Raw genomic sequence first — 54,156 nt, forward strand, 5'->3', positions numbered from 1 at the left:
CACCCCGCATTGGCCCTTACTTCTCCTCTTGCGCTCCGACCCTAATAACGCAACAGGCCCCTTGTGGGAGAAGGTGGATCGGCGCGTTGGCGCCGAGACGGATGAGGGGTGTTCCAGCGGAATGAGACGTTGATGTTCCCTGGAACACCCCTCATCCGACCTCGCTTCGCGAGGCCACCTTCTCCCACAAGGGGAGAAGGCAAAAACCGTCCTACCTTCTCACCCGCGACTTCAGCCAGCGATCGAACGCCACCGCCAGGATCAGGATAAGGCCGATGACGATGCTTTGCGTGTAGGACGAGACGTTGTTGAACTGGAGCCCGTTCTGCAGCACGCCGATCAGCGCCGCGCCCACCACCGTGCCGCCGACCGAGCCGATGCCGCCGAACAGCGAGGTGCCGCCGATGACGACGGCGGAAATCACCGTCAGCTCGTAGCCGATGCCGGCCACCGCTTCGGACGAATTCAGCCTGGCCGACAGCACGAAGGCGGCGAGCCCGGCGAAGAAGCCAACGATGACATAGACCGAGACCAGGATGCGGTCGACACGCAGGCCCGACAGCCGTGCGGCCTCGGCATTGCCGCCGACGGCGTAGACGGCGCGTCCATAGCGCGTATAGCGCAGCACGATGTGGCACAGGATGGCGGCCACCGCGAAGATGAGCGCCGGCACCGGCACGGGGCCGATCAGCCCGGTGCCGAACCAGCGCATCGAGGCGTCGAAACCCGAGATCGGGCCGCCATTGGAGATGGTCAGCGTCAGGCCGCGAAACACGGTGAGCCCGCCCAGAGTGACGACGAAGGGCGGCACTTTCAGCCTGGTGATGGCAAAGCCCTGCACGCCGCCGGCCACCGCCCCCACCACCACGGCGGCGAGCAGCGCCGCGAACCAGCCATAGCCCTGCGTTCCCGACGTCGACAGCGACAGCGTGTTGGCAGTACCGCCCTTGGCGACCACGGCCGCCACCATGCCGCAGAAAGCGAGCAGCGACCCGACCGAGAGATCGATGCCGGCGGTGAGGATGACGAAGGTCATGCCGAGCGCGATCAGCCCGGTGATCGATATCTGGCGGGTGATGTTGAACAGATTGATCGGATCGATGAAGCTCGGCTTCAGCACGGTGAAGACGACCACGAGCGCCGCCAGGAACAGCAGCGGCCCGAAATTCATCAACAGCCGCGCAATGCTGATGCCGCCACGCCGGCTCTGCTCCTCGGCCACGCTCATCGTGCCTCCTCCTCAACCGCTCCCGGCTGGTCAAGCGCCATCAGTTCCATCAGTTTTTCCTCGCTTGCCTCGATGCCCGGCATCTGCCCGGTGATGCGTCCCTTGCGCATGGTCACGATCCGGTCCGACACAGCCAGCACTTCGGGCAGCTCGGACGAGATCATCATCACCGCTATGCCGCGCGCTGCCAATTGCACCAGGATCTGGTGCACCTCGGCCTTGGCGCCGACATCGACGCCGCGCGTCGGCTCGTCGACGATCAGCACCTTGGGATCCCGCGCCAGCCAGCGCGCCAGGATCACCTTCTGCTGGTTGCCGCCCGACAGGCCCTCGATCGCCTGCTCGGCCGACGCCATGCGGATCGACAGCATTTTCCGGAACCCCGCCAGCGCATCGCGCTCGCGCCGCTCGGCCATGAAGCCGAAGCCATTGCTGAACCGCCCGAGCGAGGCGACGGAGAAATTCGGCAGGATGCCGAGCGCGGCGAAGATCGCCTGATGCTTGCGGTCCTCAGGCACAAGGCCGATCCCGAGCGCTATGGCATCCGCCGGCGAGGCCGGCGCGATGGGTCTGCCGTCGAGCGTTATCGTGCCGCCCGCGATCCGGTCGGCGCCGAAGATGGCGCGCGCCAACTCCGTTCGGCCCGAGCCGACCAGGCCGGCGACACCGAGGATCTCGCCGGCCTTCAGGTCGATGTCCACGCCGTCGAGCACGATGGCGTGCGGCGCTTCGGGGTCGCGCACCGTGCGCAATCCGCGCACCGACAGCACGACGTCGCCGGCCACCGTGCGCTGCGCCGGCCGCGCATAGAGTTCGGACGCCGCGCGGCCGACCATTTTCTCGATGATGCGCGGCAATCGGATCGGCCCGCCTTCGCGGTCGAGATTGCCGGCCAACCTGCCGTCGCGCAGCACCGTCATGCGGTCGCAGATGGCGGCGGCCTCCTCCAGCCGATGGGTGACGAACATGATGGCGACATGGTCCTTGCGCAGCCTGTCCATGATCGACAGCAGCCGCTGCACCTCTGTCTCGGTCAGCGCCGAGGTCGGCTCGTCCATGATGATCAGCCGGCTCTTCAGCGACAGCGCTCGTGCAATCTCGACGAGTTGCTGCTCGGCCACCGAAAGCGCCGAGACCGGCGTCATCGGATCGATCGTGAGGCCGACGCGGGCGATGATCGTGCGGGAGTCCTGCTCCATCTTGCGCCAGGAGACAAGGCCGAGCGGACCGGTCGGGGCACGGCCTATGAAGATGTTCTCCGCCACCGTCAGCGTCGGGATCAGGCTGAGTTCCTGGTAGATGGTGACGATGCCGAGCCGCTTGGCATCCTGCGGGCTCGACGGCCGGTAGTCGGCGCCGTCGAAAATGATGTGGCCGCCGGAGGGCGGCATGACGCCCGACAGGATTTTCAGCAGCGTCGACTTGCCCGCGCCGTTTTCGCCCAGCAGGCCGAGGATTTCGCCGGGCCTGACATCGAGCGAGACCTCGCTGAGCGCGGTGACGCCTGCGAAATGCTTGGTGACGCCCTCGACGGCGAGCAGGACGGGTGCGGCTTCAGCTGGCAAGGGTGGCTTCCTTAGTGAAGTTCATCCGGGCTCCGTCAGCGCTTGAACGCCCCCCTCTGTCCTGCCGGACATCTCCCCCTCAAGGGGGAAGATCGGCGGTGTCACGGGCATCGCCTTTTCTTGCAGCATAGAAGAATTGGCGAAAACAGAGCAAACAGCCGATCTCCCCCCTTGAGGGGGAGATGGCCGGCAGGCCAGAGGGGGGCGCGCCCCGCCAGCCTTGCCAATCCAGTCCTCACTTCGTCTCGTTCAACCTCTCGGCCTTGTCGAGATTGTCCTTACCGATGACGATCGGCGTCAACAGCACCAGCTTCTCCTTCGGCTCTTTCTTGTCCCTGGCGTAAGCGACGGCGATCTGCACGGCGGTGCGCGACTGCTGGCCCGGGAACTGTTCGACCGTGCCGGCGAGCTTGCCGTCGCGGACCGCGACCAGCGCTTCCGGCAGCGCGTCGAAGCCGTAGATCTTGACGTCGGTGAAGTTGCGCGCGGCACAAGCCTCCATGGCGCCCAGCGCCATGTCGTCATTGGCGCAAATGATGGCGTCCGGCTTGCCGTTGGCGGCAAGTCCGGCTTCCGTCACCGACAGCGCCTCGGCACGGGCGAAATTGGCGGTCTGCTCGAAGACGATCTGGTATTTGTCCTTCAAGGGATCGAGCACATTGTGCACGCCCTTGTTGCGGTCGATCGCCGGCCCGGCGCCGGGCTGGCCCTGCAGATGGAACAATTTGGCGCCGTTGGGGAATGCCGCCACCACGGCCTGAGCTTCCGCCTCGCCACCCTTGACGTTGTCGGCGCCGACATGGGCGAGAATGCCCTCGACACCGTCGACGCGGCGATCGATCGTGACCACGGGAACGCCCGCCTTGACCGCTTCCTCGATGGCCGGCGCCAGCGCGTTGACGTCGAGCGGCGAGATCACGATGGCGTTGACCTTCTGCACCAGGGCCGCCTCGATGTCGGCGGTCTGCTTGGTGGCCGAGTTCTGGCCATCGCTCTCGGTCAGGTTGACGCCTTGCGTGGCGGCTTCCGCCTTGATCTCGTTCAGCATGTGCACGAAGAACGGAAAGCCGAGACTGGGCACCGAGCCGAGAATGGTGAGCTTGTCCTGCGCAAATGCCGAGGGCGCGGCAAGCACCATGGCGCCCGCGGCCACGGACGTCATCAGGAATTCACGTCTGTTCATGGGATCCTCCTCCACAAGAACGCACGGCCCCGGAAACCGGGACGGTTTCAGGAAGGATCATGCGTCGGTTCAAAGTGTTGGAGCATCCTCCTTGCGTTTGCTAACGCATGCCGCTCCAGCTGATCGCCGTTGCAAAAACTGCCTCCCGTCGGCACCAGCAAACGGATGCTAGCCCAGGCTCAACCATTTGTGCAACATCGATATAACAGGGCCAGACGGCAATGGTCGGAATTTGGATGAGCCGGGTGCCCAGCTTCCATTCTCCGGCGCTGGCCCTAGTTTGAACCGCGCCTGAGCCCATTCCCCGGAGACACCCGCATGAAACCGCACATCATCTGCCATATGATCGCATCGCTGGACGGCAGTCTTCACCCGAGCCGCTACACGGCCAGTCCCGATGGCACCCGGGCCGAATGGTCGAGCCTTTACGAGCACATCCATAATGATCTTGCGGGCGACGGCTGGATCGTCGGCCGCGTCACCATGGCCGAGATGAGCAAGGCCGGCGCGCACCCGCCCGCCGATGCGGGCAGGGTCGACCGACCCTATCATGTCGCGCAAACCGGTACGGGCAGCTATGCGGTGGCGCTCGATCCCTCGGGCAAGCTCCACTTTTCCAAACCCGACATCGGCGGCGACCATGTCGTGGTGCTGCTTGGGCACGATGTCGCCGACAGCCACCTGGCCGAACTCGCTGCCGACGGCGTGTCCTATATCGTGGCGGAAACGGCCGACATGGATCTCGGCCGGATGCTCGAAGTTCTCAACCGCGAATTCGCCATTCGCCGGCTGCTGCTCGAGGGCGGCGCCGGCATCAACGGTTCCTTCTTCGCGGCCGGCCTTGTCGATGAGCTCAGCCTTCTCGTGGCTCCCGCCCTTGACGGGCGGGCGGCGAACCAGGGTTTCGTCGAATTCGGCGAGACCGGCCTCGCGGGCAAGATGCAACTGTCGCTCAAAAGCTGCGAAGCCCTTGCCCACGGGCTCGTCCATTTGCGCTACACCGTTGGCTGACGACGCTTTATCGGCGCGTCAAGCGTCGTACCGCATGGCCTTGAGATCGGCGATCAGCGTCGGGCCGGTCGGCTGCCAGCCGAGCCGCGCCTGGGTCAGCGCGCTGGAGGCCGGCAGATCCATCGGGGCGAACATCGCCATCCAGCCGAAATGCTCCGCCGCCTGTTCCGGCGCGATCGAAACCACCGGCACGTTGAGGCCCCGCCCGATCACCTCGGCGATAGCGCGTACTTCGACGCCTTCCTCGCCGACCGCGTGATAGCGCGCGCCGGGCTGCCGCTTTTCCACCGCCAGCCGGTAGAGGCGCGCCGCGTCCAGGAGATGGCCCGCCGCATAGCGGTTGCGGCCCTCGCCGACATAGGCCGAAACGCCTTTCTGGCGCACGATTTCGATGAGCGGCGTGATGAGCCCTTGCTTGACCGGGTCGTGAACCTGCGGCAGCCGCACCACCGAGACGTTGACGCCGGCTTCCAGCAAGGCATTGCCGGCGAGCTCCGAGGCGATGCGCGGATTGGGATGGCTGGCGTTGAAGACGTCTTCGCTGGCAAGCTCGCCATGTCCGGGGCTGCCCACGCCGACGCCGGAAGTGATCACCAGCGGCCGGTCGGATCCGGCCAATGCCTGGCCGAGTGCCGCGATGGCACGGCTATCCTTCTCGCAATTCTCGACAAAGCGGGAGAAATCATGGTCGAAGGCCGTGTGGATCACCGCTTCCGCCTTCGCCGCGCCGTCGCGCAGGCCCTCGGGATCCTCGAGCGTTCCCCTATGCACTTCGGCGCCCGCCGCCGTCAGCGCTTCGGCCCCCACTTCGGAGCGAGTGACGCCGACCACCTGATGGCCCGCCTTGATGAGCTCGGCAACGAGCGCCGAGCCGATGAAACCGGTCGCGCCGGTCAAAAAGATACGCATGCGAATTCTCCTGCACGATTGCCTGCGCAGTATCGCCGGTCTATTATTCCATTAAAGTAGTGATCTTATCGTGGTATAATGGCTAACAGGATGCCCACCAATTCCGCCGGTTCGCTCGCGGCGTTTCTGAGAGACCGGCGCACCCGGCTCGATCCGGCCTCGTTCGGATTTTCAGGGCGCCGGCGCACGCCGGGGCTGCGCCGGGAAGAGGTGGCCCAGCGCGCCAACATCAGCCCTACCTGGTACACATGGCTGGAGCAGGGTCGTGGCGGCGCGCCTTCGGCCGATGTGCTGAACCGCATCGCCAAGGGGCTGATGCTGACCGAGGCCGAGCGCGAGCATCTTTTCATGCTCGGGCTCGGACGCCCGCCCGAAGTCCGCTATATCGGCGCGGAAGGCATCAGCCCCCGGCTGCAGCGCCTCCTCGACACGCTTGAAGCGAGCCCCGCCTTGGTCAGGACCGCCACCTGGGATGTCGTTGCCTGGAATCGCGCCGCCCAGGTCGTGCTGACCGATTACAGCGCCCTGCCCGCCGACCAGCGCAACATTTTGCGCTTCATGTTCCGCAGCCCGGCCATCCGCGAAAAGCAGCACGACTGGGAAAGCCTCGCCCGTTTCGTGGTGGGCGCCTTCCGCGCCGACGCGGCGCGTGCCGGCGCCGTGTCCGAGGTACGCGAACTCGTCGACGAACTGTGCAGCGCCAGCCCCGAATTCGCCGCCCTGTGGCGCGAGAACGACGTGCTCAGCCATGGCGACGGAACCAAGCGGCTGAAGCACCCGGTGCTCGGCGATATCGAGCTGGAATATTCGGGGTTCGCGGTCGACGGCCGCCCGGATCTGAGCCTGACCGTCTACAATCCGGTCGACAACGCGGTCGCGGAGCAGATTCGCGAGCTGGCGAAGCGCGCCAAGGTGTCATTGGACTTGCCGCGATGATCCCTGCTCTTCCTGGAACATTCCGGAAATGCGCGGCGGGTTGCGGCCGACGATGCGTCCCATGAAACCGTCATCGCGGCGCCTCACCACCGCATCCCGGCGACAAAGTCGATGAATGCCCGCAGCGGCGCCGGGATGAGACGGCGGCCGGGGTAGTAGAGAAACGGGCCGGAAAACTCCTGCCACCAGGGCTCCAGTACCGGCTCGAGCCGGCCATCGTCGAAACAGGGGCGCAGCCAGTCCTCGAACAGCGAGACGATGCCGCCGCCGGCGACCGCCACATCGAGCGCAAGCGCCATAGCCGTGCCGGTGCTGACCAGCAGCGGCCCGGCCGGCTCGACGCTCACTATCTCGCCGTCGCGCTCGAACTCCCAAGGCGGCGTCAGGCCGCTGGCGAAGCGGCCGCGCAGGCATGCGTGATCGAGGAGGTCGCGCGGATGGTCGGGCCGGCCACGCCGGTCGAGATAGGCCGTTGCGGCAGCGGTGGCGAAGCGCTGCCGGCGCGGGCCGATCGGTACGGCGATCATGTCCTGCTCCAGCCGCTCGTCATAGCGGATGCCGGCATCGCAGCCGCTCGCCAGTATGTCGACGAAACTGTCCTCGGCGGTCACCTCCAGTCTTATGTCGGGATAGGCGGCAAGGAAGGGCGGCAGAAGGCGCGGCAGCACCAGTTTCGCCGCCACGACAGGCACGTTGAGCCGCAGCGTGCCGGCTGGGCGGCCGCGAAAGCCGTTGACGACATCGAGCGCTGCCTCGACCTCGCCGATCGCGGGGCCCAGCCGCTCCAGCAGGCGCGCGCCGGCCTCGGTCGGGGCGACGCTGCGCGTGGTGCGGTTGAGGAGCCGCACGCCGAGCCCGGCCTCCAGCCGCCGCACCGTTTCGCTGAGGCTGGAGGCGCTGACGCCACTGACCCTGGCCGCCTCGCGAAAACCGCCGGCGCGCGCCACCGCCATGAATGCCTGCAGGTCGCTCAGATCCGCCATTGTTCGCCTTTCCGCACAGCCTGTGCCGATTGCACCATATTATCGCGCAAGCGTGCATTGTCTATATCTGGGCCGATCCACAGGAGATGAGACCATGACTGACATCAGCAAGGCCGGAACCTTCAAGCTCGGCGACCGCACCGTGAAGCGCCTCGGCTATGGCGCCATGCAACTGGCCGGACCCGGCGTGTTCGGCCCGCCGAAGGACCGCGATGCGGCACTCGCCATGCTGCGCGAGGCGGTGGCGAGCGGCGTCGACCACATCGACACCAGCGATTTCTACGGCCCGCACATCACCAACCAGATCATCCGCGAGGCGCTGCACCCCTACCCCGCCAATCTCACCATCGTCACCAAGATCAGTGCCCGGCGTGGCGCGGATGCATCATGGATCCCCGCAATGTCGCCGCAGGAACTGACGCAGGCCGTGCACGACAATCTCCGCAATCTCGGCCTGGACGTGATCGAGGTGGTGAACCTGCGCTCCATGCATGGCATCCACGGGCCCGCCGAAGGTTCGCTCGAGCCGCAGTTGAACACGCTCGCCGAATTGCAGCATCAGGGCCTGGTGCGCCATATCGGCATGAGCAACGTCACCCGCGCCCAGATCGCGCAGGGACGTGGCATCGCCGACATTGTCTGCGTGCAGAACCAGTACAACATCGCGCATCGCGAGGACGACGCGCTGATCGACGAGCTTGCCGCCGACGGCATTGCCTATGTGCCGTTTTTCCCGCTCGGCGGCTTCACGCCGCTGCAATCCAGCACGCTGGCCGATGTCGCGCAAAAACTCGGCGCCACGCCGATGCAGGTGGCGCTTGCCTGGCTGTTGCAGCGCTCGCCCAACATCCTGCTCATCCCCGGCACCTCGTCCGTCGCGCATCTCAGGCAAAACATGGCGGCGGCGGAGCTGGAGCTGCCGGCCGACGCGCTTGCCGTGCTGAACGGGATCGCGGACGAGACCCACCAAGCGGCCTGAGGCGACCATGCCGTGATCTGGCGACAGAGCGGGGAACGGTCAAAGCATGGCATTCTACGGCGCCCCCCTCTGTCCTGCCGGACATCTCCCCCACTTGGGGGGAGATCGGCAGCTTGATCGTCGGCTCTCTATTTCTGCAACGTCGAAGATTGGCGAAGGCCGTGATGACGGCCAATCTCCCCACTCGTGGGGGAGATGTCCGGCAGGACAGAGGGCGGCGCCGTAGAGCGCGACAGCGGGTGCTGAAACTCCCTCCGCCGGCTTGCGAAGCCAGCGTCGCCCATGCCATCAGTCGACCGAACCGGCGACTGCAAGATGACACCACGGCGGACAGAAAACACCGACAGACCGGCAAGCACCGGCGTCAGCCTCAACCGCGCGCTGTCGAAGCTCGGCCTGTGCTCGCGCACGCAGGCCGAGCGGCTGATTGCCGACGGCCGCGTGCGCGTCGGCGGCAAGATCGCACGCAACGCCTCCCTGCGTGTCGACATGAAGCGCGACCGCATCGTCGTCGACGGCGAAGAAATATTTGCCGAGCGCAAGGTCTATCTCATGCTCAACAAGCCGCGCGGGCTGGTCACGACCCGCGACGACCCGCTCGAACGCGACACCGTCTATGCCTGCCTCGAAGGGCTCGACCTGCCTTTCGTCTCCCCCGTCGGCCGGCTGGACAAGGCGAGCGAAGGCCTGCTGCTGATGACCAACGACACCCGCTTTGCCAACCGGCTGATGGACCCGGCCTCGCATCTACCCAAGACCTACCATGTCCAGATCGGCACGGTGCCCGACGCGGCGGTGCTGGAAGCGCTGCGCGCCGGCGTGCGTGTCGACGGCGAGACCTTGAGCGCCAATTCGATCGAGCTGCTGCGCAGCGGCGGCCGCACCGCCTGGCTGGAGATCGTGCTCGACGAGGGCCGCAACCGCCACATCCGGCGCCTGCTCGCCGCCCACGGCATCGAGGTCAAGCGCCTGATCCGCGTCGCCATTGGCCGCTTGCCGCTCGGCGATCTCGCCAAGGGTACGGCGAGGCATTTGACGCCCGACGAATTGGCGCTGCTGGCGGGGTGAATAGGCGCAGGGTCGGCACTTCGTTCGGCAGATCTGAAATCGCGCCGGCACTTCCGTCTCCTGACGGAAAGCTGTCAGGAGCCCCGGCCTATAGAAGGCCGGGAGCCCAGCCGCGGCTTCGACGATCAAGGAGCCAATGCGATGAATTTCGTCTCTGTCCGCATCATCACGTCCGATGTCCAGCGCCTCGTGCGCTTTTATGGCGAGATCACCGGCATGCCGGTGACGATGTACACGGAGGACTTCGCCGAACTGGCGACACCGGCCTGCACGCTGGCGATCGGCAGCACGCGCACCCTGATGCTGTTCGGCAGCGACATCGCCCGCCCAGCCGACAACCGCACGGCCATCATCGAATTCCGGGTCGGCGACGTCGATGCCGAATTCGCCAGGCTGGCGGAAACCATCAAGGGCGCAATTGTCCAGGAGCCCACCACCATGCCTTGGGGCAACCGCTCGCTGCTGTTCCGCGACCCCGACTGCAATCTGGTGAATTTCTTCACGCCGGTAACCGCCGAGGCGATCCGGAAATTCGACAGCTAGGCCGCCCTACTTCCCGTTCCACTTGCGCACCACCGGCTCGCCGAGGTCATGCTCGTAGCCGAGCACGCTGATGCTGGCCGTATCGAGCACGAACAGCGCGCCGTCCTCCGGCGGCAAGCCGAGCCAGCGGGCGGTGAGCACGCGCAGGAAGTGCGCGCTGGAAAAGATCAGCATGTCGGCATTTGCCTCGCGCAGGCGATCGATGATCCTGTCGGCGCGGGCGCCCACATCGGCCGCCGTTTCGCCTTGCGGGCAGCCGTCGCGAAAGACGTTCCAGCCCGGCCGTTCGGCCAGGATCTCCCTGGTGGTTCGCCCTTCATAGGCGCCGTAGTCCCATTCCTGCAGGTCGTCCATCTTGATGCTTTGCGCCCCGAAACCGGCAAGCAGGCTGGTGTTGTAGGCGCGCTGCGAGGGGCTCGACCATACGGCCGAAAACGGCAGGCCTTTCAGCCGATCCGCCACGCCCCGCGCGGCGGCCTCGCCGGCCGCCGTCAGCGGCATGTCGGTGCGGCCGGTGTGCTGGCCCGAAAGGCTCCACGCCGTCTCGCCATGCCGGACCAGATGGATTTGAGGAAACGCACTGCTCATGACGGCCCTTTCGAAGTTGCCGCACCTTAGAGGACGATGCGGCGAAGGGGAATCCAGCTGGCGCGAAAGTTCGGGGTGGAACGCCCGTTTGGGTGCGGTCCACACAATGCCCACCACATTCCCTGGCCCTGATCCCCGCCGCATTGGCACAATGACTGGACGCCGGGCATAACTATCTGTGGTCCATAGTTCACCAAGCACGATAGGTCACGATCATCATGTACAAACATCTGCTCATCGCCACCGACGGGTCGGAACTGGCCGACAAGGGCGTTGCCCACGGCCTCGGGCTGGCAAAGGGCCTCGGCGCCACCGTGACCTTTGTCACCGTCTCGGAACAATTCCCGATCTTCGCCTGGGGCGGCGCCATGGCCGGCTACGCCGCGGGCGATGAGCTGGCCGCCTATCAGGAAGAAGCCCGCAAATACGGCAAGGAAGTGCTCGACAAATGCAAGGCTTCCGCCGAGGGGCTGGGCGTGTCGGCCAAGGTCGTGCACATCGAGGACAGAAGGCCCGCCGAGGCGATCCTGGAACTGTCGCAGACCGAACGCTGCGACCTGATCGTCATGGCCTCGCACGGCCGCCGCGGACTGGGCAGGCTGCTCCTGGGAAGCCAGACGGCGGAAGTCGTGTCCTACAGCGAAATCCCGGTCCTGGTGGTACGGTAGGCCGGGTCGGCGCCCTGCAAGCGGCGCTCAGAACGCCGCCTCGGCCACCAGATAAAATCCAAGCGCCAAGAGCCCCGCGAAGAACACTTTGCGAAAAGTCTCGACGCTCATGCGCTGGCGCAGCGCCTGGCCGACAGCCATGCCGGCGAGCGCAGGCACCAGCGCCGCGCCCGAGCCCGCCAGCCCGGCCGTCGGCGACGCCAGGGCGCCTGCCCTGAACAGCCCGATGGCCAGCGCCGCCGTCGACACGGTGAAGGACAGGCCGAGCGCCTGGATCAGCTCTTCCCTGCCCAGCCGCAGCGATTGCAGGTAGGGCATCGCCGGAATGACGAAGACGCCGGTGGCGCCGGTGACCAGGCCGGTCGCCACCCCGACCAGCGGCGACAGCAAGGCCTCGTGACGTGGCGGCGTCGAAAAGCCAGCCTTGGCGAGGCCGAGAAAGGCGTAGAGCATCAGTGCCACGCCGAGCGCGCCGGACGCGGCCGCCGTATGCGCGCCGGTGAGCAGGCCGGCGCCGGCAGCGGTGCCGATCACCACGCCGGCCATCATCGTCCATAGCCGCCTGACGAGCCCGCCGAACGAAGGACCGGTGGACAATTGCCACAGATTGGTAACCAGCGACGGGATCAGCAGGAGCGTGGCCGCCTCGGCCGGCGCCATGGTCACCGCCAGCAGGCCCATCGCCACCGTCGGCAGGCCCATCCCGACCACGCCCTTGACGAAGCCGGCGGCAAGGAAGACGGCGCAGACCCAGGCGACGGCGGCGGCGCTCAGCGGCTCAATCATGGAGCAGCATGTCGGCAGCGTCGGTCCCGGCTGCCGCCAGTCCGGCGGCGGCGCTGCTGACAGGGGCGGATGTCATGGCGCATCCTGGCATGCCGGAATCCGTGCGCGCCATGGCCAGAACAGCAACGGCGACCGCCAGCAGCATCGCCGCGCCTTCAGCAATGCCGAGCCCTTGCCGGTTCGATGCTGGTTTTCTCATCATGGACCTCCACCGAAACTGTTTGACGAAATTCGCCGTCACCCACAATGTGGAATTTACGGCTCCAGCCTTCGGTTGAGGCGAAGGCTGGCGCTGAAAGCGATAGGCCGGATGCGCCGTCGATCGCGTGTGCCCGGGCTGTCTTGCGGGAGGAAAAAGATGCGCTTCGACCTCGTCGATCTCCGGCTGTTCCTGCTGGTTGCCGAGCGCGGCAGCATCACCCATGGCGCCGAGCTCGCGGGCCTCGCGCTGGCCTCGGCCAGCGCCCGCATCAAGGGCATGGAGGACAGGCTCGGCGCGCCGCTGCTGGAGCGCCGCCGGCGCGGCGTGGTGCCGACGGCCGCCGGCCAGGCACTGCTGCACCACGCGCGCGCGGTGCAGAACCAGATCGAGGCGATGGCCGGCGAGCTTGGCGCCTATGCCACCGGCCTGCGTGCGCGGGTCCGCCTGCTCGCCAACACGGCCGCCACCAGCGAGCTTCTGCGCGACAGGCTGCCGGCCTTTCTGGTCGCGCATCCCGGCATCGACGTAGAGCTCGATGAGCGCCCCAGCAACGAGATCGCCGAGGCGGTGGCCAGCGGCGCCGCCGATCTTGGCATTGCCGCGACCTGGGCCGGCCTTTCGCATCTCGACCAGAAACCGTTCTTCGTCGATAGGCTGGTGGTGATCGCCGCGCGCAACCGCCCCGGCCTCGAAGGCCGCGCGGCCGGCCTCGCCGACGTCCTGGGCGAATCTTTCGTTGGACTCGCGGCCGGCCATCCGCTGCAGGAACACATCAACCGGCAGGCGGCGCGCCTTGGCGGTCATCTGCATTTTCGCATTCGCGTGCCTGGCCTCGACAATGTCTGCCGGCTCGTAGCGCAAGGCGTCGGCATCGCCATCGTGCCGGAAAGCGCCGCCCGCCGCTCGGCGCGAAACCTGCGCAGCCTGCGGCTGACCGATGAATGGGCGACGCGTCAACTCAATCTCTGCGCCCGCCGCTTCGACAAGTTGACGCCGCAGGCCAAGCTGCTGGTGGCCGCACTGGTGTGAAGCCGCCGCCCACATGCTGAATTCGCGTGGAATCATGCCTTGCCTTTAAGGAATCCATGAAATAGCTTGTTTGCACATAGGCAAAAAAATCGCCTAGCTTTTTTCGTTTTATGAAAGACGGGGGACTTGCGGGAACATCTCGATCTGACCGATCGGCGGCTGGTCAAACAGTTGTCGCAGGACGCGCAGCCGGGCATCAACCGCCTCGCCGAGATTCTGGCGATCTCGGTGCCGACGGTGCGCACGCGGCTGCGCAACCTGCTCGACCGCAACCTGCTCAAGATCGTCGGGCTCTTGAACCTGACCGAGCGGCCCGAACTGATCTCGGCCATCGTCGGCATCAACGCGCAAGGGCGCGGCCGCGCCCGCGAGCTGGCGCAACGCATTTCCGAACTGCCCTTCGTCAACTCGGCCTCGGTCGTCACCGGGCGCTTCGACATCATCGTCGACGTGACGGTGGCCGGCGACGTAGCCGATCTCTACCGCGTCACCAGCGAGTTGATACCGGGCGCCGGCGAGCCGGGCGAGGTAGTGCGCAGCGAGACCTTCGTGGTCATGGCGTCCTGCAACAAATGGGTCAGCCTGCCGGAAGGCTGCTGGTCGGACGACAGCATTCGCAAGGAGCCGGCATGAGGATAGCGGCTTTCGGGGGCCTCGGCCTGTTCAACTCGCTGCTGCATGTGCCGGACGCGGCTTTCGTCGACGCGTTGGCCAGGCGCGGCGTCACGGTCGCCGAAACGGTGGCACGGCACTGAGGAGACGGATTTTCGAACGGTGGCCGCCGCCGGCAACGGCACCGCCGCTCAAAAAGCACCCTGTAGGGTAGACAACAAGACGACAAAAAGGAGGAATGCCCAATGAAACCAATGAACATTGCCAAGCTTTTCATCGCCGGCGTCGCACTGGCCGGCCTTACCGCCGCCGCCAGCGCCGGAGCGCTCGACGACATCACCAAGCGCGGCGAACTGCGTGTCGCGGTGCAGACGCAGGGACCGCCCTTCTCGCTGGTCGGCGCCAATGGCGAACGCACCGGCAGCTCGGTGGAACTGGCCGAACTGATGGCCAAGGAAATGGGCGTCAAGATCACCTTCCTCGACTTCGACTGGGACGGCCTGATCCCGGCGCTGCTTTCGGGCAAGGCCGACCTTCTGGTCGCCGACATGACGCCGACGCTGGCGCGCGGCATGAAGGTCGCCTTCACCACGCCTTACATGTACACGGGCAGCACCGTCTTCACCAAGGCCGACGGCAAGTTCAAGACCACAGAGGACTGCAAGGCCAAGGGCACCAAGATCGCCGTGCTGCTCGGCGCCACCGGCGAGAAGGAAGCCAAGGCCGCCTTCCCCGATGCCGACATCAAGAGCTACAAGGGCGGCGGTCCGCTGCTGCTCGACGCCGTCAACAACGGCCAGGCCGATTGCGGCGTCAACGACGTCTCGGCGGTCAAGGGCCAGTCGACGGCCTATCCGGCCGGCACCTTCACCATCATGCCGGACCTGCTGTCGAAGGAACCGCTTGCCTTCGCCACCCGCTATGACGAGCCGGACCTCCTGATCTGGATGAACCTGTTCCTCAACCAGGTCACCATCGACGGTCGCCTGCAGAAGAACCTCGACTACTGGGTCAATTCGGAAGACTGGAAGAAAGATCACTGATTAGGGATTAGAAATTAGGGAGTAGGGAGTAGGGATAGGCAGTAGGGAATTCCGGACACGCTTCCCTACTGCCTACTGCCTACTGCCTACTCGCTATTCCCTAATCACCATTCACCGCCCATGCTCGAAAATTTCAGCTTCCGCACCATCGTCGAATACCTGCCCCTGTTCGGGCAGGGCCTGGTCACGACCGTGTGGCTGTCGGCGCTGTCCTTTGTCGGCGCGCTCGCGGTCGGCATTCTGTTATGCGCGATGAACCTGCAGCGCGGCTGGCTGTTTCGGGTGCCGGCCAAGGCCTATATCGACGCCGTACGCGCCACGCCCTTGCTGGCGCAGCTCTATTTTCTTTATTTCGGCCTGCCGCGCCTCGGTTTCGTGCTGCCCGAACTCGTCGTCGGCATCCTCGCGCTGTCACTGAACAGCGGCGCCTATGTCGCTGAAATCATTCGCGCCGGCATCCTGTCGATCCCGCGCGGCCAGGTCGAGGCCAGCGCCGCTTCAGGCATGACCTATGTCCAGCGCATGCGCCTGATCGTGCTGCCGCAGGCGTTCAAGGTGACGATCCCGCCCCTGCTCGGCCAGGCGATCGTGCTGGTCAAGGATTCCGCCCTCCTGTCGCTGATCTCGGTTGCCGAATTGACGCGCGCCGGCCAGTTGCTGGCCTCCGACCGCTTCATGCCGGCGGAAGGATTTCTCACCATCGCCGCGTTCTACCTCCTGCTCTATTACGGCCTCAAAGGGCTGGCGGTTCTCTCCGGCCGCTGGCTCGGCTCGGCGGGAGCGCGCACATGATCTGGCAACAGTTGCAGAGCCTTGCCGGCAGCTATCCGCTGGCGCTGCGCGGCCTCGGCATGACCGTGGTGCTGTCGCTGATCAGCCTGGTGCTGGGCACCCTGCTGGGCTTCGGCCTCGGCATCCTGCGGACCGGCGGCAACCGGTTGATCGCCGGCGTCATCGGTGCCTGGGTAGACCTCATCCGGGGTACGCCGTTCCTGGTGCAGATATTCCTGATCTTCTTCATCTTGCCCGAGTTGGGCATCGAGCTCGACGCCTTCACCGCCGGCATCATCGCGCTGACCAATCTTGCCGCCTGCTTCATCTGCGAGATCGTCGCCGCCGGTATCCGCTCGGTGCCGACAGGCCAGGTCGAGGCGGCGCTGGCGTCCGGCCTGTCGCGCTGGCAGCGCATGCGCCAGGTGGTGCTGCCGCAGGCGATGCGCATCGTGCTGCCGCCGCTGGTCGGGCAATATGTGCTGCTGATCAAGGATTCTTCCGTCGTCTCGGCGATCGGCCTGACCGACCTCACCCGCGTCGGCTGGCTGGTGGTGCAGCGCGTGCCGAACGGCCTGCTGGTGTTCTTCCTCGTCGGCGTCGGCTATTTCATCGTCTGCTATCCGCTGATCATGCTCGCCCGCCGGCTCGAACGACGCATCGGTGCCGCCCATGGCGAGGTGCAGATATGACATCGAACCCAAAGGTGCCGACCACATGACCAAAACGGGCATGATCGATTTTCGCGGCGTCAACAAATGGTTCGGCACGCTCAACGTCCTGAGGGACATCACGCTCAGCGTCGAGCCGCGCGAAGTGGTCGTCGTCTGCGGCCCGAGCGGCTCGGGCAAAAGCACGCTGATCCGCTGCATCAACGGCCTGGAGACGATCAAGGACGGCGACCTCGTCGTCGACGGCCAGCGCCTCGGCGACCCCGCCACCAACATGACGAAGCTGCGCACCGAGATCGGCTTCGTCTTCCAGTCCTTCAACCTCTACCCGCACAAGACCGCGCTCGAAAACGTCACGCTGGCGCCGATCCATGTCCGCAAGATTCCGCGCGTCGAGGCCGAGCAGGCCGGCCGCGAACTGCTGGCCAAGGTCGGGCTTGCCGACAAGGTCAACGCCTATCCTGCGCAGCTTTCAGGCGGTCAGCAACAGCGCGTGGCGATCGCCCGTTGTCTCGGCATGCGCCCCAAGATCATGCTGTTCGACGAGCCGACCTCCGCCCTCGACCCCGAGATGATTTCGGAAGTGCTCGACGTCATGGTCGCGGTCGCCGAGGAAGGCATGACCATGATGGTGGTGACACATGAGATGGGCTTTGCCCGCAAGGTCGCCCAGCGCGTGGTGTTCATGGACGCCGGCGCCATCGTCGAAAGCGGCACGCCCGACGAGTTCTTCTCGCATCCCAGGACCGACCGCAGCCGCGCCTTCCTGAGCAAGATCCTGCGGCACTGACCGGCGCTGCCGCCTTCAAGTGACCGCCAGCACCTTTCCCGTATCGTGCTGGCGCACGAAATCCACGCGGCCGCCGTTCCAGTGATAGCTGTAGTGGCGGCCTTGCACCGGTACTGAAATCGCATCCGGCCAGAAAATGCCGATGCACTGCCCGCTTGGCATGCGCACGCTGTTCCACACCAGCCCGTCGCTGCCGGCCGCACGCAAGGCGCGGCCTTCGGCCTGCGAGGCGGTGTAGTCGTCCGGGTCGAGCGCGCCGGGCACCGCGTTGACGTCATCGAGGTCGCGGTCGACGCTGCCGATCAGCACGCGGAAATCCGCCGTCCAGCCCGGCTCCTCCTTGGTGGCGCGCATGAAATTCTGGTGGTGGTGGATGGTTTCGGCCAGCGCCACCTCCTCGCTGTCGCCGGCATAGTAGATGCCGTAGCTGCCATCCGAGAAACGGCCGGGCCGCAGCGTCGAGCAATGCACGAAGGGCGCCATCACGAAGCTTGCGCCGGGTCCGGATACCCGCCTTGCGGCCGGCACCTTGCCGAGATCGCCGAGTTCCAGCCGGATGCGCGGATTGGTCTTCTCCTCGACGGCGGCCAGGGCCTCCCAGTCGCGCGGGTCGGCAATGTCCTCGAAGAGGTCAATCGGCGGATGAATGGAGCGAATGATGCGGAAGGTCTTGGGCCAGTGGACGCGGCGCCGGACCGCGAGCCCACTCACCATGCACCACGCTCCGCGTCGAGCCATTCGCGCATCGCTGCAAGGTCGGAGATTTCGCCGCGCAGCATCAGGTCGAGCGCCGACTGGCCACCGAAGGTCGCGTTGGGCTTGCGGATCCAGGCATAGCCGCGCGCCGGCTCGGTGAAGAGGTAGCGCAGGCCCTTGTGGATGCCCATCAGATGCGCCATGCGGGTGCGCAGGTCACGGTCGATCCTGCCGATGCCGCCTTCCTTCCAGCGCGCCCAGGTGCGCGCCGACATGCCGCCGAGCAGGATGCAGGCCTCAAGGTCGGTGAGGCCCCACGCCTTGAACAGATTGACCGTGGTGCGCGCCAAGGCGCCGGCCTCTTCATCAGAGATGGCGCTGCCGACCGCGGCCGGCGTGGTGACGATGGACTGAAGCTGCATTTTCGGCTCCCGCTATTGGCATAGATATAGCATGCATTTGCCAATTGGCAAGGAGCGTCGCAACCAAATCACCGAACCGGCGATGACAGCGTCCCCTCTCCCGTCACTATACGGGGAGAGGATGCCGGCAGACAGGTCAGGGGCGCCGGCTTCGGGCGATTGGCCAGTGCCTTACTGCGCCGCCTCGTACCCGGCGATCCCCTTGATCTCGAGGAAATCCTCCAGCCCGTATTCGGCGTATTCGCGGCCATTGCCCGACTGCTTGTAGCCGCCAAAGGGCAGGCCGGCGTCCCATTGGGGATAGTTGATATAGACGCTGCCGGAGCGCATGCGCGCCGCGACGTCGCGCGCCTTCTGGATGTCCTTGGCCTGGATGTAGGAGGCAAGGCCGTAGACGGTGTCGTTGGCCTGCTCGACCGCCTGTTCGACCGTATCATAGGGCACGATCGCCAGCACCGGCCCGAAAATCTCCTCGCGCGCGATACGCATGTCGTGGGTGACATCGGCGAACACGGTCGGCGTGACATAGTAGCCGCGGTTGAGTTCGGCCGGCCGGCCGGGGCCGCCCGCGACCAGCGTGGCGCCCTCGTCTATGCCGCTCTGGATCATGTCCTGAACCTTGTCGAACTGGGCTTGGCTAATGACAGGGCCGAGCTTGGTGCCGGGAGCGTCCGCCGGACCGACCACGAACTTTTCCGCCGCCGCCTTGGCATGAGAAGCCGCCTCGTCATGACGGTCGCGCGGCACGAACATGCGCGTCGGCGCGTTGCAGGACTGGCCGCTGTTGCTGAAGCAGCCGGCGACGCCTTTGGCCACGGCGGTGGCGAGGTCGACGTCCGGGAACAGGATGTTGGCCGACTTGCCGCCAAGCTCCTGGTGCACGCGCTTGACCGTATCGGCGGCGGCCTTGGCCACCAATATGCCGGCCCGGGTGGAGCCGGTGAACGACATCATGTCGATATCGGGATGGCTGGACAGCGCCTGGCCGACGCCGGGGCCGTCGCCATTGACGAGGTTGAACACGCCCTTCGGCACGCCGGCCTCGTCAATGATCTCGGCGAAGATGATGGCATCGAGCGGCGCGATCTCGGACGGCTTCAGCACCATGGTGCAGCCGGCGGCAAGTGCCGGACCCACCTTGCAGGTGATCTGGTTCAGCGGCCAGTTCCATGGTGTGATCAAGCCGACGACGCCGATCGGCTCCTTGACGATCAGCGAGGAGCCCTTGACCTGCCGGAACTGGAAGCTCTTCAGCACTTCCGCCATCTTGACCAGATGCGCAAGCCCGATGCCGACCTGGCTGTCGAGCGCCATCCGGCGCGGCGCGCCCATCTCGCGCGACACGGCGAGCGCCAAGTCCTGGCTGCGCTCCTTGTAGACTTCGATGACGCGGTTGAGGATGTCGAGCCGTTCCTCGACCGAGGTAAAGCCGAATGTGCCGAAGGCCCGCTTCGCGGCGGCCACCGCCTTGTCGACATCAGCCTTGGAGCCCAGCGAAATCTGCGCGAAGGCATCTTCGCTCGAGGGATCGATGACGTCGAGCGTATTGGGCACGACAGGATCGACCCACGCGCCGTCGATGTAGAACTGCAAAGTGTGTGACATGATTTCTCCTTGAGGGCGCGCCGTGTGGCCGTTCCGGCCGTGATATCTGGTTAGAAATAACGATGTGCGAATGGCGACGTCAAACGCAACCCCCGACCGGTTGAGCCAGTTCGCCGGCGATTGAGCCAGGCGGGCGGCGATAGCTCGAGCAGAACGAATTACAGCAGAGTATGCCCGGCTTCGCCCAGAAGCCGTATCGCCGCCACGCGATCGGCGGCTTTCACCAGCAGGTGATCGCCGTCGAAAGTCGACACCACGAAAATGCCCAGCTCGTTTTCCGACAGTGGCCTGATGACCGACAACACGATGCCGGTTTCATCGAAAGCGAAAGGCCCTTGGAGCTTGAAGGCGACCCACTCGTCATCCCGCTTGACGGAATCTGGAACGCGATCCTGCAGACAGGTGATCGAAAGTTCATCCTCGGTTCTGGTGATGCTGACGAAGCCTGGCCCGTCCGCCCAACCGGGAATGCCTGCTCCAGGCTCGAGCCGCGAAATCGCGTAGAGTCCCGGCAGTTGCTTGAGCCTGATTCTGACAGCCATTGTCGAACTCCGATTGCGGTCTACCCGGCAAGCCTCTTGCTCATATAAACAGTCGTGCCGTTCATGAACGGCTCCTCCCGGTCGATCCTATAGCCGTGTCTCTTGTAAAGCGACACATTGGCCGCAAAGGCGCCATTGGTCAGCAGGCGAAGTTCGCTGCGTCCCGCCTCGGCCGCCTTGCGTTCGGCCCGCCCCAGCAACAGCCGGCCGATCCCCCTTCCCTGCGCATGCGGCGCCACGCAGACATTCTCGATCCAGACATGATCATCGGCCGGCATGGTTTCGATCGCGCCGACGATTTCGCCCTCCTCGATCGCAAGGTCGAACTCATGCTCGGCAACGGCTATGTCATAGTCGGCGCGCATGGGCAGCGGCTCGCGGCCGATCAGCGGCACCCATTTGGCATAGGCCGCGCGCACGATGTCGCGGATGGCGGCGGCGTCGGCGGGCTCGGCCTGCCGGAACTGGATGGAAGGATTGATGCTCATCGAGAGGCTCCAGACATGAAAAACCCGCCGGCGGTTTCGCGGGCGGGGCTAGGAAGAACGAACCGGAATTAATGGGCCAGCTCTCGTCGTCGCGCAATCAGCATGCCGCCTCGCGGTGTACAGGTTCGGCATCGCATGACATTGGCGCGGGGAAAAACGAACATGGCGCCAAGCTGACGCAGCATGAGTGGCCCGTCAAGCCAATGCCAAGCCGCCTTCTGGCGGCGCCCAGCCTCTTTGCCGCGCTGCTTCATCAGCCTTGGCATTTTGGTTACGCAAACTTGGAGACCGTCCTGGAAAATCGATCATTCTAACGAAAATAATTCATTGGAAAGATTAGTTGGGGAATGACATTCCCCAAGCGAAGTTGCCTGGAGCATGATGTTGTCTTCCTTATCCCACATTGCGAACGATATTCCAAAAGGCCTGATTTCCGCCGAACCTGCGCAGGGCCGCAAGGCGCTCGACTCGACCAGGGCCGGCCCCATGCCCGGTGTGATATTGGTCGCGATGATCACCGCGGTGGCCTTCTCGGCCCGCAACGTCTCCGGCTTCGCCCTGTTCAGCCCGATGATCCTGGCCGTCGTCGCCGGCATGATCTACTCCAACGTGCTCGGCACGCCGGCGCACGCCAAGGCCGGCATCGCATTCTCGCAAAAGCGCCTGCTGCGCTTCGCCATCGTGCTGCTCGGCTTCCAGCTGACGCTCGGCCAGGTCGTCTCGATCGGCGCGGGCGGCATCGGCATTGTCGCGGCCACGCTTGGCGCCACCTTCCTCTTCACCCTCGCGCTCGGCCGGCTGATCGGCGTCGACGCCAAGCTGGCGCAGCTGATCGCCGCCGGCACCTCGATCTGCGGCGCCTCGGCAATCGTGGCAACCAACATTGTCACCGACGCGCGCGACGAGGACGTCACCTACGCCGTCGCCTCGATCACCTTGTTCGGCACCGTCGCCATGCTCGGCTTCCCGCTGCTGGCGCCGCTGCTCGGCCTCGACCAGCATGCTTTCGGCCTGTGGGCGGGCGCCTCGATCCACGAGGTGGCGCAAGTCATCGGCGCCGGCTTCCAGAACGGCACCCAGTCGGGCGAGATCGCCACCGTCGCCAAGCTCACCCGCGTCGCCATGCTGGCGCCGATGGTCATCGCGCTGGGCCTGACGGCGCGCCGCAAGGGCAGCAGCGACCAGCAGGCGGCGCGCCCGCCCATGCCATTGTTCGTCGCCGCCTTCGTCGCTGTCGCGGCTCTGAACAGCCTTGTCACGATGCCCGCCGGCGTGAAGTCGGCGATGGCACTCGCCACCACCATCATGCTGACCATGGGGCTCGCCGCCATGGGCCTGCAGGCCGATATTTCGCAGCTGCGCTCACGCGGCCTGCGCCCGCTGGCACTCGCCTTCTCGGCCTTCCTGTTCATCGGCGGCTTCAGCCTGATGCTGGTGAAGTTCGCCTGAGCCTTGCTGCAATTCAGATCGCACCGGCACGAACAGCAAACCTCATCCGCGGGCCTACCGCGTTGACGTGGCAGTGTTCGGCTCCGCTTCAGGAGGGTTGTTGACTTCTGGGCCTATTGCCCAACTTTGCTGTGGTAGTACGGATGCCATTTGGAGGATTTCCGATGAACATCATTACACCCACGGCCGCCGAGAAGCTGGCGGAAAAAGCGCGGACACCCTTTCCCGGCGCGAGCGATGAGTACCGGAAAGCCCGCCAGGCACTGCTGAAGGACGAGATCGAATTTCGCAGACACATGACCGAGGTCACGGAACGGCGCCGACACCTTCCGGACGGACCCGTCATCGAGACAGATTATCGCTTCAGGGACGCCAATGGCGCGGATCTCGGGCTTTTCGAACTGTTCGGGGACAAGGATGCACTCGTGACCTATTTTTGGATGTTCGGACCCGAGCGCGCACGCCCATGTCCAATGTGCACCAACTGGTTGGGTGCGGTGAATGGAAACGCTGCTGACATCAAGCAGCGCATCGCCCTGAAGATCCTTGGACGCAGCCCGGTCGAGCGGCAGATCGCATTCGCGCAGGAACGGGGGTGGCGCGATCTGGATTTTGTCCAGACGGTGGGCGACACCTATGCCAACGACCTCGGACTGATCAACGCCGATGGCAGCGAGAACCCGGCTCTGGTGGTGTTCAAGCGCGACGGCGAGCGCGTGCGCCTTTTTTGGGCGAGCGAGATGTCGGCGGAAATGGCTGATCCCGGCCAGGATCCGCGAGACGCACCGGACATCGCCTCCCTCTGGTCAATCCTGGACCTTACGCCGGGTGGACGCGGAACGGACTGGTATCCGAAACTCAGCTACTAGAGCTCAGTGTCGCGAAACCACAGGCTTTTTGCCTAATCCGCGAACGAACTCGCCGCGACATAGATCGCCGCCAATGTCTCGATTCCCGCCTGGTCTGCCTTGTCGAAGCGACCGGGCAGCGGGCTGTCGAGATCAAGCACGCCGAAGACGCCGTCATCGTCTTCCAGGAGCACGACCAGTTCCGAACGCGAATCGACGTCGCAGGCGATGTGGCCGGGGAAATCGTGCACGTCCTTGATCAGCATCGAGGTGCCGAGTTCGACCGCCGTGCCGCACACGCCCTTGCCGACGGCGATACGCACGCAAGCCGGCTTGCCCTGGAACGGACCCAGCACCAATTCCTCGTCGGAGGCCAGGAAATAGAAGCCCGCCCAGTTGAGATCAGGCACCATCTGGAAGATCAGCGCCGCCGTGTTGGCGGCATTGGCGATCGAGTCGCCCTCGCCCTCGAGCAGCGCCTTCAGTTGCGCGGCGAGGTCGCGGTAGAACGCGGCCTTGTCCGAGATGTCGATAGCCTTGGCGGCAAACATGGCTTGTCTCCGAAGTGAGAATCGCGGTTCCGTTTTCCGCAAGCTCTCTGCACAAACGACCACAGGGCATACTAGCGTGAAATCCAACCGATCCGAAAGCCGCAAGATCAGGATCGCCGCCGGCGTCGTCGCGCATCGGTGGAGAATTTGATTTCCTTGGCAGACATGATTTTATCCAGTTCGCATTTGGGGTGAGCCGACACCGCGCAGAGGCGCGGTGCTTCAGTCAGGCGGCCTTCTTGGCTTCGGCGCTTTCTTCGATGACGCCCATAATGTCGGCTTCCTTCATGATCAGGAGGTCCTCGCCGTCGATCTTGACCTCCGTGCCCGACCATTTGCCGAACAGGATCAAGTCGCCGGCCTTGACGTCGAGCGGAACAAGCGCGCCGTTTTCGTCGCGGGCGCCGGGACCAACCGCGATCACTTCGCCTTCCTGCGGCTTTTCCTTGGCATTGTCGGGAATGATGATGCCGCCCTTGGATTTGATATCGCCGTCGGCGCGCCGGATGACGACGCGGTCGTGGAGTGGCCGAAATTTCATGAGACTTCTTTCTGGGGCCGGCATAGGCGGCCGCTGCATTCATACAGGCGGTTTGGCACTCGATAGATAGGAGTGCCAAAATTTATTCCGCGCTGATATTAAATAATCAAAAGTATTATTCGGCGCCCGGTTTCGTGGTAGCGGAAACCCACCAAATATTTCAAAAATTTGAATTTTCCCGGCCGAGTCCCTATTTATCCGACGAGTTCATTTTCACGATTTCAGACGCAAGGGAGATTTCCTCGATGGCCGACGGCAACCAGACGATCATGGAAAAAGCTGAAGCCCGCTTTGTCGACAAGCAGAAGAAGACGGCGGAGCGCAACAAGGCAACCGCCGAATATATGTCCGAAGCGAGGGCCAGGGAAATCAAGACGGCAAGGCTGAGGCAATTGCGGCTGGCCAAGGAAGAGGCCGACCGCCTGGCCGAGGCCCTGAACCCGACGCCGAAGAAGAAACGCGCGGTGAAGAAAACGACGGAGGCAAAATCATGAGCCTGACCTTCCCCAACCGCAGCCGCAGCTATGACGAAGCCGGCAAGCGCATCCGTTTCGTCGGCTATGACGGCATGTTCCAGATTTCCTTCTCGGTCGCCGCCGATGCGATGACCAGGATGCAGCCGGCGACGGCAGCCAATGAAGCCGGCTATCTCGCCACCTTCGACACCGAGAGCAGTGTCATCCGCGACGTAGCGTCAAAGGCCTATGACCGCACGCGCAAGAGCATGTATGTGCTGACGGCTGAAGACTTCCGCTGAGACGACACACGCGGTCGGCACCGGATCAGGATTTACGCTCCGCCTTCTCCCGGCGCTTGACGTCCCGGACATTCATCTGATCGACCATGGCGTTGGCGTCGCGCGGGCTCATGCCGACTATCGCCCTTTGCCTGACGACGACGGGCTGGCCGGTGAAGACGTCGATGATGGCCCAGCTTTGGGGCAGATCCATGCGCAGTGCGTAGCGGTTGGCCATGAGCCTCAGCCCTGCAGCATGAAGACCATGCCCAGGACCGATACCGTCCAGGCGACAGCCGAAAGCTTCAGCACCATGCCGCCATGCGCGGCCAGAGCCTCCCGCAGCCGCGGGGCGATACCTGCCGGCGGGACCGACTCTATCGCGACGGCAAGGGGTCCCTTGGCGCCAAGTTTTCCAAAGACGGGCAACAGCGACGGTTCACGCACGAAAAATGGCCTCGAATGTCGGGGAAAGTCGGAGCGGCAAGCGCGCGCTCCCATAGCACTCTTTTGGCGAGAGCCCTGCATGCCAAATGCAAATAGGCTGCTTTAACACCGGCCGCATGCCCTTCCTGACCTCGATCGTCAGATGCGCCAATGACTGAAAGCGCGCAAGTCGCCTGGGCAACGGGCGCGTCGCCGTCACAACCAAGACGAGGACAGGGAAATGTCCGGCCCAAGCAACAAATGCAAGCTGGCAAGGCCCATCGCCCTCGATGGTCCGACGCATGCTCTACGCTATATGATTTTGGAGGCCTCGCCTCGGGATCGAACCGAGGCTTCAGAGATTTGCCGTCTCCAGCGTAGCCGCTCCGCCACGAGGCCATGACTAGCGAACTAACCGATAATATTTGCGGAAGCGTTAAGTCCGAAGAGTCGTTTATAGACATGTCGCCGATCGCTTTGGCGGCCCGCGCCGTGCTAGCACTGACGGCTGCCAGGAATTCGCCTGATGAACTCGCCGGGCGCAAGGCCTGTGAGCCCGCCCTCCGGCGGCCGGCTCGCGCCACCGGAGGACCAGCCACTTTTTCCCTTGAACAGTCTCTCGATCTCGCTTAGTTTGGGTTGAGAAAAGGTTTTTCCAAACATTTCCGATCGGGCTCGGCCATTGGCCGGGCCTCATTCCGGCCTGCAAGAGAAAACCTTTTCCCAATCGGGATTCTCGCCGCGATGGCATTGGACGATCAGCCAGCCTTTCCCAAGCCCGTCACCTTGCGTGACGTGGCGGCCGAGGCTGGCGTCAGCGTCGCCACCGCCTCGAAGGCGCTCAACGACCAGGGCCGCATGACCGCCGAAACCCGCGAACGCATCCGCGAGACTGCGCAGCGCCTCGGCTTCCGGCCTAACAGCCTGGCGCAGAGCCTGCTGCGGCGGCGCTCCTTCACCGTCGGCCTGCTCACCAACGATACCTATGGCCGCTTCTCGCTGCCGCTGATGTCGGGCATATCAGACGCGCTGGTCGACGCCGGCGTCTCGGTGTTCCTGTGCAATGTCGAGGAGGATCCGCGTCTCGGCCAGCTCCATGTCGAGGCTATGCTCGATAAGCGTGTCGACGGCATCATCGCCACCGGCAAGCGCATCGACCGCCATCTGCCGGTCGACCTGTCCAATCTGCGCATCCCGGTGATCTATGCCTTCACCCAGCCCGATCCCGACGCCGTCGCCTTCGTCTCCGACGACGCCGGGGGCGCGCGGCTGGCGGTGGAGCATTTCTGTCGACTCGGCCGCAGGCGCATCGCCCATGTCTCGGGTCCGGCGACCTTTGCCGTGGTGCACGCCCGCGCCCAGGCCTATCGCGATGTTCTGACCGAGAACGGCCTGTCAGTTACCGAGCCGCTGCTCGGCTCGTGGTCGGAGGCCTGGGGACACGAAGCCGTGGCGAGGCTGTTCGACGGCGCGGCCGACGGCGCAAGCGAAAGGCCGGACGCCGTCTTCTGCGGCAACGACCAGATCGCGCGCGGCGTCATCGATGCGTTGCGCGAACGCGGTCTCGACGTGCCCGGCGATGTCGGCGTCATCGGTTTCGACAATTGGGAGATCGTGGCCGAGGCGACGCGCCCACCGTTGACCTCGATCGACATGAACCTGGCTGCGCTCGGCCGCGAAGCGGGGCTGACCTTGCTTTCCCTGGTCGGCGGCAAGCCCGCCGCGCCAGGCATCCGGAAACTGCCGTGCCGGCTGGTGGTGCGTCAGTCATGCGGCCGCCTGCCAGATGGTGAGAAAGACGGCTGAAGAACCAAAAGGCCGCAATCGGCGGCAAGCCGCGCGTCGCGGCAAAAACGTGGAGGAGGAGAACATGAGGACTTTGATTGCCAGACTGGCCTTGACGGCCGCCGTACTCGGCTGCGGGCTGCAATTTGCCGCCGCCGAGACCGCCAACATCTGGGTGCGCGCCGACGGCTCGAACTTCATGCCGCGCATCGTCGATGCCTACAACAAGGGCCACACCAACCAGATCAAGCTCGACATCATCCCCAATGCCGAGATCATTCCGAAATATGGTGCCGCCGCCGCCGGCGGCACTGCGCCCGACGCGCTGTCGCTAGACCTGATCTACACGCCCTCCTTCGCCGCCGCCGGCCAGTTGGAGGACATCACCGACTGGGCGAAATCCCTGCCTTATTTCGCCAGCCTGTCACCGGCTCATGTGAAGACCGGCACGTACAAGGACCGCATCTACGGCCTGCCCTTCTCCGCCGACGCCTCCGTGCTGATCTGGAACAAGAAGCTGTTCAAGCAGGCCGGCCTCGACCCCGAAAAGGGCCCGGCCAATTGGGCCGAGATCGAAGCCGACGCCGAAAAGGTCAATGCGCTCGGCGGCAACATCAAGGGCTTCTACTTCTCCGGCAATTGCGGTGGCTGCAATATCTTCACCTTTACGCCGCTGGTCTGGGCCTCCGGCGGCGACATCCTCTCGCAGGACGGCTCCAAGGCGACGCTGGACAGCCCGCAGCTACGCGGCGCCATCGACCTCTACCGCTCGATGGTCAAGAAGGGCCTGGTGCCGGAAGGCGCCCAGACCGATACCGGCGCCAATTTCTTCGCCGCCTTCGCCGGCGGCAACATCGGCATCTCGCCGTCGGGCGCCTTCGCCATCGGCGCGCTCAACACCCAGTACCCCGACATCGACTACGGCATCACCTTCCTGCCGGGCAAGGATGGCGGCTGGTCGTCCTTTGCCGGCGGCGATAATTTCGTCGTCACCAAGGGCACCAAGAAGATCGATGTGGTGAAGGAGTTCCTCGACTTCGCCTATTCGCTGGAAGGCCAGACGATCCTGGCCAAATATGGCAGCCTGCCGGTGCGCGGCGACATCGCCAAGGACGCGCTGAAGGACCTCGACCCGCGCTACCAGGTCGCGGCCGAGGCGATGGCCAAGGGCAAGACGCCCTATTCGGTAGTGTTCAACGACCTGATCAACTCCGCCAACGGTCCGTGGACGCAGATGATCAACGAGGTCTTCTTCGGCGACGACGTCGACGGCGCCATCGCCAACGCCCAGGAGACCATGCAGTCGATCATCGACCAGGCGCCGCAGAAATAGGCGCCTGCCGGCCGCCTGCCTGTCTCCCTGGGCGGGTGGCCGGAATTCGCATCGCCAACGGCAGGGCTAATCCACATGGAAGCTTCGAGACATCTGCCCGGCCTATCCAGCTTGGGTTCCCCGCCCTCGCGAAGTGGGGGAGAGGAACCCAAGCTGGAATTGTCACCCCAACCGGAGGAGAGCGAGCGGCCATGACCACCATCACAGCCGCCACCACCGCACCGTCCCGCGCCCGAAAACTGGTCGGCGCCGGGCGCCGGCAATGGATCGGTCTCATCTACGTCGCGCCGGCCGTGGCGCTGGTCATGGTGTTTTTCGTCATTCCGCTCGGCATGACGGCGTGGATGTCGCTGCACAATTGGCCTCTGATGGGCGAGCACTCCTTCATCGGCCTCGACAATTACGTGGCGATCCTGCGCGACACCAGGTTCTGGAATGCACTGAAATTCACCGGCTACTACACGGTGATCGTCACCATCGCGATCTTCGCCGTCGCCTTCCCGCTGGCCATCTTCATCGAACGGCCGCGCCGGCTGACCAATCTCTACCGCACCGCCTTCTTCATGCCGGCCGTGGTCGGTTTCGCCTCGGCGAGCCTGCTCTGGTCATGGCTGCTCAACGTCGATTCCGGCCTGTTCAGCCCGGCCGCCTACAACCTCGGCCTGATCGACAGGAAATTCAATCTTCTGGCCACCTTCCAGCCCGCCTTCTGGTCGATCATCGCCATGGTGGTGTGGAAGGTCGCCGGCTTCACCATGATCATCCTGATGACCGGCCTGCAATCGATCCCGCAGGATTTGCAGGAAGCGGCCGTCATCGACGGCGCCGGCCCGTTCGCAAGATTCCGGGCCATCACCTTGCCGCTGATGCGCCGCACCCTGGCGCTGGCCCTGATCCTGTCGGTGGCCGGTTCGGTCCTCGCCTTCGACCAGTTCTACATCATCCTGCGCGGCGGCCCGCGCAACCAGACGCTGACGGCGGTGTACTGGATTTTCAACCAGTCTTTCGTGTCGTTCAAGCTCGGCTATGGCGCGGCACTCTCCATGGTGCTGCTGGTAATCCTTGTTGCGCTCAGCCTCGTGCAGCTCTGGCTGCTGAGGAAGCCCGAGGGCCTCGACTGATGGCGCAGGCAATGTCCACTCAAGGCAAGCTCGCTGCCAGCGTCGCCAGGCACTCTACCGGCATCATCGCCTCGGTGCTGTTCGTGGCGCCGATCGTGTGGGCCGCGCTGTCGGCCTTCAAGCCGGCGCAGGAGGCGCGCCAGCCGCCGTTGCCGCCCTGGCCGACGACAGGCTTCTCGCTGGAGAACTACGCCACCCTCAACACGTTCGGCGACGGGCTCTGGGTCTCGGCGCAGAACAGCATCTACGTCTCTGTCATGACCGTGCTGGTCTCGGTCGTCGTCTCCGTGCTCGCCGGCTATGGTTTCTCGCGCTTCCGATTTCCGCTCAAGGACCTGTTCTTCGTCCTCATCCTGTCGACGATCATGATTCCGTTCCAGTCGATCCTGACGCCGATCTTCCTGGTGCTGACCAAGCTCGGCCTGCACAACACGCTGACCGGGCTGGTCGGCGTCTATGTCACGCTGCAACTGCCGTTCTCGATCTTCATGATGCGCAACGCCTTCGACGCGGTGCCGCGCGAGATCGAGGAGGCCGCGCGCATGGACGGCGCCGGAAACGCCACCATGCTGTTGAAGGTGATGCTGCCGCTGGTCTGGCCGGGCGTCGTCACCATCGCGCTGTTCGCCTTCCTCGGCGCCTGGAACGAGTTCCTCGCCGCTCTGGTGCTGATGACCGACCAGTCCAAATTCACGCTGCCGGTGATGATGACCGCACTCCAGTCCGGCCGCTTCGGCGCCATCGACTGGGGCGCGGTGCAGGCGGGCGTCACGGTGATGATGGTGCCGTGCCTGATCCTGTTCCTGGCTTTGCAGCGCTTCTACATCCGCGGCCTGATGGCCGGGGCCGTCAAGTAATCGATCGAATGGAGTAAGTTCATGACCGCATCGTCATCCGCCAAGCCTGCCAGCGCCTCCAGGCCCAAACTCGCCTTCCGGCCGCTGCCGGTGCCGCAGGTCGACGTGCACGGCTTCTGGGGCGACCGTGCCGACGCCGTCGCCGCGCGCACCGCCGATATCCTCTACGACCGCTGCGTCGAGGCGGGCATGCTGGAGCAGATCGATCCGGACCGGCCCTCGCCCGGCGTGGTCATCCCGTTCCATTCCCCTTCGCCCGACGAGGCGGCTTCCCCCGGCTTCACCGGCTCGACGGTGACGACGCAGATGTTCTGGGACTCCGACTGGGGCAAGACGATCGAGACGGCGGCCTATTCGCTCTACCGCGCCAAGAACCCGGAGCTGGAGAAGAAGATCGACGCCGTCATCGACCTCTACGAAAAGCTGCAGCAGCCGGACGGCTATCTCTCGAGCTGGTACCAGCGCATCCAGCCCGGCCTGCGCTGGACCAATCTGCGCGACTGCCACGAGCTCTATTGCGCCGGCCACCTGATCGAGGGCGCCGTCGCCTATTACCAGGCGACCGGAAAGCGCAAGCTGCTCGACGTCATGTGCCGCTATGCCGACCATATTGCCTCGGTGCTCGGGCCCGAGCCCGGCAAGAAGAAGGGCTATTGCGGCCATGAGGAGATCGAGCTTGCACTGGTGAAGCTCGCGCGCGTGACGGGCGAGAACAAATACATGGAGCTGGCGAAATATTTCATCGACCAGCGCGGGCAGCAACCGCATTATTTCGACGAGGAGGCGCGCGCCCGCGGCGCCGATCCCAAGGCCTATCATTTCAAGACCTATGAATACAGCCAGTCGCACATTCCGGTGCGCGAGCAGGACAAGGTCGTGGGCCATGCGGTAAGGGCGATGTATCTCTATTCCGGCATGGCCGACATCGCCACCGAATATGGCGACGACAGCTTGCGGATGGCACTCGACCGGCTGTGGGACGATCTTACCAGCAAGAATCTCTACATCACCGGCGGGCTCGGTCCGTCGGCGCACAATGAGGGTTTCACCAGCGACTTCGACCTGCCCAATGAAAGCGCCTACGCCGAGACCTGTGCCGCCGTCGGCCTGGTGTTCTGGGCCAGCCGCATGCTCGGCATGGGGCCGAACGCCCGCTACGCCGACATCATGGAACGGGCGCTCTACAACGGCTCGATCTCGGGCCTGTCGCTCGACGGCTCGCTGTTCTTCTACGAAAACCCGCTGGAAAGCCGGGGGCGGCACAACAGATGGAAATGGCACCGCTGCCCGTGCTGCCCGCCCAATATCGGGCGCATGGTGGCCTCGATCGGCGGCTATTTCTACAGCCTGGCGGACGATGCGCTTGCCGTCCATCTCTATGGCGATTCCACCGCTCGTTTCGACATAGCGGGCGTGCCGGTAGCACTGACGCAGGCGAGCCGCTACCCCTGGGACGGCGCGGTCGCCATCACCATCGAGCCGCAGGCGCCGGTCGCCTTCACCCTGCATCTGCGCGTGCCGGCCTGGAGCACCGGCGCGACGCTCAAGGTCAATGACGAGACGGTGAAGCTCGAGGACGTCACCAGCGAGGGTTACGCAGCGATCCGGCGCACATGGAAGAAAGGCGATAGCGTCCGCCTCGATCTCGAAATGCCGATCGAACGGCTCTACGCCAACCCGCAGGTGCGTCAGGACGCCGGCCGCGTGGCGCTGTCGCGCGGCCCGCTGATCTACTGCGTCGAGGCGACCGACAATGATGGCAGCCTGCATCGCATCGTATTGCCGCGCATCGCAAGCATCGAGGCGCATGACGAGCCGGATCTGCTGGGCGGCGTGGTGACGCTTTCGGCCGCGGCACTGGCCGATACCGATGAGGGCTGGCAAAACGGGCTCTACCGCACCGATCCGCCCGCTGCCACACAGACGCGGCTGACCGCGATCCCCTATTTCGCCTGGGACAACCGCGAGCCCGGCGAGATGCTGGTGTGGCTGAGGGACGGGGGAGGCCAGAACGGCGCGCGATGAAGGCGACAGCCTTCGTTCTGCCCGCCGCGTTCTTCGGTGCCAGTCACATGGAGCCTATCGCCGGGCCTTTGACTTGTTCAGAGCGACGGCGGCTCGGATAAGCGCCTTGAACGCGTCCTCGTCGACCTCCTCGCCCTCTTGGAAATCGATGGCGCGCCTGGTGTTCCCTTCCAGGCTGGAGTTGAACAGGTGCGATGGATCGGGCAGCGCCGCACCTTTGGCGAAGGTCAGCTTGACGACGTTCTTGTAGGTCTCGCCGGTGCAGATCATTCCGGCATGCTCCCACACCGGGACCCCTCGCCACTTCCACTCCTCGACGATCTCGGGGTCGGCCTGCCTGATCAGGCCGCGCAGCCGGCTCAGCATCTCGCCGCGCCAGTCGCCGAGCTCCTCGATCCTGCCGTCTATGAGCTGCGAAGGAGACCTTTCCTCTGGCGACCCGCTCTTCGTCATGTCCGTTCTCCTTCAAGCTTGAGGGCGATCACCGCCCCGTCCGCCCGATCATAGGCGCTCTGTTGCGCGCGGCAAATCCGGGCCCCGGCGCGCAAATCTCACATCCGTTCGCCGGGCAATCGGCTCGCCTGCTTCACCCAGTCGGTGAACTGGGCCTCGTCGAACTCGTCCTCATGAATATCAAGGTAACGCGTGTCCTTGCTCTTGGACTGGCCAGGCGGCACCGGGCGCAGCGACATGCCGCGGAAGAAGGCCACCTTTATGTATTTCGTGAAGCAATGAAAGCTGAGGAACCAGCCCTCGCCTTCCATGCCATAGAAGGGTGAGTTCCATTTGACCGCCTTATGCACGCCCGGGACAGCCTGCTCGATCAGCGTGTCGATGCGCTGGCCAACCTCGCGCTTCCAGTCCGGCATGGCCGCGATATAGGCCTGCACCGGCGCATCGCCATAGCCCTTGGCGATCTGCGGGTTGCCGCCGGACAGCAACTTTACGGAAGGAGCCTCAGTAGCGGGTTTGGTCGATTTCGCCATCCGTTCCTATCCATTGGCGCGCTGAACGTCGCGTGTCTTTGCGACATAGGGCAGTACGAACATGTAGAGGCCGCTGAACAGCAGGAGGAACAGTGGCAGGAGCGGTGAATAGACCACCCAGGCGGGCGGCTGCCCGAACGCCATGGTGATGAAGTTCGCGGCCACGGTTGCCGTGAAGATGATCGACAACCAGCGGTGAATTTGCCTGATCCACTTGCTCCAGTCCAATGCTGCCTCCTTTGCAATATGCGTTGAAATCGGGGCCCTACCAGCGCGCCAGCTGCGTGATCTGGATGAGGTTGCCGCAGCTGTCGTTGAGCTGCGCGATGGTCGAACCGGTCACCTCCGTCGGCGCCATGGCGAAGGCCGCGCCCCGCGCCTTGATGCGCTCGTGATCGCCCTTGATGTCGTCGGTGAAGAGCATCAGCGCCGGCTGGCCCTGCTTGAACAGGGCCTGCTGGTAGGCCTTGGCCGCCGGGTTATCGTTCAGCGCAAGCTGCAGCTCGGTTCCCTCAGGCTCCTCCGGCGAGGCGACGGTCAGCCAGCGAAACGGACCGTTGCTGAAATCGGCCTTCCTGGTGAAGCCCAGCACGTCGGTGTAGAAGGCAAGTGCCTTCTCCTGATCGTCCACATAGACGCGGGTCAATTTGATCTTCATCGCATGTCCTCCATAGGTTTCGTTTGCGGCGGGCCGCCCTCGAACGGCCTCGCCATGAACCCCGGCCGGCGGATTTCAGTCCGTCCGCGCCAGGAGCTCTTCCAGCTTCTCCAGGAATTTCGGCCATCCCATCTTGGCGCCGCCATAGGCCCGCCTTTGCTCGGGCCGGAAACCGGACTGCTCCATGCGCAGATGGGTTCCGGCAGGCGTCGGGGTGAGCGTGAAGGTCACCACGCTCCTGAGATCGAAGGCCGGGTCCTGGTGCGCGAGGTTCCAGGTATAGGACAGCGTCTTGTGCGGCTCGACGGCAAGCACCTCGCAATCCAGCACGCCGCCCCAGGCGGTGCTGATGTTGAAGCGATGGCCCACGACCGGATTCAAATCGTTCTTCATCAGCCACTCCTCGATCAGATGCGGTTGCGTCAGCGCGCGCCAGAGCTTTTCGGGCGGATGGGAAATCTGCCGCTCGACGACGACAGTGCGGGTCCCGGCGGCACTGTCGTTCACTGGTCCATCCTTTTGAGCAGATCCTCGAGATCGTCGAACCGGCTTTCCCAGAACCCGGCCATCTCCCGTGTCCAGTCCATCAGCGGCGCCAGTGCGCCGAGCTGTGCGCTGTAATGCGTCTGGCGGCCTTCATGGCGGTCGCGCACCAGCCCGGCCTGCTTCAGCACGCCAAGATGCTTCGACACTGCCGGCTGCGAGACCCCCGACTGGATCGTCAGCGCTCCCACCGTCTGCTCTCCCTGGCGGCACAGTCGTTCGAAGATGGCGCGCCGCGTCGGGTCGGCAAGCGTCCTGAAGAGCGCATCATGAGCATCCGGCATTTAATCGATAACCCGTTGGCTATTGATGGACGTATAACCACCGGGATATGTATTCGTCAAGCGAAGATTTGGAGGGGGAAAAGCGTCCGGAATCTTCCGGGTCGCGCTGCGCTGGGAACGCCGATCGCTAAACCGTGGCGTGGACGCGGTTGATCTCCTCGGCCACCAGCGCCTGCAACTGCCACAGGTTGCGATCGCGAATGCCGCAGGCATCGAGGTGGCGGATGGTCTCGAACAGATATTGCGCGCCCGAGCCCCAATGGCCAGCGGCCCGGGCCAGCGTCGACGCGACCGCCCGTTTGTCGAGCCTGCCGACATAGCGCGCATTGGCGGGATCGACGACGAAGCCGAGCGCGCGGCACATGCCGCCCTCCGTCCTGACCCGCAGCCAGCGCGGCACGTTGACGGCGGGCAGGATGGTCATCTCGCGGCGCAGCAGCGCCTCGAGATTGTCGGCGACCGGCTCCGCGATCTCGAACACCATGCCCTGGCATTGGCCACCACGGTCGAGCGCCATCATCAGGCCTGGCTGCTCGATCGTGCCGCGAAACCGCTGCACGGTGAAGCAGAAGGAGCGGTGCCAGCCGGTCGCCACCGCGCGCTCGCCTCCCCTCACCTCGCCCGCCGGCTTCCACAGCAGCGAGCCATAGGCGAACAGTTTCAGCGGCCCGGCCGGCGCATCGGCCAGGATTTCGTCGCTGAAACGCGCATAGTCGGCGTCGGTCATGTAGACCATGCCCGGCGTCGGCCCGGCATCCTCGACCGCGCGCAAGGTGCGGGCGACCAGCGCCTCCGTCAGCGCCATCGCCGCTTTGAGTGGCGGCGCGGTGGGGATCGGTTTGTTCATGTTCGCATCTCGGCCGTCACCGACATCTTGCCGAAGGCGCAGGGATTCTCAAGGGGCGGCGCCGACATCGCCGATGCCGAAATGCTTCCGACATGCCAAACCCACCAACTCAATATCTCAGCCGGCTCAACTAAACCCTTGAAGGAGGCCGCTGCCATGACACCGTATACATGCTCGCCAATGAGCAGATCCCTCACGATGTCGCTCGGCGTTCTATTTGAACGGCCTGTTAATCGCACAGTTGGGATCCGCCAGCCACCAAACGCAACTGGATGTTCAGGGATTGGTCGTCGCCGGCGACCGACGAGCCGTTGACAGCAAGGGGACATACAGAGAGGCCAGGCTCCTCGCCATGGTTGCGGTGATGTGATCGGCATCCTTGTAGATCGGCAGCCCGTTTTGAACCGAGTCGCAGTGGCCATTGCTGCAGAACGCCGGAAGCGGATCGACAATGGCAGCGCCGTATTTTGCGGCAAGACGCGTCAAGATCGCGCGCGAGAGCGCTTGCCGCTTCGCGACATAATCCCATGGCGGGGCCACATCCGTGGAACGTCCTGCTATCATCGCCCTGGCGACGGCTTCCGGCATATAATGTCCCATCTCCGGGACGTCCATGACCAAAACGACCTTGGTACCTTGTTGCGCCAACTCCCCCATCAGGCGGTCGAGCGTTTCGACGACCGAGGCGGATTTGTCTTCAAGCGGCGGCGGCACCGACGGATCGAAATAAACGCCCTGGTTCGGCAGTTCGGAATCGTGCACGTATTTGGGCCAGTAGGCCAGCAGGAAGACGAGCGGGATGTGCCTGGACGCGATCAGATCGCGCACTGCTCCATTGAAATCGCCACACTGTTCGGTATGGCCACGCCGCGTCAACTGAACGCCCGGCAAAGGCGGACATGAAGCATGTCCTGCAAAGAGACCAGCAACGCCGGTCCGGGTGGCGGCTGCATCGATGGCCGGAGCCATTGCGCCGGCGTGGGAGTCTCCCCACACGAGGAAGGCGGGATTGTTCGAATGCTCGATGCCGAGCGGGCAGAGCTTGCCTGCGCGTATGTCGGCCGGCGTCGGTCCCGTTGCATCGAAATCGGCGAAACAGGGCGGCACGCTGAACCGGCTTTCATCGTAGGTCGCGGCGTAGACCTTGCGAACATCGACAGGAACACGGGATGGAACGCCCTTGTCGCGGATCACATCGGTTCCAAAGCCGACGGCCACAGCAACCATCAGGGCCGCTCCGGCAAACAACGAACGCCGGCCGACCCAGGCATTGCTGCCGCGGAAGGGCCGTTCGATAAACCGCCACGAAAAAACGGCGATTGCGAGCGACGTCAGGACGATCAGGCTGCCGTGAAGCACGGAAAATTCACGGTCGGCCATCGCCCTGCTGAACACGATGACGGGCCAATGCCACAGATAGAGCGAGTAGGAGATCAAGCCTATGAACACAACCGGCTTCGATCGCAGGATGTGGCTGACCGGCCCTTGCTCGTCGCGTGCATGGATCACCAGCGCGGCGCCGAGGCAGGGCAGCAGTGCCGCCGGGCCGGGAAAGAGAGTGTGATCGTTGAATCCGAACACGGCTAAGGCGATCAGCAAAATGCCGCCGGCTGCCAAGCCTGCCCGCATGGGCGGCCGCGTCGGCGTCGGTATCGCGCCGAAGGCAAGCAGCGCGCCAACGAGCAGTTCCCAGGCGCGAAACTCCAGGAGATAGAACGCCGCGACCGGCGAACGGAAGACCGTCCATGCGCTCGCCACAAACGAGACGGTCAGTAACCCGACCAGGATGGACACCGTGTGTCGCCGCGCGAACCGGTTGATTGCGACCAGCAGCAGCGGAAACAGAATGTAGAACTGCTCCTCGACTGCAAGCGACCATGTGTGCATCAGCGGCTTCATCTGCGCACCGACATCGAAGTAGCCGCTTTCCTTCTCGAACTCGATATTCGATGTGAACAAGGCTGCGGCTTTCAGGCTGCGGGCGAAGTATTCCAGTTCGGTGGGCATCAGCAGGAACCATGCGGCTATCGACGAAGCCGCCAGAACTGCAAAGAGCGCCGGAAAGATCCGTCGGATGCGACGCTCGTAAAAACGCAGCAAGCTGAAATCACCGCAAGTGATCTCCCTCGAAATCAGCGACGCCATGAGAAAGCCGGAGATGACGAAGAACACGTCGACGCCGACGAAGCCGCCACCAAAACCCGGAATGCCGGTGTGGTACAGCACCACCGGAACGATCGCCAAGGCACGCAGCCCGTCAATATCCGCGCGATAGGCAAGTCCGGCTTGTCCATGCCCGCGAATTGAAGCCTGGGCGACTGGACGCCTGACAACGAGATTCAAACATATTCTCCGAAATAGTGCCGTTGGCCTGGCCTTTTATTGGCGCAGTATGTCTTCAGCGAGGCAATCCAGGCCGCTGCCGAACCCCAGGCCGCCGTCGGCGGAACGAGATCGCCTTCGACACGTTTCATTGGGTTGGGAGGGAACTATGAACGATGCGCCGGCAACGCCCGTCGGCAGGACGCTTTCGCCTGGCGAAATGGTCACCGTGATGTCGCATTTCCATCGCGCCGAGATTGCGCGCATGGCGGGATGGCGCGACCGCATCGACAGGACCAGCAACTGGGCGATCACCGTTGTCGCCGCGATGCTGTCGGTGTCGCTGTCGACGGCCAGCGCCCATCACGGCGTGCTCCTGTTCGCCATGCTGCTGGTGCTGCTGTTGCTGTGGATCGAGGCGCGGCGCTACCGCTTCTTCGACGTCTACCGCGCCCGCGTACGCCAGTTCGAGCGCCACTATTTCGCGCAGATCTTCTCGCCGCAGCCGGACTTCGCCTCGGACTGGCTGCTGATCGTCGGAGAAAGCCTGCGCACGCCGAAATTCCTGGTCTCGCAGCGGGTGGCGCTGGCACGCCGTCTGCGCCGCAACTACATCCACATGATGCTGATACTGCTGCTCGCCTGGATCCTCAAACTGTCGACGCCCAGCCTGCTCGACCAGGCCGCGCCGGTCGGTTTCGTCGGCACATTGCGCGAGGCCGTCAACGCCGCCGCCCTGGGTCCCGTGCCCGGCGTGGCCATCGTCACGCTGGTCGCGATCCTCTATGCCGGTCTGCTGGCGGCCGCCTTACTGACGCCCGACGACAATGGCGAACTCTCCTTCGGCGACGTGCATGTCTAGCGCCAGCCGACGTATGAAAACCCTTTTTGAACAATCGGGTAGTGCGCCATTCTGATTCAAGATGCGAACCGTGGTCTACGTGACTCTTGGAAAATGGCAGCATGGATGCCATCTAGATGCGCAGAGAGCCGGTTCTCGAGCGGCCGGCCACGGAGCATCGAAACAAGTGACGCAGCGAAGCGGCAGCGCCGACCTGCCGCTGCATGGCGGACGGGTCCCGAAATGGCTGGGCGACCGCATGACGCGGCTCGGCGCCGTACTGTGCGAGGCGATCATCCACCATTACGGCCGCGACGAGCTGCTGCGCCGGCTGGCGCATCCCTTCTGGTTCCAGTCCTTCGGTGCGGTGATGGGCATGGACTGGCATTCGTCCGGCATCACCACCAGCGTCATCGGGGCGCTGAAGCGCGGGCTGACGCCGCTGTCGGGCGAGCTCGGCATCCATGTCTGCGGCGGCCGCGGCGCCCATTCGCGCAAGACGCCGCATGAGCTGGAAATGATCGGCGAACGCGTCGGCTTCGACGGGGCGGCGCTTGCCACCGCCAGCCGCCTGGTCGCCAAGGTCGACAGCGCCGCCGTGCAGGACGGTTTCGACCTCTATCTGCATGGCTTCATCGTCACCGACGACAGCCGCTGGGTGGTCGTCCAGCAAGGCATGAACGGCGACAGGAGGCAGGCGCGCCGCTACCACTGGCTGTCGGAAGGCTTGAGGAGTTTCGTCGACCAGCCGCACGCGGCGATCGAGGGCGAGCGGCAGGGCGAGATCATCAACCTCACCGACCATCGCGCCGAGGCTTCGCGCAGCGGCCAGCTCGACGTTCTGCGCCAGCTCGGTCCCGACCGGATCGTGCGTGAATTCGCCGCCATCGAGCCCATGGCGGACGAGCCTTCGGCAAAGCGCGAGAGCGCACAGCCAATGCTGCCCAATCTGGTCATGCCGGCGCACCATGACGTGCGCGAAAGCGACATCGTCATGCGCCGGCTGCACGGCAACATCTCCGCCGCCATCGAGAGCGGCCCGGCGGATTTTCCCGAATTGCTGCTGGTGCCGGGCGTCGGCGCCCGCACCGTGCGGGCGCTGGCGATGGTGGCGGAGGTGGTGCATGGCGCGCCGTGCCGCTTTTCCGACCCGGCGCGCTTCTCGCTGGCGCATGGCGGCAAGGACCGGCATCCCTTCCCGGTGCCGCTGAAGGTCTATGACGAGACCATCGCCGTCATGAAGTCGGCGGTCAGCAAGGCGAAGCTCGGCCGCGAGGAGGAGCTTGCCGCCTTGCAGCGGCTCGACGGCCAGGCGCGGCGGCTGGAGCGCTACGTCACCGGCCCGAGCCTGAAGGAGATCGTCGCCGGCGAGTTCGATCAGTCGCACCTGCTCGGCGGCCGCAGCGTCTTCGGCCCGGAGCCGCCGCCCGCCCCGGCGTCGCTGGCGCAGCCCTTTCCAGCAGCCGGTCCGAAGCGGTCGGGCTAGGATGTGTCGCGCAACCTTGCGCAGCCTTGCACGTTTATAGCAGCGATGCGTGCGGACCTGATCCGATCCTGCCGGAACAGGCCAGCCCGCATCCTGCCGAACGGGAACAGTGTTCCGGAAATCATCTGTTGAGGGCTGGATGGACCGGCAGCGCCTGCAAACGACATCTCTCCTGGCCGTCTTGACCATTGCCGCGAGCGCCTTGGCGCACCCCGTCTGGGCCGCGCAGGCGAACGGCCATGCCGCGGGCATGGGCGGCTCGGCGGAGGGCCTGTTCGTCGCCGAGATCGTGCTTCTGCTTCTGGTCGGGCGTGGCCTGGGCGAAATCTTCCAGCGCTACGGCCAGCCGGCGATCATGGGCCAGTTGATCGGCGGCATCCTGCTTGGGCCTTCGCTGTTCGGCTGGCTCTGGCCCGGTGCGCAGCAGCTGATCTTCTCGACCGACCCGGCGCAGAAGAGCATGATCGAGGCGGTCTCCCAGCTCGGTGTCCTGCTGCTTCTGCTGCTCACCGGCATGGAGACGGACCTGCGCCTGGTGCGTCGGGTGGGCGCGGCGTGTTTTTCGATCTCGGTCACCGGCATCCTCGTGCCCTTTGCCTGCGGTTTCGCGCTGGCGCAAGTCCTGCCCGACACGCTGCTGCCAAACCCCGGCGAGCGCGTCGTCGCCGGGCTTTTCCTCGGCACGGCCCTGTCGATCTCCTCGGTCAAGATCGTCGCCATGGTGGTGCGCGAGATGAACTTCATGCGCCGCAACCTCGGCCAGGTCATCATCTCCTCGGCCATCATCGAGGACACGATCGGCTGGCTGATCATCGCCGTCACCTTCGGCATCGCCACCAATGGCAGCCTGCAAATCGTGCCCTTGGTGGTAACGGTGGCCGAAGTGGCGCTGTTCATGGTGTTCTCCTTCACCATCGGCCGCCGGCTGGTGTTCACGCTGATCCGCTGGAGCAACGATTCCTTCCGCAGCGAATACGCCGTCATATCGGTCATCCTGATCATCATGGGCGTTATGGCGCTGATCACCAACCTGATCGGCGTCCACACCGTGCTCGGCGCTTTCGTCGCCGGCATATTGGTCGGCGAATCGCCGATCCTCTCCAGCCACATCGAGAGTCAGCTGCGCGGCGTCATCACGGCGCTTTTCATGCCGATCTTCTTCGGCATGGCGGGCCTTTCGGCCGACCTCACCGTGCTCGTCGATCCAACCCTGGCGCTGCTGACGCTGCTGCTGGTCGTCATCGCCAGCATCGGCAAGTTCGGCGGCGCCTTCATCGGCGGCCGGTTCGCCGGCATGACGCTGAAAGAGGCGACCGCCGTCGGCAGCGCCATGAACGCGCGCGGCTCGACGGAGGTGATCGTCGCCTCGATCGGCCTGTCGATGAACATCCTCTCCCACAACCTGTTCACCATGATCGTCACCATGGCGGTCATCACCACGCTCGCCATGCCGCCGATGCTGCGCTGGGCGCTTGGACGCTTGCCGGTCGGCGATGCCGAAAAGCAGCGCGTCGACCGCGAGCTGCTCGACGAGCGCGGCTTCGTCTCCAAGCTGGAACGGCTGCTGCTGCTGGTCGACGACAGCCCGGTCGGCAAGCTGGCCGCGCATCTCGCCGGGCTTGTCGGCGGCGGCAGCGGCATGCCGACCACGCTTCTCCACCTGCCCGATGGCAAGATCGCCGGCCCGGCCGGCACCAAGGGGCCGGAACGCGCCTCGAAGGAGGTCAAGCGCGGCGCGCAAAAGAGCGCCAGGGCCGTCAGCAAGGCCGAGGACACGCCGGTCGACAAGGTGCACCTGATCGCCCGCACCGAGCCCCAGGCCACCGCCGAGACGATCGCCGAGGAAGCCCGCAAGGGCTACGGCCTGCTGCTGGTCGGGCTGGAGAATGCGCTGACCGCCAAGGGCTCGTTCACCGAAGCGCTCAACGACATGACCAGCGGCTTCGACGGCCCGCTATGCCTGGTGCTGAACGGCGCCAGATCCGCCGGAAAGATGCCGATGCTGAAAGCCGGCGCGACCATACTGGTCCCGGTCAACGGCACGGAAGTCTCGCGCCGCGCCGTCGATCTCGCGCTCGCCCTGGCGCGGCCGCACCGGGCGCGGGTCAAGGCCCTCTATGTCTCGCAGGCCAGGAAAGGCAGCCGGTCGAGCTCGGTCTCGCACCGCCGCGAGGAGGCGGTGCTCAAGGATGTCGTCGATCTCGCCGACCGCTATGGCGTCGCCGTCGACACCGCGATCCGCGCCCGCGCCACGCCCGACAAAGCGATCGCCAGGGAAGTGGCCAAGGGTGCCGCGATGGTCGTCATGGGCGTCGCGCAACGGCCGGGCGAAGAACTGTTCTTCGGCGACACAGCGACCGCGGTGCTGGCCGCCGTCGCCTGCCCGGTCGTGCTACTGGCCAGCGACCGCATCCGCGCCGAAGCGAGGGCCGAGATCGCCGCCGAAACCGGCGCCTGATGGCGGAGCCTAAAGGCCGAAGAACTGCCTGCCGATCAGGTAGCCGAGCGCCACCACGGCCAGCGGGAACAAGGCCGGCGCGACCTTGCCGAAGACAGAGCTTTGCTGTTCCTTTGGCGGCACGTAGCGTGCATTGCCGAGATTCTTGGTCATTGCGTACCCCCGCGCGAACCAGTTCATTAGCAGATGCTTATTAACAGCACGGCCGAATTAACGGTTCGCGAAGAAATTCGCTCGAAAGCCGGCCATTTGAGCGGAGGGCTGGCGAATGCGCCTTGGCTCAACCTCGATCTCGGAAGCGGGTTTGCCTGCGGCCTCGCGCAGCGCCACGCTTCGGCCGTCGCGGCGAAGCGCTAAATCCGGCAAACCGCCGTGACGAAGAACTCGCGGTAGCAGAAGTCCGGATCGTCGAGCAGGCGATCCGGGCGCTCCTTCAGGTCCCGCCAATAGGCCTGGTCGGCGTCAGGCAGGGCGTAACCCGGCGCGACGCTGGCAAAATAGGCCAGCAGGTCGCGAACATAGTCGCGCGTGAAGCGAGGCGCGGGCGCCCAGCGCTCGACCAGCCAGCCCTTGCGGCTGACGATCTCCAGGCCAGCCTGCCGCAGGCGCGCCGGAAGCGTCGAACCGCAATCGGTGCCGAGCACGCCCCGCTCGCGAAACCCCTGCAGCCTGGCCGCCATGAAGCGCGCCAGCAGCGCCCGGTCCATGGGCAGGATCTGCAGGATGGTCGAATCGAAATCCTTGACCGCGAAGATGCCGCCCGGCTTCAAGACGCGCCTGGCCTCGCCGACGGCAAGCTCGAACTCGGCCGGTGTCAGATACTGCATGACATTGCCGGACCAGACGCAATCGAACGATGCGTCGGCGAATGGCAGCGACAGGATGCTGCCGACATGCGTGGCAATCTCCGGCGGCTCGGACAGCGTGCCCGCGAGCGCCTTGACCCGGGCGATGTTTTCGGGCGCGAGGTCGAGCGCGGCGATGAAGCCGGAGGGGCCGACGGCGCTCGCGATGAGCGGCAGGAAGCCGCCGCTGCCGCAACCGGCATCGAGCACGCGCCAGCCCGGGCGGATGCCGGCATCGAGCAAGGCCGCCTCATATTCGGGCCGCGACGATTCGAAATGAAGATCGAGCCACCCGGCCTCGCTCGCTTCGTGGCCGGTCGACGTTTGGTTCCTGGCAGACAAATGATTACCCCCCAATGGCCTAGCACGGATAGAAGCGCACCGAGCGGCATCACGCAATGGCCTGCGAATTTGGGTGGACCCAATGCGGGTGATTGCTCCTCGTCAGTTGAAGGCTGGAGGGACAGGATGCGGCGCAAGTCGGCCACAACGACATTGATTGCCCAAAAGCAGGCATTCTAATGCGGCATCGCGTTGTACGCGTTGCGTTACAAGCGGTCCGCAGTCTGAACCGGCAACTCGCACGGCCCAAATCCTCATCCACCGCCATCAGGCGGACCCATAGCCAAGAAGGTCGAGCCGGGCCATATCATCGACTGCTGGAAACGCGCCGGCTGACCACGGCTACAGACAAGCCCTCCCAGATTCGGCTAGAGTTTCGCTGGACACCAGGCGGAGGGGAGCATCGGGATGGGCAAAGCCAGTTCAACACCGGCCGGGCAGCCCAGGCCGCTCGCCGAGATCGCCAGCTATGACGCGGGCACGCGGCCTGGAAGCGATCCCCAGCGACACGGCAAGGGCCGCTGTGGAGGGCGCCGACATTGTGGTGACGACGGTGGCCCTGGTTCCCGAACCCGAACGGTTCCTCGACGCGAACTGGCTGAAACCGGGAAGCTTCACCGCCATCACCGACCGCGCACTGCCCTGGCTGCCCGAAACCATGCGCCGCTTCGGCCGCATCGTTGTCGACGACCTCGAACAGGAGAAAAGATGCCCAAACCGATGGTCGACCCGCGCTGGTCGCCGGCGACCTAACAGGCCTGGTCTGCGGCGACTTTGTGGGGCGACAGAGCACGGGTGAGACCACCGCGTTCGTGTTCCGGGGATGGCCGTGGGGGAATTAGCGGTGGCGGGGTTGGCTTAAGTGCGCGCGGGACGCGGGGGTGGTTGGGGCGTAGGGCAAGGTCGGGGACGGCCGCGAGGTCGGCGCGCTGGAAGCGCCTGACCCGCCACCAGCGGGTGCCGAAAGGGGCCACATGGCCCAGCGCCTGAAGCACGCTCGCGAAGCTGGCGGAGAAGGACGCGGTGCTGGTCGGCCAGGCGGAGCTGCTGCGCTCGGTGCTGAAAGGTGTGGCGGGGGATACGATCTTGGCGGGGCAGGCGCGAGATTGAAGAGGGGATTGGCGCGATCACGGCGACGTTGAGGGCGAGGCAGATGTTCTTGCTGTGAGGTTGGAAGGCATGGGTGTTGGCCTGAGCCCTTCAACCGACCATCGATGGCAAAACGCCAATCGGCATTGACAGAATCAGTCAAGATCGATTCAAGATTATAAGTCGAATGATAGTGGAGACGTATCGGCTGGAGGGGGCATGTCGAGACGTTTGCGACTTACCAAATTTCAGGATCTGTCAATTGACGATCCGTTCTTCGATAGCCTGAAGGCGGGTTATGCTGAATTTGCCGATTGGTTTCTCAGCAAAGCTAGCGAAGAACTATACGTCGTTGATGACGGTGCAGAACTCAGTGGAATGATCTACCTAAAGCGGGAGGACGGCGCTGTAAGTGACGTCGAGCCTCCGCTGCCGGTGAAGGCCTGGCTCAAAGTTGGCACGCTCAAGATAGTCCCAAGAGGCACGAAGCTCGGCGAAAGGGTCATCAAGAAGATTTTCGACACAGCACTCGATAGAGGGGCTGAGGGGATTTACGTTACAATTTTTGAAGTGCATGACAGTCTAATCGAGCTCTTTGAACGCTATGGCTTTCAGCAGACCGCAACGAAGACAACTCGAAACGGAACCGAACTTGTTCTGACACGATCTCTAACAGATCTTTCGGGCCACCCCGTTAGGGACTACCCCTTTATTCATACCGCTGGCCAATCGTACTGGCTCTTAGCGATTTACCCTGAGTATCATACGCGCTTACTTCCAGATTCGATCTTGCGAAACGAATCGCGAGAAATTGTCCAAGACGTTTCACACACAAACACGATTCACAAAGTTTATATATCTGGCCTTTCTCTTCAAAGGATGTCACCAGGAGACGTGGTGGTATTTTATCGAACTACTGACAGACCAGGCCATGCCCATTATCGGTCTGTGGTAACATCGATTTGTATAGTAGAGGAGGTAAAAACAAAACGCGACTTCGCCGATATCGACGATTTTCTAAATTACACCAAACCGAGAAGTGTTTTTAGCGAGGAAGAACTGCGAGATCAATTCAGAACTCGGCACCGGCTGAGTGTGGCTAAAATGACCTATAATGCGGCCTTCAATCGGAGGACGACCCGAGGCCGCCTCATTGAGGAGGACATATTGTCCGTTCAACCCAGATGGGATTTGCGCGCCCTGACCTTAGGTCAGCTCACACACATTCTCGCTGCCGGAGAAGTAAATGCGCGTCTTATTGTCGATTAAACCTGTGCACGTCGCAAATATCTTAAACGGAATTAAGATTTTTGAGTTTCGCCGGAGAATTTTTTCACGAAGAGACATAAATACAGTTCTAATTTACTCAACAAAGCCTGTTGGGCGGTTTGTCGCTGAATTCGATATTGCCGATATAATCGAAGATGATCCGGAACACTTGTGGATGTCAACAAAGAATGGGTCCGGAATTACCAAGGGATACTTTGACGCTTATTTCGCCGGCCGAGAGAAAGCATATGCGCTTAGAATTGGAGAACTGCGCATCTTTAGCGAGCCCATTATCCCTGCTGATGTTATTGAAGAATTCACACCCCCGCAATCTTACATGTATATTGCCGGGAGAGGAGAGGACATTCGGCGTCAGCAACAGCTTCGGTTGCTCTAATGGAACGTGCCGCCTTGATCATGGTATTCGGTATTTCAGGGGTGGGCAAAACGACAGCCTGTTTAGGCTATGTGAGCACCCACCCCAACTATCTGTACGATCGCGCTAGCGCAATCCTTCAGAAAGCCCACGGAATTCCTGTTGAAGCGCTACGCACCGGAGCCGCATCTGCGGTAATTGAAAACCAAGCCGCCCTTCCACCGGTCGTAGAGGCACTTCGGAAAGCCGACCCAAGCCGAACGATACTTCTTGATTCCCATGCGGTGATAGACAACGACACCGTCTTCGTGGAAGTGCCGCTTGATATTATAATGGCCCTTGAGCCTGACGGCTTTATCTTGCTCGAGGCCGCTCCGGCGACGATCAAACGACGTAGGGAGGAGGCACCTCGCCCTCGCCCCCAGCGTTCAGTCGCACAGATTGGCGATGAGGCTCGGGCAGAACGAGCAGCAGTCGCTTCTTATGCTAAGGCACTTGGTAAGCCCTTAATAATGGACGCCGTTACTGGGCCTCAATATGATTTGCGACCCGCGATTGACCGTCTTAGTGAGCAGATCAATGCCCAACTGAGTCAGAAGTAGTAAATTCATTATAACCCAACTCCACCGATCTAGGCAAGTAAAGACCGTGATTTTTGGAAGTTAAATCAAAGCCATAATAGTCAAAAATCCGCTCGAAGAGCGGGAGCTTTTCGCTACTTACTGTTAAATGCGGCTTATCGTCGTCAAGCCACATCAGAAGCCTGTCGAAAATACGAACCCCGATGCCTTTTCCGGCGTGGGAAGGCGCTATTCGGACGGTACAAATCTTTCGCTCGTTATCTTCCTTTTTTGCAATACCGAGCCCCACTAGATCGCCGTCGCGTTCGATGCGAAGGAGAGTCCGAGACCCAACGCGCAAACCGGGTACGACCTTTGTTGCAAACCATCGATCGATGCCTGGATAATCGTTCGACAGCGGAAGAAGAAAGCGCAAGGCCTCGGCTTCTGATGGCAACAGGATGATGCCGGCCCTTTCGGCTTGGTAGGAATGCTCAAGAGGTATCGTCTGCGTCATCATCGTTCGCTTCCTACACGTTTTGCCGCGCCGACGGTAGAGCCACACGCCCCAATTCGAGCACTATGCCTAAACCCCAGCGATTGAGGCTGCTACGGTCGATTTTCGAGGGTTCACCACCGGCCATCGATGCAGCTTTGGATGAGATTGGCAGCTAGATTGCCCAGTACGCCGAATACAAATGCGACAAGGAGATAGGCCACCCAGATCTGGACACTTGACCGGCGCGTCCTGAGTTTCACAAACGCGGTAAAGTCGCCAATCTCGCCGGTGAACTCGCTCGCCAAGGTAGGATCACTGGGTACGCTTGTGGTGCGCTTCCAGTGGTACACCACCATGCCTTCTGGAATTCCTCCAGGCATATATGCGTTCCACAAATCGTGTTCAAGCAAACGCATCTTGTGGGAAGCAGTATTTGAAATTGAAATTTCAGATTGCACTGGAATCGCAGTCAAAAAAGCCACAAGGCGCATTTTAACACCTGCCCCTCTCTCCTTGCGCATGTCCAATTCGAGAGGGTCAGGAAGAGTGCGGGCCTCGTTTAGGCGAAAATCCAAGTATTCAATTTGATCATAACTGCTTTGAAGAAGCCTATCCGGCGTAGATATCACTCGGATAAGTGGGTTGCTCTCGACATCCCTGATCTCAATGCGCAGGCGAAAGTACGCCGGCGACGGTCCATGGCCGTACAAAGCAGAGGCGTCATTGAGAACGTGATCTGAGATTGTCAGTAGCGTTCCGTTGTCACGTTTCTCTAGGTCGAGCTCTTTTGTAACGATGCCAGAATTGGACTTAGTGAAGCTGTGGACCCGTGCGAAGACCGAATTATCTCCCCTCAACAGTTCAACACTTCTCGGCCCCGAGTTGGCTACTCCTACCCCGCGAAGCAATTCGTTGAAAATCCCCTGAGCAATGTCGGCCGTGGTGAAGTAAGTCGAGCAGTCGGTTACTGCCGTCCTCTCTACCTCGAAAGGGATAAAGACCCGAATGGAGTCGATCTGCGTGGGATCGTCCACCAAGATACCGACTTCAATGAAATCGGAAGTCGATTGCGTATCGCTCCTGCGAAAATTTGCATCACCGGCGATTCGCCAATAGTTGAAATGCGCCTCGATCGTTGTTGTGGCTGTTTGCTGCTTGGGCTTGCACCAAACGGCCAAGCTAACGTTGCTCGTCATTCCACAACCCCAATCACCCAGCAGCTGTACCCCAATGCGGGTTTATAACAGGAATGCTGCCAAGGGAAGTACCTTAGGGGCCCTTATTTACTAGGCGCTGCCTGATGGAGGCAATTAGTCGTGCAACAGAGATTTATAGGCAAGCCAATGCTGGAGGGCTACTGCGATGATGCTTTGTTGTTAAATTGCCGTACAGTCTCGTTGTATTCTCCGATGGCCTCGTTCTGCTCGCTTACGAGACATTCGCCATACCTGCGTAGCTCGGTTTGATATTCGGTCATCTCCGAACGGCATCGCTCGAACTCGAACTCATCGTTGAATTGCCCAAAGCCGGCGACACAGTCTGGTGGCTTAGGGCGCTCCAATTGCCGGTCTTGAAAAGTGGGGCGAAAGTCCATGCACGCAAAGTCGAGGGCGAGAGCCTTGTCGAACCAACAATTAGTTGCGATCAACACAAAGACTATGACGCATCGTCTATGCATGAACATACTTCCCCGAGGCGCCATTGAAAGCAAAATCATCAAATCATGGGGCGATGAATGATTTCAGCAATAGTAGCATTGTGGCGATCTGCCAATCACCCCCCAGCCAGCCGGGGCAGCAGAAAAATCTCCGCCCCCGGCGGCAGCTTCTTCCCCCACGTATCCCGATAGATCACCCCGTCGATCGCCACCGCGATCCCCCGATCGATCAGCGGCTCAAGGCCGGGATACTGTTCAGCCAGTTTCCTGAACAGCTCCCTTATGTCCTTGGCCTCGACCTCGACCTTGCTCTGGCCTCCGGCGGTCGCGGCAAGCGCCCCCCAGAGCGTCACTTGCACCATCAGCCCTCCCGTTCCGCCTCGATCGCCGCCAGGATGCGCGGCGGCGACATCGGGATGTGCGTCATGCGCACGCCGGCGGCGTTCGACACCGCGTTGGCGATCGCCGCCAGCGGCGGTACGATCGAGGTCTCGCCGACGCCGCGCACGCCATAGGGGTGGTTGGGGTTGGGGATTTCCAGGATCTGCGTGTCGATCATCGGCAGGTCGGAGCAGACCGGGATGCGATAGTCGAGGAAGCCGGCGTTCTGCAGCCGGCCGTCCTTGCCGTAAATATACTCCTCGTTGAGCGCCCAGCCGATGCCTTGCGCGGCACCGCCCTGGTACTGGCCCTCGACATAGGTCGGGTGCACCGCCTTGCCGGCATCCTGCACCACCGTGTAGCGGATCACCCTGGTCGAGCCGGTCTCGGGATCGACCTCGATGTCGCATATATGGGTAGCGAAGGAGACGCCGGCGCCGTCGGCGACGAGCTCGCTATGGCCGGCGATCGGCCCGCCGGTCTTGCCGGATTGCGCCGCGATCTCCTTCAGCGACAGCTTGCCGAGATTGCCGTGCTTCTCGCCCTTGGCCACCGCATGGCCCTGTTCCCAGACCACGTCGTCGACAGAAATATCCCACATCTGGGCGGCGCGCTCGCGCAGGATCTTGATCGCATTGCGGGCGGCCGAGATGGTCGCCATGGAGGAGGAGAAGGTGCCGCGGCTGCCGTCGGTCATGTCGTTGTAGCCGAGGCTGGACGTGTCGGCGACGACGGCCTTGACCTGCGAATAGTCGATGCCGAGCTCCTCCGCCGCCACCAGCGACAGCGACGCGCGCGACCCACCGACGTCGACGGTGCCGACGGCCAGCGACACCGAGCCGTCCATGCCGATGTTGAGGTCGGTGCAGGTCTGGCCGCCGAAGTTGAACCAGAAGCCGCAGGCCATGCCGCGCCCCTGGTTCGGGCCGAGCGGCGCCTTCATGTGCGCATGGTTCTTGACCGCCTCCAGCGTCGGGCCGATGCCGATCGGGCCGTAGACCGGGCCGTAGGAAGAGCGCGTGCCTTCCTGCGCGGCGTTCCTGATGCGGAAGTCGACCGGGTCCATGCCGAGCTCCTTGGCGAGCTCGTCGACGGCGCTTTCCACCGCGAAGGCCGCCATCGGCGCCGAGGGCGCGCGGTAGGCCGCGGTCTTCGGCCGGTTGACCAGCACTTCGTAGCCGACGGTCTTGACGTTCTCCAGCCGGTAGCAGGCAAACGCCGTCATGGCGCCGATCTCGGCCCAGGTGCCGGCATAGGGGCCGCTGGTGTAGCGCAAGGTCGCTTCGGCGGCGGTGATCGTGCCGTCCTTGCGGGCGCCGATCTTGACGTCGATCGAGGTGGCGCTGGTCGGGCCCGAGGCGCGGAACACCTCGTCGCGGGTCATCACCAGCTTCACCGGGCGGCCGGCCTTGCGCGACAGGGCCAGCGCCACCGGCTCGGCCCAGACATGGGTCTTGCCGCCGAAGCCGCCGCCGATCTCGGAGGAGGTGACGCGCAGCTTCGAGGCGTCCATGCCCAGCAACTGGGCGCAATGCTGGCGGTAGACGAAATGGCCCTGCGTGCAGACCCACAGGTCCGCCGTGCCGTCGGAGCTGACATTGGCCACGCAGGCATGCGGCTCGATATAGCCCTGGTGCGTCTGCTCGGTCTTGAAGGAGCGCTCGACGATGAAGTCGGCCTGCCCAAAACCCTGATGGACGTCGCCATGGCCGAACTGGCTGCGCTTGGTGACGTTGGACGGCTTGACCGGCTTTTCCTCCAGCCCCTCGGTGAAGACGGCGTCGTTGATCAGCGGCGCGTGGTGCTGCATCGCCTCGTCGACATCGGTGACATGCGGCAGCACCTCGTAGTCGACCTCGATCAGCTTCAGCGCCTGCCTGGCGGTGCGGGCGTCGATCGCGGCGACAGCGGCCACCGCATGGCCGTCATAGAGCGCCTTGTTGCGCGCCATGCAATTGTCGAGGATGTCGTACATGGCGGCATCGCCGTCGGTGAGGTCCGGCAGGTCGGCCGCGGTGATCACCGCCTTCACGCCGGCGAGCTTTTCCGCCTTCGAAGTGTCGATCTTCCTGATTTTGGCGTGTGCGTGCGGGCTGCGCAGCACGCGCCCGACCAGCTGGCCGGCCATGTTGAAGTCGGCGCCGTAGCGGGCGCGGCCGGTCACCTTGTCGACGCCGTCGGGACGGATGGGACGCGTGCCGACGGAGGCGAAATTGCGATTGGAAAAACGCGGATCGAAATTCATCGTCAGGCTCCCTTCATCACGCTTGCCGCGTCCTGGACGGCGCGCACGATCTTGTCATAGCCGGTGCAGCGGCAGAGATTCCCGGCCAGCCCGAAGCGGATCTCCTCCTCGGTCGGGTCGGGGTTCTTGGCCAGAAGGTCCTTCGCCGCGATCAGGAAGCCCGGCGTGCAGACGCCGCATTGCAGGGCGGCGTGCTCCAGGAACTTCTGCTGGAGCGGATGCAACCGGTCGCCATGCGCCATGCCCTCGACGGTCTCGACGCGGCGCCCTTGCGCCTCCGCGCCCAGCACCAGGCACGAGCACACCAGCCGGTCGTCGAGGATGACGCTGCAGGCGCCGCAGTCGCCCGTGCCGCAGCCTTCCTTGGCGCCGGTCAGCCCGAGCCGGTCGCGCAGCACGTCGAGCAGCGTCTCGTCGGGCTGGCAAAGGTATTCGACGCTGTCGCCGTTGATCGTGGTTGAAACTGCTACACCGGCCATCACTTGCCTCCTGCACGCTTATAGGCTGACGTGGCGGCCCGCCTGGCCAGCACGCCTGCGACTTTCCGTCTGAATTCGATCGTGCCCCGCTTGTCGTCGATGGGCCGGCAGGCCCCGGAGCAGACCTTGGCGAGCCGCTCGAGGGCTGCTTCGTCCAGTTTCCTGCCGATGAGGGCCTCGGCGGCCTCCTGCACCAGAAGCACCGTGGGCGCGGCGGCGCCCAGCGCCACGCGGGCCGCCTGGACGACGCCTTGCGCGTCGAGCGTCAGGTTCACGCCGGCGCTGACCACCGCGATATCCATCTCGGTGCGGGGGATGAACCTGAGATAGGCGTCGCCCGAGCGCGCGGCGCGCTTGTCGAGCAGGATCGCCTCGATGATCTCGCCCTTGGCGAGCGAGGTCTTGCCCGGTCCGGTCGGCACGGCCTCCACGGCAATGGTGCGCCTGCCCGCGGGCCCGACGATCACCGCCTTGGCGCCGGCCGCCACCAGCGCCGGCACGCTGTCCGCGGCCGGCGAGGCGTTGCACAAATTGCCGACGATGGTGCAGCGGCCCTGCACCTGCTTCGAGCCGATCAGCTTGGCCGCCTCGACGACGCCTGGCCAGGCCTTCTTCAGGGCCGCGTTCTCGCCCAGCACCGCGCAAGGAACCGCCGCACCGATGCTGAAGCCGTCGGCCGTCACCCTGATTTCGCTCAAGGCAGCGATCGCCTTGATGTCGACGATCAGTTCGGGTTCGATGAAGCCGCCCTTCATCCTCACCAGCAGGTCGCTGCCTCCGGCGAGAATGGCCGCCGTTCCGGCCGACCCGGCCAAATGGCCAACGGCATCTTCGATTGAAAGTGGACGTATGTAGCGCATCGTCTCCCCTTGGTCACAGCGATCTCAGCGACCGTTATAAACAGTCTCCTCATAATGGCTATCCGGTTCGTCATTTTCGACGATTGGGCCAGCCGCCGCAAAATCGAGTCCCAACCCAGGCTGAACTGGCGTAAGCCAG

62 protein-coding genes are annotated in these 54,156 nt (G+C 63.9%); 29 read left to right on the plus strand and 33 right to left on the minus strand.

Features of this window, described 5'->3' with window-relative positions:
• Positions 1-211: 211 nt before the first annotated feature.
• The 3 genes from FJ964_RS20005 to FJ964_RS20020 all read right to left on the minus strand — a co-directional run bounded on the left by FJ964_RS20005 (position 212) and on the right by FJ964_RS20020 (position 3,976).
• On the minus strand, positions 212-1,228 hold the full coding sequence (locus tag FJ964_RS20005) for an ABC transporter permease (RefSeq protein WP_140551997.1): 1,017 nt from the start codon (positions 1,226-1,228) through the stop codon (positions 212-214).
• Positions 1,225-2,793 (minus strand): sugar ABC transporter ATP-binding protein, encoded by a 1,569-nt coding sequence (locus FJ964_RS20010; RefSeq protein ID WP_140551998.1) that lies wholly within the window; start codon positions 2,791-2,793, stop codon positions 1,225-1,227. Before FJ964_RS20010 ends, FJ964_RS20005 begins: the two co-directional genes overlap by 4 nt.
• Positions 2,794-3,028: 235 nt before the next feature.
• Entirely contained in the window at positions 3,029-3,976 is a 948-nt protein-coding gene (locus tag FJ964_RS20020) for a substrate-binding domain-containing protein (RefSeq protein ID WP_140551999.1), read from the minus strand.
• Positions 3,977-4,294: 318 nt separating this feature from the next.
• Between FJ964_RS20020 and FJ964_RS20025 the strand changes: the two genes are divergently transcribed.
• On the plus strand, positions 4,295-4,987 hold the full coding sequence (locus FJ964_RS20025; protein ID WP_140552000.1) for a RibD family protein: 693 nt from the start codon (positions 4,295-4,297) through the stop codon (positions 4,985-4,987).
• An 18-nt stretch (positions 4,988-5,005) separates the two neighbouring features.
• Here FJ964_RS20025 and FJ964_RS20030 read toward each other — a convergent pair whose 3' ends face one another.
• Complete coding sequence (locus FJ964_RS20030) at positions 5,006-5,896, minus strand: SDR family oxidoreductase (RefSeq protein WP_140552001.1); 891 nt, start codon at positions 5,894-5,896, stop codon at positions 5,006-5,008.
• Between the two features lie 90 nt (positions 5,897-5,986).
• Here FJ964_RS20030 and FJ964_RS20035 point away from each other — a divergent pair, with 90 nt between their 5' ends.
• Complete coding sequence (locus FJ964_RS20035) at positions 5,987-6,832, plus strand: helix-turn-helix transcriptional regulator (RefSeq protein WP_181172545.1); 846 nt, start codon at positions 5,987-5,989, stop codon at positions 6,830-6,832.
• A gap of 83 nt (positions 6,833-6,915) precedes the next feature.
• Here FJ964_RS20035 and FJ964_RS20040 read toward each other — a convergent pair whose 3' ends face one another.
• A complete protein-coding gene (locus FJ964_RS20040; protein WP_140552003.1) occupies positions 6,916-7,815 on the minus strand; it encodes a LysR family transcriptional regulator in 900 nt (299 codons plus the stop codon).
• 94 nt (positions 7,816-7,909) lie between these two features.
• On the opposite strand from FJ964_RS20040, the gene FJ964_RS20045 reads away from it, so the two are divergent.
• From FJ964_RS20045 to FJ964_RS20060, 3 genes are all read left to right on the plus strand, one after another.
• Positions 7,910-8,794, plus strand: a complete 885-nt coding sequence (locus FJ964_RS20045; RefSeq protein WP_140552004.1) for an aldo/keto reductase family oxidoreductase — start codon at positions 7,910-7,912, stop codon at positions 8,792-8,794.
• A gap of 315 nt (positions 8,795-9,109) precedes the next feature.
• Entirely contained in the window at positions 9,110-9,862 is a 753-nt protein-coding gene (locus tag FJ964_RS20055) for a pseudouridine synthase (protein WP_140552005.1), read from the plus strand.
• 141 nt (positions 9,863-10,003) lie between these two features.
• Positions 10,004-10,405: a VOC family protein gene (locus FJ964_RS20060; protein WP_140552006.1), complete on the plus strand. Its 402-nt coding sequence runs from the start codon at positions 10,004-10,006 to the stop codon at positions 10,403-10,405.
• Between the two features lie 6 nt (positions 10,406-10,411).
• Here the strand turns inward: FJ964_RS20060 and FJ964_RS20065 are convergent, their stop codons facing one another.
• Positions 10,412-10,993 (minus strand): histidine phosphatase family protein, encoded by a 582-nt coding sequence (locus tag FJ964_RS20065; RefSeq protein WP_140552007.1) that lies wholly within the window; start codon positions 10,991-10,993, stop codon positions 10,412-10,414.
• Positions 10,994-11,211: 218 nt separating this feature from the next.
• Here FJ964_RS20065 and FJ964_RS20070 point away from each other — a divergent pair, with 218 nt between their 5' ends.
• Positions 11,212-11,661, plus strand: coding sequence for a universal stress protein (locus FJ964_RS20070; protein WP_140552008.1), 450 nt, complete (start codon positions 11,212-11,214; stop codon positions 11,659-11,661).
• Between the two features lie 27 nt (positions 11,662-11,688).
• On the opposite strand, the gene FJ964_RS20075 is transcribed toward FJ964_RS20070, so the two are convergent.
• Positions 11,689-12,447 (minus strand): sulfite exporter TauE/SafE family protein, encoded by a 759-nt coding sequence (locus tag FJ964_RS20075; protein WP_140552009.1) that lies wholly within the window; start codon positions 12,445-12,447, stop codon positions 11,689-11,691.
• Positions 12,440-12,646 (minus strand): hypothetical protein, encoded by a 207-nt coding sequence (locus FJ964_RS20080; protein ID WP_140552010.1) that lies wholly within the window; start codon positions 12,644-12,646, stop codon positions 12,440-12,442. The genes FJ964_RS20075 and FJ964_RS20080 overlap by 8 nt, the downstream gene beginning before the upstream one ends.
• A gap of 159 nt (positions 12,647-12,805) precedes the next feature.
• Between FJ964_RS20080 and FJ964_RS20085 the strand changes: the two genes are divergently transcribed.
• From FJ964_RS20085 to FJ964_RS20110, 7 genes are all read left to right on the plus strand, one after another.
• Positions 12,806-13,678: a LysR substrate-binding domain-containing protein gene (locus FJ964_RS20085; RefSeq protein WP_140552011.1), complete on the plus strand. Its 873-nt coding sequence runs from the start codon at positions 12,806-12,808 to the stop codon at positions 13,676-13,678.
• A 126-nt stretch (positions 13,679-13,804) separates the two neighbouring features.
• Positions 13,805-14,311, plus strand: coding sequence for an Lrp/AsnC family transcriptional regulator (locus FJ964_RS20090; RefSeq protein ID WP_140499160.1), 507 nt, complete (start codon positions 13,805-13,807; stop codon positions 14,309-14,311).
• Positions 14,308-14,433, plus strand: a complete 126-nt coding sequence (locus FJ964_RS31700; protein WP_263493554.1) for a hypothetical protein — start codon at positions 14,308-14,310, stop codon at positions 14,431-14,433. The genes FJ964_RS20090 and FJ964_RS31700 overlap by 4 nt, the downstream gene beginning before the upstream one ends.
• Before the next feature lie 111 nt (positions 14,434-14,544).
• Complete coding sequence (locus FJ964_RS20095; RefSeq protein ID WP_140552174.1) at positions 14,545-15,333, plus strand: ABC transporter substrate-binding protein; 789 nt, start codon at positions 14,545-14,547, stop codon at positions 15,331-15,333.
• Between the two features lie 120 nt (positions 15,334-15,453).
• A complete protein-coding gene (locus FJ964_RS20100) occupies positions 15,454-16,125 on the plus strand; it encodes an amino acid ABC transporter permease (protein WP_140552012.1) in 672 nt (223 codons plus the stop codon).
• Positions 16,122-16,796: an amino acid ABC transporter permease gene (locus tag FJ964_RS20105; protein WP_140521399.1), complete on the plus strand. Its 675-nt coding sequence runs from the start codon at positions 16,122-16,124 to the stop codon at positions 16,794-16,796. Before FJ964_RS20100 ends, FJ964_RS20105 begins: the two co-directional genes overlap by 4 nt.
• A 25-nt stretch (positions 16,797-16,821) precedes the next feature.
• On the plus strand, positions 16,822-17,565 hold the full coding sequence (locus tag FJ964_RS20110) for an amino acid ABC transporter ATP-binding protein (RefSeq protein ID WP_140552013.1): 744 nt from the start codon (positions 16,822-16,824) through the stop codon (positions 17,563-17,565).
• 15 nt (positions 17,566-17,580) lie between these two features.
• Here the strand turns inward: FJ964_RS20110 and FJ964_RS20115 are convergent, their stop codons facing one another.
• The 5 genes from FJ964_RS20115 to FJ964_RS20135 all read right to left on the minus strand — a co-directional run bounded on the left by FJ964_RS20115 (position 17,581) and on the right by FJ964_RS20135 (position 21,318).
• The gene (locus tag FJ964_RS20115) at positions 17,581-18,279 is read right to left on the minus strand and encodes an RES family NAD+ phosphorylase (protein ID WP_140552014.1); all 699 of its coding nucleotides are present in this window, start codon (positions 18,277-18,279) and stop codon (positions 17,581-17,583) included.
• Complete coding sequence (locus FJ964_RS20120) at positions 18,273-18,683, minus strand: MbcA/ParS/Xre antitoxin family protein (RefSeq protein WP_140499170.1); 411 nt, start codon at positions 18,681-18,683, stop codon at positions 18,273-18,275. The genes FJ964_RS20115 and FJ964_RS20120 overlap by 7 nt, the downstream gene beginning before the upstream one ends.
• Positions 18,684-18,854: 171 nt before the next feature.
• Positions 18,855-20,288, minus strand: a complete 1,434-nt coding sequence (locus FJ964_RS20125) for an aldehyde dehydrogenase family protein (protein WP_140552015.1) — start codon at positions 20,286-20,288, stop codon at positions 18,855-18,857.
• A 158-nt stretch (positions 20,289-20,446) separates the two neighbouring features.
• The gene (locus tag FJ964_RS20130) at positions 20,447-20,830 is read right to left on the minus strand and encodes an ACT domain-containing protein (RefSeq protein WP_140552016.1); all 384 of its coding nucleotides are present in this window, start codon (positions 20,828-20,830) and stop codon (positions 20,447-20,449) included.
• Positions 20,831-20,850: 20 nt separating this feature from the next.
• Positions 20,851-21,318: a GNAT family N-acetyltransferase gene (locus FJ964_RS20135; protein WP_140552017.1), complete on the minus strand. Its 468-nt coding sequence runs from the start codon at positions 21,316-21,318 to the stop codon at positions 20,851-20,853.
• A gap of 384 nt (positions 21,319-21,702) precedes the next feature.
• Between FJ964_RS20135 and FJ964_RS20140 the strand changes: the two genes are divergently transcribed.
• Together FJ964_RS20140 and FJ964_RS20145 are read left to right on the plus strand one after the other, a co-directional pair.
• Entirely contained in the window at positions 21,703-22,767 is a 1,065-nt protein-coding gene (locus FJ964_RS20140) for a YeiH family protein (RefSeq protein ID WP_140552018.1), read from the plus strand.
• A 164-nt stretch (positions 22,768-22,931) separates the two neighbouring features.
• A complete protein-coding gene (locus tag FJ964_RS20145) occupies positions 22,932-23,636 on the plus strand; it encodes a DUF899 family protein (protein WP_140552019.1) in 705 nt (234 codons plus the stop codon).
• 32 nt (positions 23,637-23,668) lie between these two features.
• Here FJ964_RS20145 and FJ964_RS20150 read toward each other — a convergent pair whose 3' ends face one another.
• Entirely contained in the window at positions 23,669-24,166 is a 498-nt protein-coding gene (locus FJ964_RS20150) for a GAF domain-containing protein (RefSeq protein ID WP_140552020.1), read from the minus strand.
• Between the two features lie 226 nt (positions 24,167-24,392).
• Positions 24,393-24,707 (minus strand): co-chaperone GroES, encoded by a 315-nt coding sequence (locus tag FJ964_RS20155; RefSeq protein WP_140552021.1) that lies wholly within the window; start codon positions 24,705-24,707, stop codon positions 24,393-24,395.
• Positions 24,708-24,952: 245 nt separating this feature from the next.
• Between FJ964_RS20155 and FJ964_RS20160 the strand changes: the two genes are divergently transcribed.
• Positions 24,953-25,201 (plus strand): hypothetical protein, encoded by a 249-nt coding sequence (locus FJ964_RS20160; RefSeq protein WP_140552022.1) that lies wholly within the window; start codon positions 24,953-24,955, stop codon positions 25,199-25,201.
• Entirely contained in the window at positions 25,198-25,464 is a 267-nt protein-coding gene (locus FJ964_RS20165) for a DUF1488 domain-containing protein (RefSeq protein ID WP_140552023.1), read from the plus strand. The genes FJ964_RS20160 and FJ964_RS20165 overlap by 4 nt, the downstream gene beginning before the upstream one ends.
• 25 nt (positions 25,465-25,489) lie before the next feature.
• Here FJ964_RS20165 and FJ964_RS20170 read toward each other — a convergent pair whose 3' ends face one another.
• Both FJ964_RS20170 and FJ964_RS20175 read right to left on the minus strand, forming a co-directional pair.
• Entirely contained in the window at positions 25,490-25,681 is a 192-nt protein-coding gene (locus tag FJ964_RS20170) for a hypothetical protein (protein ID WP_140552024.1), read from the minus strand.
• A 5-nt stretch (positions 25,682-25,686) separates the two neighbouring features.
• Positions 25,687-25,890 carry a hypothetical protein gene (locus tag FJ964_RS20175; RefSeq protein ID WP_140552025.1) on the minus strand — a complete coding sequence of 68 codons (204 nt, stop codon included), beginning with the start codon at positions 25,888-25,890 and terminating at the stop codon, positions 25,687-25,689.
• A 723-nt stretch (positions 25,891-26,613) separates the two neighbouring features.
• On the opposite strand from FJ964_RS20175, the gene FJ964_RS20180 reads away from it, so the two are divergent.
• The 5 genes from FJ964_RS20180 (at position 26,614) to FJ964_RS20200 (ending at position 32,990) form a co-directional block, all read left to right on the plus strand.
• Complete coding sequence (locus FJ964_RS20180; protein WP_140552026.1) at positions 26,614-27,675, plus strand: LacI family DNA-binding transcriptional regulator; 1,062 nt, start codon at positions 26,614-26,616, stop codon at positions 27,673-27,675.
• A 64-nt stretch (positions 27,676-27,739) separates the two neighbouring features.
• A complete protein-coding gene (locus FJ964_RS20185; protein WP_140552027.1) occupies positions 27,740-28,987 on the plus strand; it encodes a sugar ABC transporter substrate-binding protein in 1,248 nt (415 codons plus the stop codon).
• A 191-nt stretch (positions 28,988-29,178) separates the two neighbouring features.
• A complete protein-coding gene (locus FJ964_RS20190) occupies positions 29,179-30,108 on the plus strand; it encodes a sugar ABC transporter permease (protein ID WP_140552028.1) in 930 nt (309 codons plus the stop codon).
• Positions 30,108-30,965 carry a carbohydrate ABC transporter permease gene (locus tag FJ964_RS20195; RefSeq protein WP_140552029.1) on the plus strand — a complete coding sequence of 286 codons (858 nt, stop codon included), beginning with the start codon at positions 30,108-30,110 and terminating at the stop codon, positions 30,963-30,965. The genes FJ964_RS20190 and FJ964_RS20195 overlap by 1 nt, the downstream gene beginning before the upstream one ends.
• A gap of 21 nt (positions 30,966-30,986) precedes the next feature.
• A complete protein-coding gene (locus FJ964_RS20200; RefSeq protein ID WP_140552030.1) occupies positions 30,987-32,990 on the plus strand; it encodes a glycoside hydrolase family 127 protein in 2,004 nt (667 codons plus the stop codon).
• 54 nt (positions 32,991-33,044) lie between these two features.
• Here the strand turns inward: FJ964_RS20200 and FJ964_RS20205 are convergent, their stop codons facing one another.
• The 8 genes from FJ964_RS20205 to FJ964_RS20240 form a co-directional block, all read right to left on the minus strand.
• Entirely contained in the window at positions 33,045-33,443 is a 399-nt protein-coding gene (locus FJ964_RS20205) for a DUF1801 domain-containing protein (RefSeq protein WP_140552031.1), read from the minus strand.
• Between the two features lie 98 nt (positions 33,444-33,541).
• On the minus strand, positions 33,542-33,976 hold the full coding sequence (locus FJ964_RS20210) for a DUF1801 domain-containing protein (RefSeq protein WP_140552032.1): 435 nt from the start codon (positions 33,974-33,976) through the stop codon (positions 33,542-33,544).
• A gap of 6 nt (positions 33,977-33,982) precedes the next feature.
• Entirely contained in the window at positions 33,983-34,204 is a 222-nt protein-coding gene (locus FJ964_RS20215) for a hypothetical protein (RefSeq protein WP_140552033.1), read from the minus strand.
• A 37-nt stretch (positions 34,205-34,241) separates the two neighbouring features.
• A complete protein-coding gene (locus FJ964_RS20220) occupies positions 34,242-34,634 on the minus strand; it encodes a VOC family protein (RefSeq protein WP_140552034.1) in 393 nt (130 codons plus the stop codon).
• 75 nt (positions 34,635-34,709) lie between these two features.
• Entirely contained in the window at positions 34,710-35,141 is a 432-nt protein-coding gene (locus FJ964_RS20225; RefSeq protein ID WP_140552035.1) for an SRPBCC domain-containing protein, read from the minus strand.
• Positions 35,138-35,461: a metalloregulator ArsR/SmtB family transcription factor gene (locus FJ964_RS20230; protein WP_140499215.1), complete on the minus strand. Its 324-nt coding sequence runs from the start codon at positions 35,459-35,461 to the stop codon at positions 35,138-35,140. The genes FJ964_RS20225 and FJ964_RS20230 overlap by 4 nt, the downstream gene beginning before the upstream one ends.
• A gap of 127 nt (positions 35,462-35,588) precedes the next feature.
• A complete protein-coding gene (locus tag FJ964_RS20235; protein WP_140552036.1) occupies positions 35,589-36,308 on the minus strand; it encodes a gamma-glutamylcyclotransferase in 720 nt (239 codons plus the stop codon).
• A 276-nt stretch (positions 36,309-36,584) separates the two neighbouring features.
• Entirely contained in the window at positions 36,585-38,651 is a 2,067-nt protein-coding gene (locus tag FJ964_RS20240; RefSeq protein WP_140552037.1) for an acyltransferase family protein, read from the minus strand.
• A gap of 148 nt (positions 38,652-38,799) precedes the next feature.
• Here FJ964_RS20240 and FJ964_RS20245 point away from each other — a divergent pair, with 148 nt between their 5' ends.
• The 3 genes from FJ964_RS20245 (at position 38,800) to FJ964_RS20255 (ending at position 43,415) form a co-directional block, all read left to right on the plus strand.
• The gene (locus tag FJ964_RS20245) at positions 38,800-39,492 is read left to right on the plus strand and encodes a DUF2270 domain-containing protein (protein ID WP_140552038.1); all 693 of its coding nucleotides are present in this window, start codon (positions 38,800-38,802) and stop codon (positions 39,490-39,492) included.
• 166 nt (positions 39,493-39,658) lie between these two features.
• The gene (locus FJ964_RS20250; protein ID WP_140552039.1) at positions 39,659-40,957 is read left to right on the plus strand and encodes a DUF763 domain-containing protein; all 1,299 of its coding nucleotides are present in this window, start codon (positions 39,659-39,661) and stop codon (positions 40,955-40,957) included.
• Between the two features lie 250 nt (positions 40,958-41,207).
• Entirely contained in the window at positions 41,208-43,415 is a 2,208-nt protein-coding gene (locus FJ964_RS20255) for a cation:proton antiporter (RefSeq protein ID WP_140552175.1), read from the plus strand.
• A gap of 9 nt (positions 43,416-43,424) precedes the next feature.
• On the opposite strand, the gene FJ964_RS31045 is transcribed toward FJ964_RS20255, so the two are convergent.
• Both FJ964_RS31045 and FJ964_RS20260 read right to left on the minus strand, forming a co-directional pair.
• Positions 43,425-43,568 carry a hypothetical protein gene (locus FJ964_RS31045; RefSeq protein ID WP_181172547.1) on the minus strand — a complete coding sequence of 48 codons (144 nt, stop codon included), beginning with the start codon at positions 43,566-43,568 and terminating at the stop codon, positions 43,425-43,427.
• Between the two features lie 200 nt (positions 43,569-43,768).
• On the minus strand, positions 43,769-44,602 hold the full coding sequence (locus FJ964_RS20260) for a class I SAM-dependent methyltransferase (protein WP_224713309.1): 834 nt from the start codon (positions 44,600-44,602) through the stop codon (positions 43,769-43,771).
• 469 nt (positions 44,603-45,071) lie between these two features.
• On the opposite strand from FJ964_RS20260, the gene FJ964_RS20265 reads away from it, so the two are divergent.
• From FJ964_RS20265 to FJ964_RS20280, 4 genes are all read left to right on the plus strand, one after another.
• Positions 45,072-45,401 carry a hypothetical protein gene (locus FJ964_RS20265; RefSeq protein WP_224713308.1) on the plus strand — a complete coding sequence of 110 codons (330 nt, stop codon included), beginning with the start codon at positions 45,072-45,074 and terminating at the stop codon, positions 45,399-45,401.
• A gap of 509 nt (positions 45,402-45,910) precedes the next feature.
• Positions 45,911-46,960 carry a GNAT family N-acetyltransferase gene (locus tag FJ964_RS20270; RefSeq protein ID WP_140552040.1) on the plus strand — a complete coding sequence of 350 codons (1,050 nt, stop codon included), beginning with the start codon at positions 45,911-45,913 and terminating at the stop codon, positions 46,958-46,960.
• Positions 46,938-47,357 carry a hypothetical protein gene (locus FJ964_RS20275; RefSeq protein WP_140552041.1) on the plus strand — a complete coding sequence of 140 codons (420 nt, stop codon included), beginning with the start codon at positions 46,938-46,940 and terminating at the stop codon, positions 47,355-47,357. Before FJ964_RS20270 ends, FJ964_RS20275 begins: the two co-directional genes overlap by 23 nt.
• On the plus strand, positions 47,357-47,938 hold the full coding sequence (locus FJ964_RS20280) for an AAA family ATPase (RefSeq protein WP_140552042.1): 582 nt from the start codon (positions 47,357-47,359) through the stop codon (positions 47,936-47,938). Before FJ964_RS20275 ends, FJ964_RS20280 begins: the two co-directional genes overlap by 1 nt.
• Here the strand turns inward: FJ964_RS20280 and FJ964_RS20285 are convergent.
• From FJ964_RS20285 to FJ964_RS20310, 6 genes are all read right to left on the minus strand, one after another.
• The gene (locus FJ964_RS20285; protein ID WP_140552043.1) at positions 47,913-48,416 is read right to left on the minus strand and encodes a GNAT family N-acetyltransferase; all 504 of its coding nucleotides are present in this window, start codon (positions 48,414-48,416) and stop codon (positions 47,913-47,915) included. The genes FJ964_RS20280 and FJ964_RS20285 overlap by 26 nt on opposite strands.
• Positions 48,417-48,526: 110 nt before the next feature.
• Positions 48,527-49,591, minus strand: a complete 1,065-nt coding sequence (locus tag FJ964_RS20290; protein ID WP_140552044.1) for a hypothetical protein — start codon at positions 49,589-49,591, stop codon at positions 48,527-48,529.
• A gap of 577 nt (positions 49,592-50,168) precedes the next feature.
• Positions 50,169-50,414: a MoaD/ThiS family protein gene (locus FJ964_RS20295; protein ID WP_140552045.1), complete on the minus strand. Its 246-nt coding sequence runs from the start codon at positions 50,412-50,414 to the stop codon at positions 50,169-50,171.
• Positions 50,414-52,678, minus strand: coding sequence for a xanthine dehydrogenase family protein molybdopterin-binding subunit (locus tag FJ964_RS20300; RefSeq protein ID WP_140552046.1), 2,265 nt, complete (start codon positions 52,676-52,678; stop codon positions 50,414-50,416). The genes FJ964_RS20295 and FJ964_RS20300 overlap by 1 nt, the downstream gene beginning before the upstream one ends.
• Positions 52,679-52,680: 2 nt before the next feature.
• A complete protein-coding gene (locus FJ964_RS20305) occupies positions 52,681-53,157 on the minus strand; it encodes a (2Fe-2S)-binding protein (RefSeq protein ID WP_140517305.1) in 477 nt (158 codons plus the stop codon).
• Positions 53,157-54,017 carry a xanthine dehydrogenase family protein subunit M gene (locus FJ964_RS20310; RefSeq protein WP_140552047.1) on the minus strand — a complete coding sequence of 287 codons (861 nt, stop codon included), beginning with the start codon at positions 54,015-54,017 and terminating at the stop codon, positions 53,157-53,159. Before FJ964_RS20310 ends, FJ964_RS20305 begins: the two co-directional genes overlap by 1 nt.
• Between the last annotated feature and the right edge of the window lie 139 nt (positions 54,018-54,156).

The organism is Mesorhizobium sp. B2-3-2 (assembly GCF_006442295.1).
GTDB lineage: Bacteria > Pseudomonadota > Alphaproteobacteria > Rhizobiales > Rhizobiaceae > Mesorhizobium.

Bases quoted from the DNA above. Each gene is read 5' to 3' on its own strand.
- FJ964_RS20005 (WP_140551997.1), bottom strand. From the start codon at position 1,228: ATGAGCGTGGCCGAGGAGCAGAGCCGGCGTGGCGGCATCAGCATTGCG.
- FJ964_RS20020 (WP_140551999.1), bottom strand. From the start codon at position 3,976: ATGAACAGACGTGAATTCCTGATGACGTCCGTGGCCGCGGGCGCCATG.
- FJ964_RS20025 (WP_140552000.1), top strand. From the start codon at position 4,295: ATGAAACCGCACATCATCTGCCATATGATCGCATCGCTGGACGGCAGT.
- FJ964_RS20030 (WP_140552001.1), bottom strand. From the start codon at position 5,896: ATGCGTATCTTTTTGACCGGCGCGACCGGTTTCATCGGCTCGGCGCTC.
- FJ964_RS20035 (WP_181172545.1), top strand. From the start codon at position 5,987: ATGCCCACCAATTCCGCCGGTTCGCTCGCGGCGTTTCTGAGAGACCGG.
- FJ964_RS20040 (WP_140552003.1), bottom strand. From the start codon at position 7,815: ATGGCGGATCTGAGCGACCTGCAGGCATTCATGGCGGTGGCGCGCGCC.
- FJ964_RS20045 (WP_140552004.1), top strand. From the start codon at position 7,910: ATGACTGACATCAGCAAGGCCGGAACCTTCAAGCTCGGCGACCGCACC.
- FJ964_RS20055 (WP_140552005.1), top strand. From the start codon at position 9,110: ATGACACCACGGCGGACAGAAAACACCGACAGACCGGCAAGCACCGGC.
- FJ964_RS20060 (WP_140552006.1), top strand. From the start codon at position 10,004: ATGAATTTCGTCTCTGTCCGCATCATCACGTCCGATGTCCAGCGCCTC.
- FJ964_RS20065 (WP_140552007.1), bottom strand. From the start codon at position 10,993: ATGAGCAGTGCGTTTCCTCAAATCCATCTGGTCCGGCATGGCGAGACG.
- FJ964_RS20070 (WP_140552008.1), top strand. From the start codon at position 11,212: ATGTACAAACATCTGCTCATCGCCACCGACGGGTCGGAACTGGCCGAC.
- FJ964_RS20075 (WP_140552009.1), bottom strand. From the start codon at position 12,447: ATGATTGAGCCGCTGAGCGCCGCCGCCGTCGCCTGGGTCTGCGCCGTC.
- FJ964_RS20080 (WP_140552010.1), bottom strand. From the start codon at position 12,646: ATGAGAAAACCAGCATCGAACCGGCAAGGGCTCGGCATTGCTGAAGGC.
- FJ964_RS20085 (WP_140552011.1), top strand. From the start codon at position 12,806: ATGCGCTTCGACCTCGTCGATCTCCGGCTGTTCCTGCTGGTTGCCGAG.
- FJ964_RS31700 (WP_263493554.1), top strand. From the start codon at position 14,308: ATGAGGATAGCGGCTTTCGGGGGCCTCGGCCTGTTCAACTCGCTGCTG.
- FJ964_RS20095 (WP_140552174.1), top strand. From the start codon at position 14,545: ATGAACATTGCCAAGCTTTTCATCGCCGGCGTCGCACTGGCCGGCCTT.
- FJ964_RS20100 (WP_140552012.1), top strand. From the start codon at position 15,454: ATGCTCGAAAATTTCAGCTTCCGCACCATCGTCGAATACCTGCCCCTG.
- FJ964_RS20105 (WP_140521399.1), top strand. From the start codon at position 16,122: ATGATCTGGCAACAGTTGCAGAGCCTTGCCGGCAGCTATCCGCTGGCG.
- FJ964_RS20110 (WP_140552013.1), top strand. From the start codon at position 16,822: ATGACCAAAACGGGCATGATCGATTTTCGCGGCGTCAACAAATGGTTC.
- FJ964_RS20115 (WP_140552014.1), bottom strand. From the start codon at position 18,279: ATGGTGAGTGGGCTCGCGGTCCGGCGCCGCGTCCACTGGCCCAAGACC.
- FJ964_RS20120 (WP_140499170.1), bottom strand. From the start codon at position 18,683: ATGCAGCTTCAGTCCATCGTCACCACGCCGGCCGCGGTCGGCAGCGCC.
- FJ964_RS20125 (WP_140552015.1), bottom strand. From the start codon at position 20,288: ATGTCACACACTTTGCAGTTCTACATCGACGGCGCGTGGGTCGATCCT.
- FJ964_RS20130 (WP_140552016.1), bottom strand. From the start codon at position 20,830: ATGGCTGTCAGAATCAGGCTCAAGCAACTGCCGGGACTCTACGCGATT.
- FJ964_RS20135 (WP_140552017.1), bottom strand. From the start codon at position 21,318: ATGAGCATCAATCCTTCCATCCAGTTCCGGCAGGCCGAGCCCGCCGAC.
- FJ964_RS20145 (WP_140552019.1), top strand. From the start codon at position 22,932: ATGAACATCATTACACCCACGGCCGCCGAGAAGCTGGCGGAAAAAGCG.
- FJ964_RS20150 (WP_140552020.1), bottom strand. From the start codon at position 24,166: ATGTTTGCCGCCAAGGCTATCGACATCTCGGACAAGGCCGCGTTCTAC.
- FJ964_RS20155 (WP_140552021.1), bottom strand. From the start codon at position 24,707: ATGAAATTTCGGCCACTCCACGACCGCGTCGTCATCCGGCGCGCCGAC.
- FJ964_RS20160 (WP_140552022.1), top strand. From the start codon at position 24,953: ATGGCCGACGGCAACCAGACGATCATGGAAAAAGCTGAAGCCCGCTTT.
- FJ964_RS20165 (WP_140552023.1), top strand. From the start codon at position 25,198: ATGAGCCTGACCTTCCCCAACCGCAGCCGCAGCTATGACGAAGCCGGC.
- FJ964_RS20170 (WP_140552024.1), bottom strand. From the start codon at position 25,681: ATGGCCAACCGCTACGCACTGCGCATGGATCTGCCCCAAAGCTGGGCC.
- FJ964_RS20180 (WP_140552026.1), top strand. From the start codon at position 26,614: ATGGCATTGGACGATCAGCCAGCCTTTCCCAAGCCCGTCACCTTGCGT.
- FJ964_RS20185 (WP_140552027.1), top strand. From the start codon at position 27,740: ATGAGGACTTTGATTGCCAGACTGGCCTTGACGGCCGCCGTACTCGGC.
- FJ964_RS20190 (WP_140552028.1), top strand. From the start codon at position 29,179: ATGACCACCATCACAGCCGCCACCACCGCACCGTCCCGCGCCCGAAAA.
- FJ964_RS20195 (WP_140552029.1), top strand. From the start codon at position 30,108: ATGGCGCAGGCAATGTCCACTCAAGGCAAGCTCGCTGCCAGCGTCGCC.
- FJ964_RS20200 (WP_140552030.1), top strand. From the start codon at position 30,987: ATGACCGCATCGTCATCCGCCAAGCCTGCCAGCGCCTCCAGGCCCAAA.
- FJ964_RS20205 (WP_140552031.1), bottom strand. From the start codon at position 33,443: ATGACGAAGAGCGGGTCGCCAGAGGAAAGGTCTCCTTCGCAGCTCATA.
- FJ964_RS20210 (WP_140552032.1), bottom strand. From the start codon at position 33,976: ATGGCGAAATCGACCAAACCCGCTACTGAGGCTCCTTCCGTAAAGTTG.
- FJ964_RS20220 (WP_140552034.1), bottom strand. From the start codon at position 34,634: ATGAAGATCAAATTGACCCGCGTCTATGTGGACGATCAGGAGAAGGCA.
- FJ964_RS20230 (WP_140499215.1), bottom strand. From the start codon at position 35,461: ATGCCGGATGCTCATGATGCGCTCTTCAGGACGCTTGCCGACCCGACG.
- FJ964_RS20235 (WP_140552036.1), bottom strand. From the start codon at position 36,308: ATGAACAAACCGATCCCCACCGCGCCGCCACTCAAAGCGGCGATGGCG.
- FJ964_RS20245 (WP_140552038.1), top strand. From the start codon at position 38,800: ATGAACGATGCGCCGGCAACGCCCGTCGGCAGGACGCTTTCGCCTGGC.
- FJ964_RS20255 (WP_140552175.1), top strand. From the start codon at position 41,208: ATGGGCGGCTCGGCGGAGGGCCTGTTCGTCGCCGAGATCGTGCTTCTG.
- FJ964_RS31045 (WP_181172547.1), bottom strand. From the start codon at position 43,568: ATGACCAAGAATCTCGGCAATGCACGCTACGTGCCGCCAAAGGAACAG.
- FJ964_RS20265 (WP_224713308.1), top strand. From the start codon at position 45,072: ATGACGCGGGCACGCGGCCTGGAAGCGATCCCCAGCGACACGGCAAGG.
- FJ964_RS20270 (WP_140552040.1), top strand. From the start codon at position 45,911: ATGTCGAGACGTTTGCGACTTACCAAATTTCAGGATCTGTCAATTGAC.
- FJ964_RS20275 (WP_140552041.1), top strand. From the start codon at position 46,938: ATGCGCGTCTTATTGTCGATTAAACCTGTGCACGTCGCAAATATCTTA.
- FJ964_RS20280 (WP_140552042.1), top strand. From the start codon at position 47,357: ATGGAACGTGCCGCCTTGATCATGGTATTCGGTATTTCAGGGGTGGGC.
- FJ964_RS20285 (WP_140552043.1), bottom strand. From the start codon at position 48,416: ATGATGACGCAGACGATACCTCTTGAGCATTCCTACCAAGCCGAAAGG.
- FJ964_RS20290 (WP_140552044.1), bottom strand. From the start codon at position 49,591: ATGACGAGCAACGTTAGCTTGGCCGTTTGGTGCAAGCCCAAGCAGCAA.
- FJ964_RS20295 (WP_140552045.1), bottom strand. From the start codon at position 50,414: ATGGTGCAAGTGACGCTCTGGGGGGCGCTTGCCGCGACCGCCGGAGGC.
- FJ964_RS20300 (WP_140552046.1), bottom strand. From the start codon at position 52,678: ATGAATTTCGATCCGCGTTTTTCCAATCGCAATTTCGCCTCCGTCGGC.
- FJ964_RS20305 (WP_140517305.1), bottom strand. From the start codon at position 53,157: ATGGCCGGTGTAGCAGTTTCAACCACGATCAACGGCGACAGCGTCGAA.
- FJ964_RS20310 (WP_140552047.1), bottom strand. From the start codon at position 54,017: ATGCGCTACATACGTCCACTTTCAATCGAAGATGCCGTTGGCCATTTG.